The organism is Ferdinandcohnia sp. SAFN-114 (assembly GCF_059415045.1).
Genome location: NZ_JBPFDQ010000027.1, coordinates 1 through 57671, shown reverse-complemented (window position 1 = coordinate 57671; position 57671 = coordinate 1). Strand labels below are relative to the sequence as shown.

Sequence of the window (57671 nt, the reverse complement as noted above, 5' to 3'; positions counted from 1 at the left end):
ATGATAGAATCCTCAAATACAACTCTTGCTGCACCGAAGATGAAATCGACATCGCCCTCAACATATACTTGATTATAGTATTGGGTTCCAGAGTGCACATATAGTGTATCTTGGTTTCCTATAAATCTTACATTTTTAAAATATTGACGTTCCCCAGCAGCATATACGGCAACAGCTTGTTTTCCGCTCACATCTGTGGAGCTTTCATCGAAAGAGTTTTCGAATGTTACATTTTCTACTCTAAAATCATTTGCGCGTAAATACACACTGGCACTTCCGCTTGTACCAAGAGTTCCGCCAACACCATTATCTCGACCTGCAAAGTTATCGAAAGTAATAATTGTGTTTACTGGATCTTCACCAATCATTGTAATAAAAGGTTTATTATTCGGCACAGTAACAACTTCTTTATAGACTCCGTTTTTGATAAAAATTGTGATTGGAGTTGTATTGTTTGCAGGAATTGCGTCAATTGCTGCCTGGATAGTTGCATAATCTCCAGTTCCATCTTTAGCAACAAAAATTTCATTTTCAATTTGGCTTATCTGTTTTTCTAGACTTTTCACAACTTTGATATCACCATCTTCTAATTGTCTATCATATAGATCCTTAGAGTTACTACCAACAACCTGAATATATACATTATTTGTAAAATATCCAGTTTCTTCAGCGGTACTTAATAATTTCGTACCCCAGTGACCACCCCAAGAATAGCCATTTCGTCTTTCTTCTTCAATTTCCATAATGTCATACTTAATGACGCCATCGCGGCCTGAGAAGATTCCACGATTGGTACCAATCTCATAAAATCTGTACCATGCCGTTGAATTCGAATCTTCTACAAAATACACATTATTTGGATCACCACTTACATATCGCGTATTTTCAAGTTTAACCTCATCTAACCACTCTAGCGCAGATCGAACAGACTTCTTTATTTCGTCAGTTTGTGGACGAGACATAAGGAATCTTATGATTCCAATAGATTCTGAACCTGAAACTGAAGCATGCTCATATGCACGTGCTTTTTGTGGTTCAAACGTATATGGATCGTGCTGAGCACCCCAAGCGGTTAATGTTCCATCAGAGAATTTGATTTGTGCCTTTAAGATATAATCAATTCCACTCTTAATGGATAGTTTGATTCTTTTACCATAAGAATCATTTATTACATCTGAATCGAATGGATATCTCTTTTCGACAACATCATCCATCATTTCCAAGACATTGATCATCGCCTCATCATTAAATGTGACATAGTCAGAGTAGTTGCCGCGTCTAGGATAAACCTGAGCGAATCCACCTGTGTCATATTGTAATTGGAACAAGAATTCAAAGCCTTTTTCAATGCTATCTTTGTATTTTTTATCACCAGTTTCACGATATACTTCGGCTAAGAAAAGAATTTCCTTAATCGTTGCATCATTATCAATCGTTCCTAATTCAACACCATTTGCTACCCATTCTGAACGCGGTTCCTTACCATCCCATGGACGTTCATAGATATGTGGCCAGTTCTTTGTCCAACCACCGTTTTCCATTTGCCAGGTTAATAGATTATCTGCTTTGCGAATCGCGTCGTTTAAATCGCCTTTAAAAGTTATTTTCTCAGGTTCTACGATATACTTCCCGTTCTGATCCAACTCATCTAAACTATTTAAAATAAGGACCGTTTGACCAAATTTATTCTTACCTTTTGCGGCCTTGTCGATTCTAAGATTCTTAAAGTTAGGGCTTAGGGTCGTCCAATTGCCAGTAGGGTAAACCACACTAATATCAGAGAAATCAAATTCATCAAAACTACTATTTAATGTTACCGCAATAAGATTGCTTGAAATTGCATGAACATCCGCGATTTGTACTGTTTTCCTTTGTTCTTCTGATGGAAGGGTATTAACAAGATTCTTAGCTTCCCCCCATGTAAGTTCTTTGTTATTATCTGCAATTGTTGTGGAGCCGTTTAGCTCTTGAATAATTTTTACAGCTTCCTTTTTCTTAAGGGTCTTGTTAGGTTGAATCTTTCCGTTTCTCACAAGAGCATCCATGTATCCAGCTTGTTTAGCAGCAGCTAGAACATAAGAATACCATTCATTTAAAGAAACTTCCCAAACCTCCGATTCAGTGCTTAATCCTTTGAATTGCTCTTCTTTAGCTAATCCAAGTTTACTATTTATTAAAGACATGAATTCAAGTCTTGTAATAGAATCGGTATCTTCAGGCTGTTTTTCAACGATTACTCCTAACTCATTTAACTTTTTCAAGTAAAGTCCGCTAACTATATCCTTTACTTCAGAGTCCTCTGTATCGATAGGACCTTCATCTGATCCAGTTTCTTTATTGTGGATTCGTAAATGATCAATATTTGCGCCGCCACTAGTACCAACACCTGTAGCACGAATTTTATTCTCACCAGCTTTTAGGGTCGCTTTTGTGGAAGTGTATACCCAAGTTGTCCATGCGCCAGTTGGATCAAAAGCTAATGATTCTGTAACGACTTCATCATTTACTTTAATCTCTGCTGGTCTTGCATCAGTTCCACCGGAAGCATATCTAAAGTCAAGGAAGTATTCTCCATCAGTTGGAACATTCACTGTCCACTCAACCCAACTGCCTGGTTGATTTGGCTTGTAATCAATAAATCCTGTTCCTGTAAAACCAGTATGCTGATTATCGATGATAACCCCTGTTTCATCAAGTAGGGCATCTTCTGCTTCATAAATTTGATCGTATTCCATATACACTTTTAGATGATCGATATTTGCACCACCACTCGCCCCAATACCGGTAGCTACGATAACATTTTCACCGGCTTGAAAGGTAGCTTTAGTTGACGTGTAGGTCCAATTTGCAAAACCACCTGTAGGGTTAAAGGCTAATTTAGGTTCGACAATTTCTCCATTAACTTTTATTTCTCCTGGACGCTCATCCGTTCCGCCATGGGCATAACGAAAATCCAACGTGTATTCTCCACCAACAGGTACATCTATAGTCCATTCGATTGAACCTCCTGGTGCATTCGGTACCATATCTACGAAACCAGTTCCCGTAAATCCAGGATGTTTGTTGTCTATGATAGCATTTACTAACTTTCCATCTTCCGCCTCATAGATTCCACCTGCACCTGGTTCAGTAGGAGGTGTCGGCTCAGATGGATCCTCGGGATCTGTAGGTTGTTCAGGATCAACCTCTGGTAACGAACCAGAAATTTTAATATCATCAACATAATGCCCAAGTGCTTTACTGCCAGGTGTAAATGTTTCAAAATAACTAATTTTTGTGGCAGGTTCATTTAACTGAGCATTCTCTAACTTAAGTTCTCCATTGATATAGACATTTGCTGTTTGATTTATTAAATCAATTTCAGTCTTGATGTCATACCATACATTTTCCTCGAGAGGGACTAACGGTTCATAGGTGCTGCCAGTACGATATGATATGTTATTGTCTTTAGTTTCAATAATGATAGGAGTTCCGTCTCCTTTTACTCTCATTACCTTTGTGGAGCTTGTATACTTCGGTTGCATAAATTTCATTTGAACGGTAACAACACCAACAAGCTCGTCGAAGGATTTGCTTAACTTTACATCAGCTGTCTCACTTGTGTCACTTAAAAATACACTTTTGTTTGAAGTATCAGGGACTTCTGTTACTTCTACAGTGCCACCGCCCTCCGATACGTCAAAATCTGCTGGACGTTCCCCAGTCGTTTCATTATTGAAATCTGCTTCAAAAAGGAAGGTGGAAGCATCCGTTTCTTCAGCATAAACAGGATTAATAGATACGGTAGAAAATAAACTTGTGAATGTGAGCAAAACTACCAATGTCAAATAAAAGTAACGTTTAATTGTACTCATTCATTAAAATCTCCTTTCTATAGACAATAAGTAGAACTATAAACTAGTAATTCAAATACTAGTAAAAATGACTCACCTCCCCGATAGGTCAAAAGAACTATCTGAATATTAAATCAATAAAACGGTTACAAAGGAGAGTGTAACATAGGCTTGACACTAAACTATAGCAACATATTGCTATAAAAGTATGCGGATATTGCTAAAGAGAGAAATTCTGAATTAATGATTATCTATGTAATAGAGGAGGCTTTGATAGAAGGAGGTAAAAAAAGAGAGGGGAGACCCTCTCTTTTTAGCGAAACAAGTATGTTTAGGAAACAAAACCTTTTCTACGATAATGTACAACACCAACACTAACACCAATAAATATTAATACGATACCGAGAACGAGCCAGTTGTATACAGAGGTTGCTGTTTTAGGTAATTTGTTGTTATCTGTTTGTTTATCTGTCCCTTGAGATTTATCTCCGTTTTCATCAGAACTTGGTGTTTTATCTCCCGGTTGATGGTTGTCATCTTCATTGTCAGGAGTTTCTTCTCCCGGTTGTTCTGGATTTTCAGTCTCAGGTTCTTCAGGCTGTTCCTCACCTGGTTGTTCTGGATTTTCATTCTTAGGTTCTTCAGGCTGTTCTTCACCTGGCTCGTCTGGGTTTTCAGTTTTAGGTTCCTCATATTTTGCGATAAAGTCACCAAACGTATCCCAAACACCATTCCAATGGATTTCACCATCTTGACTTCGTTCAAAGTTTTGGATGGTAGCCAAGGATTGCATGAGCTCATTAGGCAGCACATCACCAGACTTATTAACAGATTGTTCTCCATTAAACATGAAGTTCTTATCTAAATCAGTGTGTTGATAATTGTCTTTTGTTTTCTTTTGACTGTCTTCTGTGAAGAAAGATAGAAACCCATCAATTGTAAAGTCAGGAGTAATGTGACCATATGTTGTGAATGCCATATTTCCACCGGCATTATTAAATGCGTAGTTATTTTCGGCAATCACACCTGGATTACTATTACTTGTGAAACCTGCTGCACCGTTACCGAAAGCAACACTATTTTTGATAGTATGAGGGACATGGACTCCTTCACCACCAAGCTTAAAACCGTTTTTATCACCATTCCCAACAGTTCCATTTGTTAAGAAACCGTTGTTATAAGCGATGCTATTCTCAATTGTAACTGCTCCAATAGCACCTGTACCAACCTTTGTATAGAGATCCCATCCATCATCAATATTATTATGAGCGATCGTACCCCTAAAAATATTTCCTTCTCCAACCGTGAGTTTTGCAGCAAAACCATCTGCATTATTGTCAGATGGATCACGGTTATCAAATGATTCACTGTTAAGAATCAAGTTATAAGATGGCCAATCAGCTATAGTAGTAGAGTCGTCCGTACGGCTGATTTGTAGACCTGTGTCTCCGTTCTGGTACGTTTTAATGTTTTCAATAATATTGTGGTTACCGCCAACTGTGTAACCTTTTGTGTTGCCGGCAGATTGAATAAAGTCTAAGCCTCTTACATGCCAGTAGTTACCGCTATGGATAACACCTTCCGTTTTCTTATCAAAGTCAATAATTGGTCTACTTGTGGCGGCAGGGTCAGCCCATAAGTACTTCATCGCATCTTCAGTGCCGTCATTGTATTTCTTAATTTCAAGTATCGCATTTCTCACATAGTGACCTTCCATCACATAAATGCGTTGACCTGGTTTTACAAATTCTATGGCCGTATCTAAGTCTAACGGATTTTCTTTTGAGCCGTCACCAGAACTCAATCCGTTAGGGGAAACATAGATATTTCCATCTTCGGCAAATGCCTTCATTTCAATGGTGAAGTTTCGAATGATTCTATTATAGTCTGATAGTTTTTGAGTTTCGTCAGGTATGAATACAAAACTAAAATTTGTAGGTGCATTTACTGCGATTTTTGTTTGTATTTCAAGCTTTTGCCCGGCAAAAATAGGTTCATCATAACGAATCGTTTCATTGCCTTCTTTAATCGTCACAGTTCCATTCACATTTGATTGAACGATAAGGCGATAATTCTCATCAGAAGTCCTTTCCAATGATAAAATGTCAAACTGAGGTGTGACCTCCTTAATAGGTGCTTCTCCTTTAGGAGCATCTGTTTCTGCAGCTGTTACTTTGAAGTCTATATTACTCACTTCAATTGTTGCTACACGTGCGGTATAGAAACCGACATATGCCTTTCCATTTTGAACGTTTAAAAGATCAGGTGCATAGATCTCTTTTTCAATCGATTTCTCACCGTCATTTAGTATTCCCGTAAAACCACTATTCGTTTTCTTAAGTGTAAGATGATATGTTTTGTTTGGATGAGTATTAGCAGTTGTTGGTCTTTCTGCCTTTACCATTTCTTTTTGAATACCTTGGCTTCCTGTACCATCCGGTGATGTTACCCCTGTTCGAACAAACAGTTGTGTTCCGTTTTCATCCCGAGTATCACCTGAAAAACCTCCGATTGCGGCAATATTACTCGCAAATATTCCTTTTTGGTCGCCCGTTTCGTATATGGCATCTCTTGCCATTATTCCGAATGATTCTTGTCCATCATGAGGATTTTTTGCGTATTCAACAACTTTGATATCAGCTGAGAGCTCAAAATTATCTTCATTCGCATCAATTTCGGTGTAATAGAAGGAGATTCCATCATGGTCTCCAGTAACCTTACCACCACCATCAATTGCAGCTAAACGAATGGTATCATTCTCTAGGTACTCAATTGTATTTCTTTCGTCCGATGTTGATTGCCCGAACCGAATAAAATCAAAATTGTAGGCTGTTTTTTCTCGAACTGTAACCTTATATGTGATTGGGTCGACTCCCAAATCTACTGTTGGACTCACAGTAATAGGGTACGTACCGGTCATATCACTATTGAATGAACTGGAGTCAACATCATAGGCATCAGTTGATAATACCTCTTGATCTCCATTATCGTAAACCTTTGAAACTTCTAATCCATTAGATGCAAACGTGTCACCGATTGCAAAAGTTGTATTAGGAAACTCAGTTATTTTTAATTCAAGTACTTCCTTTTCTTTTACATTGAATGTGATAGTTTTACTGGCATCCTTATGGCTGATTACTACATTCTTGTCTCCAGGTGTTGTCGTATCAAAATTAGAGATATCATATTCATTTTCTAGTAATCTTACCTGAGATCCGTCCTTATAGATGGCATAAACGACCAATCCAGTAAGATCGAGTGGATCACCAATAAAATATTGTGTTTTAACAGGTTGTTTCTTTATCTCAAGCCCTTCAAGCTCAGTATCTTTTACAGTTACATTGAAGCTTGCTGTTACAGCAGGGAAATCTCTTGGTACAATTGTAACGGTCTTTGTACCAGGGGTATTAAATGCAGATGCCCTATCAATTAAGACATTGTCAACTTTAAAATCTAGCTGATCTTCGGATAGAATATAGGTTTCTCCATTATCATATTTTCCTAGTACTACTAAGCCTGCTGGGTCAAATTTGTCACCTGGATAGTAAACCGTTTTAGCGGGATAGTACTTAATCGTTAAATCTAATAAGGTCAATTCTTTAATTCTTAAATCAATGGTCTCTTTAGCTCCTCCAAAGTTAACTGTAATCGTATTTGTTCCAACACTACTGCTATCAAAACCAGTAATAATATAGTCGTTTTCAGATAAGATCGCTTCTTCACCATTATTGTAAATGGCTTTAACGACTAAGCCATCAGTATTTAATTCTTCGTTTACTAGATATTCGGTTTTCATATTATCCGTGTTAACTTCCAGTGTCGATACTTTCTTCGTGTCTATAACTATATTGAAATTGTTGAATGTAATTTCAGCATCACGAGCAACATATAGTCCAGCGAAGACAGAATCACTAAATAAATTGTCCACAGTTATTACTTCAGAGACTCCATTTATGGATACTTTACATACATTTCCTGACTTCTGAATTTCTAGATCATAAACTTCATTTGCAGCTGGAGTATTTACATCTGCGAAGTTCTCCAATTTTATAAGTTGGCCATTTTGATTATAAAAAGGTTTCATAGCTAAATCCAAAGCACCTACTGCAACAAAATTAGAAGTTTGTTTACTACTATCACTATTTTCACCAACACTGTCTCTTAGCATAAGACCAAAGGACTTTTGGTTCGGAGTAGATATACTACTGTTGCTATTGAAGTTCTTTACGCTAGCTTTTGTTGTTAAAGTAAAGTTTGCATTAGCCGGAATTTCTTTGAAATAATAGGAAATACCCTCATCACCGTTTGCTATTTTTCCGCCAGTAGCAGTAATTGTAATTGTTCCATCATCATTTATAATGGGATCAGGGTTTCTAGACTCACTTGTGTTACTTCCAAATGCCCTAAACTCCCAATCTCCGGTTTCAATCGGGCGATCTTGAATTAATTTGACATCACTGTAGGTAACGCTTACATTTCTTGCTGCGAAAAGTCCAACATAATTCATTTCCCCACTATAATCTGTGAACGTTTTTGTTTCTTCACCGACTGTTAATTGATAAATATTTCCTTCTTTTCTAACCTTAAGTGTATACTCTTCACCAGGAGCAGGGTTATTTGCTGTAAAGTCTAGTTCATCTGGATATACAGACGAAGCGCTACTGTATTTATAAAACCCTCTAATATCTTGCTTGATACCACCTACCGCAAGATAATCACCAGTTTTTACATCGGTAGAAGTTAATAAGTTGCCTCTTAGCATAATTCCAAATCCAACTTGATTATTTGTCTCAAAGGATTCGACCTTCACCTTAGCTTGTAATTCAAAATTATCTGTAGGATCAACTTGCTGGTAATAATATGCAATACCTTCTGTTTCATTTGCAATTTTACCACGATTGTTCATAACGCTTATTTTGACAGAGCCATCTCCATTTTCCTTAATCAAAAAGTTTTCAGCAGTAATTTTGTCATTACCTCCAACATCGCCTCCGATTGCACCTTTCCAATCAGAGGATTCAGGTATATCAACCATCTCTGTGGTTTCACCTTCAGCAGCAAACACATTCAAACTCATATTAGGCAATAATAATAGAAAACACAGTAGTACCGTAATAAAACGTTTAAACTTCCTCACTATTTGGCCTCCTTTTTTATGTAAATGAAATACAGACGAAAAACCCGACTCTTGAGCAGTAATCACCTCCTTAAATCGCCCAAATCCACAAATCTGAGTTAGAGGATTTGGGCATTTGTTCGATATTGTTTTGGAGTCATGCTGACCTGTTGTTTGAAGCTTCTGATAAAACTGGAAGGGGAGGAAAAACCTACTTTTTCAGATACCTGATTAATAGGAGAACTTGTTGAAATAAGTAGTTTTTTCGCTTCGTAAATTCTTCTTTGAAGTATATAATCGTGGATGGTAAGACCAAATTCTTTTTTAAAAAAATGACAAAGGTAATATTTATTTAGATGTAGAGTTAGAGCTAGTGAATCAAGACGCCAATCCGTATTCCAGATTTCATTGATTTCCTTTAAGATACGTTCTAGCATTTCTACTTTTTGAGAGTCACGCTTTACAATTAAATGGGAATTCTGCGCAAAGGATGATTGAATTTCTCTGCATAGAAATAATAGGAGTTCGAGGAGGTATAATTCTAGTGCTGCTTCCTTTTCCCAGAGATCTTCATTCTCTTGCTCAAACAATAAATGATCGATGATATGCTGAAGTTGTTCTTCCTTCCAGGGCTGTACATTCAAAACATATTGAGGGGAAGGAAGGTTGTCCAAAAAGCCTTTAAACTTCTCAAAAATAGGATGTTTAAACGTAAGAAAGCTTTCAGAGAATAGAGTAACAACTCGTTCATATGGCACACCATCATGTAATTTAACTTTGTGAAAATCAGTGCTTTTAAAAAATAATATTTGTCCTTTCGTTAAACGAAAGACTTTTTCTTCAAAAATGTATGTGGCTTCTCCTTTTTGGAGCCACACAATTTCAAAACCTGAGTGTGAGTGGAAGTTAGAAGCTGTTTTCCGATCCGATTTATGTTGAATGGTAAACTTCGGCCTCATAAATTTTTTACTAAACAATTTATCATGATAAACTCTCATTTTTCTACACCTGCCTTTTATACTGAAATGCTGATAAATCCAATAATAAAGCGGTTTCAAAGTTGAGTGTACCATAGCAGGGATGCTCAAAGATGCGTAAAAATTGCTTTAAAAGTATGCAAATATTGCTATTTGGGTATGTTCTAATCAAATGATTATATGTGTTACGGGGAAGCAGACTGAAAAAAGCTCAATATGGAACTTTACATGACTTGTACTTTGAAAAGGTATACGGGTTTGAGTCTTTCAAGAAAAATAATAGTTTGTTAAATGTAAAAATTCAAAATATTAGTTGACAGTCCCAAAAACAAAAACATATAATCGAATTAATAAAGCTTTTTGACTTCCATTCTTAAAAAAGTCCTGCTTCTTTTTTTTGAAAGTAGTTGTACCAACAACCTAATAACACATCAATGTGTTAACCCTCATTTTAATAAACATACACATTTTAATTTGTTCCAAAAAGAAAACGCATACTACAGGAGGCTAGGGTGTATTGTGGTTAGATTAAAAGACATCGCTGAACACGTTGGTGTATCCATATCAACAGTATCTAGAGTAATTCAAAATGATAAATCGCGAAATGTAAAACCAGAGACCATTCAAAAAGTGTGGAATGCGGTTAAGGAACTTGGGTATGTACCAAATGAAAATGCCCGTAAATTGGTAACGAATCAAAGTACAGAAAAATTAAGGACTATGAAGATAGGATGGGTTGCTAACCCCAAAATTGCAGAACTAAATCCATATTTTTCGAGATTGTATGAGGGGGTTAACGACACTCTAATAAAATCCGATTATTCCTTGACTAGTATCAATAAGGAAGAGTTACAAAATGAATCATTGCTTTTTAAAACCATACATGAATCAGGTATCGAAGGATTAATTCTAATTGATCATTTAGAACAAAGTGTTTTAGATTATATCATGCAGTTTATACCTATTGTTGGCCTAGATTTTTTTTATACAGATAAGGAATTAACTGTGATAGATTATGACCGAGAATCAGCAGTTAAAAAAGCGATTAAGGAACTAGTAAAACAGGGCCATCAGAAGATTGGTTTTTTAGGTGGGGGAGTTGGGGAAAATTTCAAGAATTTAAATGAAGAAAAAAGGTACAAGGGATACAGAAACGCTTTGGAAGAGTTTGGTCTTAACATAAATCCCGAATGGGTAATCAATACAGAATGGAACATGAAAAAAAGTTATTTTGAAATGAGTCAATTGATTCAAACAAAATCTAGGAACCTTCCAACGGCTATCTTCTGTGCCAGCGATCTGATGGCAATTGCAGCAATGAGGGCTGTGACTGAGAATGAATTAAAAATACCGGATGATATTGCTTTTATATCTATAGATAATATCGACATGTCCCAATATTCATCCCCGCCTTTATCTACAATTGATGTCCCGAAATATGAATTAGGAGCTATTGCAGCAAAAACAATTGTAGATATAGTTGAAGGGAAAATAACATTACCTATGAAAATACTCTTACCAAATAAATTGATAGTAAGGGAATCCTCAAATTTTAGAAGGCTATAAATGCTCTTTTTTTTAACAAGTGAGGAAAACGTTTGGATAGTTTTCCGAAAAACGAATTAAGGGAGTGATACAAAAGTGGAAAATTTGCAAAAAACAGAATCTGGAAAAATTCAAAAAGTCCAGACCAACATACTGATTGAATCCAAGAAAAGCGTATGGTCCAGACTTTGGAAAGAAAGGTACCTTTATATATTATTGCTTCCGGGTCTGCTTTATTTTCTAATATACCGATATGTACCAATGGCAGGAAATATTATAGCCTTTCAGGATTACAGTGCCTTTCAAGGATTTCTTAATAGTGAGTGGGTCGGATTAAAGCACTTTAAAACAATTTTTGAAGACCAAGAAGTTATTAGGGTTCTCTGGAATACTTTATACCTTTCTTTCCTTCAAATTGTATTTGCCTTCCCAGTATCTATTATTCTAGCACTCATGCTAAATGAGGTTCGGAATACATTTTTCAAAAGGACAATTCAATCCATTGTATATTTACCACATTTCCTATCCTGGGTTGTAGTTATCGGACTTGTTACGATTCTATTAAAGTCTGATGGGATAGTAAACAGAGTATTAGGAACGGTTTTTGGTATGGAGCCGATAGCATTTTTACAAGATCCTAACTGGTTTATGCCGTTAGTAGTACTAGAGGTTATTTGGAAGGAATCAGGTTGGAGTACGATTATTTTCCTTGCTGCACTATCAGGGATAAATCCTAGTTTGTATGAGGCTGCGGCCGTTGACGGAGCGAACCGATGGAGACAAATTTGGCATATAACATTACCAGCACTTCGTAGTACTATCATTATTTTATTGATATTGAGACTTGGAAGTGTATTGGACGTTGGCTTTGAACAAATTTATTTAATGTTAACTCCATTCACAATGGAAGTTGGAAATGTACTTGATACTTTTGTTTATTTCAAAGGAATTCAAAACTCAGATTTCAGTTTTGCTACTGCTGTTGGGTTATTTAAATCAATAGTTGGATTGATCTTAATTGTCGGTGCTAACCGATTAGCAAAACGGTTTGGCGATGAGGGAGTTTACTAGGATGGGAGGAAATTTAGTTGCAACAAAATAATACGAAGTCAGAAAAAGCTGTAAATCTTGTAAACTATGTATTACTTATCATCATAGCATTAACAATGATCTTTCCGTTTTATTACATGTTCGTGGTCTCATTCGCAACATATGAAGAATTTGTACAATCTGACTTACTCCTTTTTCCGAAAACCTGGGTGTTAGATGCGTATGAGTATATCTTAGGCTCTAAAGAATTTGTTCGCTCGCTTGGGGTAACGATTTATGTAACCATAGTAGGTACATTTGTCAGTTTACTCTTAACGTCTATGATGGCTTATGCATTGTCTAGAAATATTCTTGGCCAAAGAGTGTATTTGTTTCTCGTATTATTTACTTTTGTGTTCGGAGCTGGAATGATACCTACATATATGGTTGTACAAGCAACTGGTCTCATGGATTCATTGTGGTCATTGATCATTCCAACAGCCATCAGTTCATTTAACTTGATTGTTATGAGGCAATTCTTTATGAATCTACCACACGATTTAACGGAAGCAGCGATCATCGATGGAGCAAACGATTTACAAATTTTTGGAAAGATCATTCTGCCTTTATCAAAGCCAGCCCTAGCAGCTTTCGGACTGTTTTATGCAGTTGGAATCTGGAATTCGTATTTTACAGCTCTTCTTTATTTAAATGATCCTGCAAAGTGGACTGTACAGGTTATCCTTCGACAATTAGTTATTTTAAATCAAGGTAATATGTTGGATGTTGGGATGCAAGCAACAATGGATAATCCTCCACCTGCTGAAACAATAGGGATGGCGGCAATTCTAATTGCCACAATTCCAATTTTGCTAGTATACCCGTTTCTTCAAAAGCACTTTGCGAAGGGAGTGATGCTAGGGTCAGTCAAAGAATAGGATTCTGATTCTCACCACTTTAAGATTTTATGAATCAAACGCAAAGATGAAGGGGGAAGTTTTGAAATGAAACGGATAATTGCTTTATGTTGTTCTACTATTTTACTCCTTGGTGTACTAGCAGCTTGTTCATCAAATGAAAGCTCTTCAAATGAAAAAAAAGATGGAAAACTGACAATCTCTTGGTTTGATGGTACATGGGAAAATCCAGTTCCTGAGCCAGGCTTTGAAAATATTAAAATGGTTAATGAAAAATTTGACATCGATTTCAAACCGCAATATATTCCTTTTGATTTATACACAGATAAGCTTGCGGTAAAAATGTCTTCAGGTGATTTACCAGATGTAATAGGAGATGAGACTGCTGGTGTTAACTTTGTAAAGTGGTCTAAACAAGGTGCTTTCTTACCATTAAATGATTACATAGACAAATATGAAAGTCTTAAAGCGATTCCTCAATCGGTATGGGATACTGTAACAGTTGAAGGGGATATTTATGCGATTCCACTGTTTTTCCCTGCAAGTGGTGGAAAAAAACCAATTATTCGTCAAGACTGGCTTGATAAACTTGGTTTGGAAATGCCAACAAATTTTGAGGAACTGAAGGAAGTAGCAATTGCTTTTGCAACACAAGATCCTGATGGTAATGGAAAAGATGATACGATTGGACTTGGATTAGCAAAAGGACTAGTATATGACCCGTCATTTGGGGCCTACTGGAGCAATAATACCTGGTACCATAAAAATGATGAAGGGAAATTAATTCCTGGCCAAATCTCAGAAGGTAGTAAAGAGAAAATTAGTGCTTTAAAAGAATTAAGCGATGCAGGAGCTCTTGATAAAGACTGGGCGGTAAAACCTTATAATGAAGTCTTCAAAGATTTTACTGCAGGAAAAGTTGGAATCTGGTATGAACAACCAGGAAAAGACAAGGGTGCACAACCTGCTAACTTTGATTATGCAACATTAAAAAAATCTAATCCTGATGCAAAAATAGCAGCTATGCCTGCGTTTGTTGCACCAGATGGTACACAAGGATATGTAGCGGGTAGTGGATACTATAGAGTTTGGATGTTAAATGCTAAATTAAAAGACAACCCAGAAAAAGTAGAGAAAATTTTAGAAATGATTGATTATATCACCCAATATGTACCAGCAGATGAGCAAAATCCAGATAATGAATATTTTGATTGGACAATGGGTGGAGAAGGAAAAGGTTATACGATGGTAGATGGTGCACCTGAACTAACAGAGGATTATAGCCAATATGCACCTCAAGCACTTTTTAACCAAAAACAAGGTGGCTGGATTGAAGGAGAAAAATCGATGTTAGATTACGCAATCCAATCTAAGGCTCCTGAAGCAAAAGAATTTAATACCCTTATGGTTGAAATGTTATTAGAATCTAACTTTTATTTAAGCCCAGTAGGACGTATTCACTCTGAGGTTTATAATGATAAAATTGCAGAATTAAATGAATTTGCGACAAATGAACTTACAAAAATGGTTGCAGGTCAAAGACCAATTTCCGAATGGGATAAGTTTGTTGAAGAGTATATGGCTAAAGGTGGAGCAGATGTCGTTAATGATGTTAATCAGCTACTGACAGAAGCAAATATTGAAGGTGAATGGGTTAGCCCAAGTAAATAATATGTACATTCCCCCGATGACTTTAAATTGGGGGAATGTCATTATATAAATCTATTCATAAGAAAACTTATTTAATTATTGGGAAAACGTTTGGATAATTTGAGGAAAAAGATTTTTATTTCAGGTTATATGTCACAAAGAATTATACGATTTCCAATACTCATAGTTAGGGAGAGAATGCAAATGGAACAAGTCAGAATTGGTATTATAGGTGCAGGACTTAGAAGTGGAATTGCAAAGTATTTTCACAATCCAAATGGAAAATCTGTAGTAGTTGGCGCAGCGGATATTTCATTTGAAAAGTTAAAAGCTTTTCAAGAAAAAATAAATGAAAGTGCATATATTACAACAGATTATAAAGAACTAATCAAACGTGACGATATTGATGCTATCGTCGTTTTATCTCCAGATTACTTACATGAAGAACATGCTATCGCAGCTCTTGAAGCGGGAAAACATGTTTATTGCGAAAAGCCACTAGCAATAACAGTAGAGGGTTGTGATCGAATAATTGAAACTGCAAAAAAATGTGGGAAACATTTAATGGTTGGCTTCAATATGCGATATATGAGTATGTATCAGACAATGAAAGGTATCGTTGATTCTGGTGTAATTGGTGAATTAAAGGCAGTCTGGGTCAGACACTTTGTTGGCTTGGGTGGATACTATTACTATCATGATTGGCATGGAACATCTCAAAATACGACATCACTATTACTACAAAAGGGTTCACATGATTTAGATGTTATTCATTGGATTACTGGTAAGTATACGAAAAAAGTCTCTGCAATGGGAGGGCTTGATTATTATGGGGGAGATAAGCCTAATCATTTAACGTGTCCAACATGTACTGAAAAAGATACTTGCCCCGAGGCTAGCTTACATACGTTAACACAGTGTGCATTCAGAAAAGAAATTGATGTGGAAGATAATAATATGTTAATTATGGAACTAGAGGGCGGAATTAAAGCATCGTATTTACAGTGTCATTTTACTCCAGATTATTCAAGGAATTATACCTTTATTGGTACAAAAGGTAGAGTCGAGAATGATGATGTCGGAGGAAAGGTTTACGTTAAAACTCGTAAATCCGGTTCTTGGCATGAATACAGTAATGTTACGTATGATATGAAAAAAGAGCAAGGAAGTCACGGAGGGGCTGACCCGAAAATTTGCAAGGATTTTATTGAACTAGTGTTAAATAATAAGCAACCATTAACGACGCCTTTCGCTGGTAGAATGAGTGTCGCTGTAGGATGTGCCGCAACAGAATCAATTCGTTCGGGTGGTAAAGTTGTTGAGATAAGTAAAGAATCAACGATTACTATTTAATAGTTCGTTAGGTTGAAAGATGGAGACATCTAATCTGCCTATTCTTTAGCTGGAAAGGAAAGATGGCCGTGGAGATGGATGGAATAGTAGGGAGATTTTATAAAACTTCTGAATTTATCATGAAGCTTTTACAACTTCAGTTATTATGGATTTTCTTTTCGTTTGTAGGTTTACTGGTTGTTGGCATTATGCCAGCAACTATGGCCTTATTTGCAACTACTCGTAAATGGGTTATGAAGAGGGAAGAAAATTTTTCTTTATTTAAGGAGTTTTGGAAGACGTTTCGGAATGAATTCTGGAAATCCAATCTGATAGGATTTTTGCTTTCTATAATGGGTTATGTATTGTACGTAAACTTATCCATTATGAAATATGCCGAAGGGATTTTAGCAATTTGCCTATTAATTGGGGTGATTTTGTGTAGTCTACTCTTTATGACTATTTTGATATATATTGTTCCAGTTTTTGTTCATTACAATCTTAAACTCTCTCGATATTTTACATACTCTCTAATGATAGGTATTTCTTATCCAGTTCATACAATTTTAGTAGCATTAATCGTTTACATAGTATCCAGATTATTTTTTTGGATTCCAGGATTACTGCCGTTCTTTAGCATGAGCCTCCCGGCTTATCTAATAATGGTGTTATCATTAAAACTATTTGAACGCATTGAGCGTAGAAGAGAAAGCGAAGAATCTATTAGTGAAAACTTATCAAACATGGGACAGAAGTATGGAAGTGTTGATGCTTAATTAAGTTGAATCGCCAGAGTTGGATAAATAGAGTGGAGGGTTATAATGTCTGTTTTAACTACTGAGAATGAACAATTTATGATTAATGGGGAACCAATTCAGATTATTTCAGGAGCTATTCATTATTTTCGTGTCGTGCCTGAGTATTGGAAGGATCGATTGCTTAAGTTGAAAGCCTGTGGATTTAATACTGTAGAAACCTATGTGCCTTGGAACTTTCATGAACCAAAGCCTGGCGAATTTCAATTTGAAGGTCAGGCTGATATTGTAAAATTTATAGAGACTGCAGCTGAAATTGGATTATACGTTATAATTCGCCCAAGTCCTTATATTTGTGCAGAATGGGAGTTTGGAGGATTGCCTTCTTGGCTGTTGAAGGATCAGGGAATGAGGCTTCGCTGTTATCATGCCCCCTTTTTAAAAAGAGTGGATGAATATTATGATGTTTTATTACCAAAATTCAAGCCTCTACTCTGCACAAATGGAGGACCTATAATTGCAATGCAAATTGAAAACGAGTATGGCAGCTACGGAAACGATACCAAATATTTAGAGTATCTGCGTGATGGAATGGTATCTAGGGGGATGGATGTACTCTTGTTTACTTCAGATGGACCGACTGATTTCATGTTTCAAGGTGGTATGATTCCTGGGGTATTAGAAACGGCAAATTTTGGCTCAAGACCTGAAGAGTCATTTGCGAAATTAGAGGAATATCAACCTAATGCCCCCAAAATGTGCATGGAGTTTTGGAACGGGTGGTTTGACCATTGGGGAGAGGAACATCATACAAGGAATGCAGATGATGTTGCAGATGTATTAGATAGAATGCTAGGAATGAATGCATCCGTAAACTTTTACATGTTCCACGGTGGAACAAACTTTGGCTTTTTTAATGGGGCAAACCATGGGAAAGGGTACGAACCAACAATTACGAGTTATGACTATGATGTACTAATCGATGAATCAGGAACTCCAACTGATAAATTCTTTAAGGTTCGAGAGGTTATCTCTAAATATGTTAACTTAGAACCACTTAACTTACCAGAACCTATAAAAAAGAAAGCATATGAAGAAGTTCACTTAACTCAGCAAAAACGGTTATTTGATGGGCTACCGCAATTGTCCAGCCCAATATCGAAAACGTGTCCTGAAACTATGGAAGAAATTGGACAAGATTATGGGTTTATTTTATATACTACTCATGTTTCTGGTCCTAGACCTGAGACAAAATTAAACTTACAAGACGTACATGATAGAGCATTAATCTATTTAGATGGTGAATTTAAGGGCGTAATTGAGCGCTGGAATGAAGATACCGAAATACTCTTAAGTATACCTGATGGAGGCGCTACTTTAAGTATATTAGTAGAGAATATGGGGAGGATCAACTATGGCCCCAAATTAAAAGATTACAAGGGGATAACTGAGGGAGTCAGATTGGGTGCTCAATTTTTATATCATTGGACAATTCATTCACTTCCATTAAATGATTTAACAGGCCTTACATTTGATACGGATTATGAAGTTTATTCTGAAGTTCCTGCATTTTATAAAGGAACACTTCATATTAATGAAGTTTCAGATACCTTTATAAATACTGAAGGATGGACAAAGGGTGTTGCTTATATTAACGGTTTCAACCTTGGAAGGTATTGGGAGATTGGTCCGCAAAAAACACTCTATGTTCCGGCACCGCTGTTAAAAGAAGGGGAAAATGAGATTATTTTGTTCGAGTTACATGGAACTAAAAATCGTGTGGTTACTTTCTCTGACCAACCAAAACTTAGTTAATTGTTTCTAAGCTTTTAACTGAATAGTAATCATTTAAGTTACAAAAGGAGTTGATATTGTGTCAAAGCCTAATATATTGCTAATTACAAGTGACCAACAGCATTATAATACAATCGGTGCTTTTAATACTGAAATTACAACTCCGAACCTGGATAGGTTGGTCAAAGAAGGAACAGTATTTAATCGCGCCTATTGCCCGAACCCTACTTGTACCCCTAGCCGTTCATCGATGATTACTGGATTATATCCGAGTCAGCATGGTGCTTGGGCTTTAGGTACAAAATTATCTGAAGAGGTTCCGACGGTAGGAGATTATTTTCAGGAGAGTAATTATCGAACTGCCTTAATAGGAAAAGCTCATTTTCAACCACTTAAATCAACTGAAGAATATTCTTCTTTTGAGTCTTATCCCGTATTGCAGGACTTAGATTTTTGGAAAGAATTTAACGGTCCCTTTTATGGCTTTGAACATATTGAGCTAGCTCGAAATCATACCAATGAAGCACATGTCGGACAGCATTATGCTCTATGGTTAGAAGAAAAGGGCTGTAAAAACTGGAGAGACTTTTATTTACCACCAACAGGAAATATGGACCCTAACATTTCATACAAATGGGATATACCAGAGGAATATCACTATAATTCATGGATTGCCGAAAGGACTAACCATTTACTAAGTCAATATCATGAGCAAGACGAAAATTTCTTTTTATGGGCAAGCTTTTTTGATCCTCACCCACCATATCTTGTTCCTGAACCATGGGATAACATGTATAATTCGGAAAAGTTGACATTACCTGAAGTAGTGCCGGGTGAACATAAGAATAATCCACCTCATTTTCAAATGACACAAGAGGAAAATCCGGACTTTTCGAGGTATGTTGAAACAGGTATTGGGAATATTGGATTTCAATCACACACTTCCGTTACGAAGGCAGATGCCAAAAGAAATATGGCGGTATACTATGGAATGATTAGCATGATGGATAAATATATCGGTAAGATACTTGATAAGTTAGATGAATTAGGAATAGCTGATAACACTATTGTTGTATTTACATCAGATCATGGTCATTTTTTTGGTCATCATGGTCTCCATGATAAGGGTGCTTTTCATTATGAAGATCTAATAAAGATTCCTTTTATAGTGCGGTACCCTGGAAAGGTACCAAAAGGGGTGGTAAATAATGCAATGGTATCATTAGTTGATTTAGCCCCTACTTTTTTAGGTTTAACCGATATACCTATACCGCATCAAATGACAGGAATAAATCAGAGCGATGTCTGGTTTGGTATGAAGGAAAAATGTAGAGACCACATCATATGTGAGTATAGAACACAACCAACTATGGTACATCTAAAAACATATGTCGATGAACGTTACAAATTAACGGTTTATTATAATAACTATTATGGGGAGCTATATGATTTACTAGAAGACCCAAATGAATTATGTAATTTATGGGAACATGTAGAATATCGAGAACTCAGGGAAAAGCTCCTATTCAAGTATATTTGGGCAGAGTTAGGCAAGGAATCTATGTCAATGCCAAGAATTACTGGAGCTTAAAAAAATAAGTATCTCGTAGGATAAATGACTTCATGTATTGAATAATAGATGAAATATTTTCTAGTATATCCTAATATAAGGTATAGTTGTATATATAATTATTAGGAGGCAGATTAAATAGAATGGACCGTTTGCAGCATGAAAGTTTTATTCCCCTTTACCATCAATTAAAAGAAAAAATAAAAGAATCAATTGATAGTGGGATGTGGAAGGTAGGAGATAAAATTCCTTCTGAAAATCAATTGATGGAACAATTTGATATTAGCCGAAATACTGCAAGGAAAGCAATTGAAGAGTTAGTACAGGAGGGAATTTTGTATCGAACTCAAGGGAAAGGGACATTTATTGCAAGACCAAAGCTAGAGCAATCTTTAACTGGATTTTATAGCTTCAGTAAAGTGTTAAGGGAAAAAGGAATGAATCCGAAGGATATTATCCTTGGAATTGATGTTGTAGAGCCTAAGCTAAAGGTGAGAGAAGCTCTACAAATAGCAAAAACGGAAAAAGTAGTTGAAATAAAGCGTCTTCGATGTGCAAATGATAAACCGTTTATATTAGAATCATCATATATTCCTAAGAGTCTAGTTACTGATATGGAATGCCTAAAGGATATTGGTAAAGTTTCGCTTTATGATTTGCTTGAAGAGAAATTTAATATTCGAGTGACAAAAGCAAAGGAGGCATTTGAGCCTGTCTTAATTCGTGATTATGAAAGTGCTTATTTTAAAATTAAGGAAGGTCTACCGGCATTACTATTAGAACGTGTGGCCTATGATTTGTCTGGTAAACCAGTTGAATTTTGTAAATCCATCATTCCTGGAGATAGATGCCGTTTTTATACTGAGTTAACTTAGAGTATGCAGGAAGAACTCATAGAAAAAATTCGAACTATGAGTTTTTTTAAAACTACTCATACCAACAACCCACCCTTTTGAATTAGGGGTAATTATAGAAGCGGTAATAACGAAAGCTATTTTGGAGGATAAAAGATGAAACCTAATATCCTATTGATTATGGTTGACCAAATGCGAGGCGATTGCTTAAGTATTTTGAATCATCCAGTTGTTGATACCCCGAATATTGATCAACTAGCAAGAAACGGAGTAATTTTTAAAAATGCCTACTCAGCTACACCGACTTGTGTTCCTGCTAGAGCCTCGTTGCTAACAGGAATGTCTCAAACCTCAACCGGTAGGGTTGGTTATCAAGAACGGGTTCCTTGGCAATATGAACATACACTTCCTGGAGAATTAGCGAAAAATGGATATCATACACAATGTGTTGGAAAGATGCATGTTTATCCTGCGAGAAATCTTTGTGGGTTTCACAATGTTGTGTTGCATGACGGCTATTTACATTATAATCGATTTAAATATCAGAATTTTGAGTCGGAGTCATTTAATCTAACTGGAGATGACTATTTACCCTGGTTAAGAGAACGGGCAGGCTCTCAGGTAGATTTAATTGATTTAGGATTGGATTGTAATGCCTCAACAGTTGCAAGGCCATGGCATCTTGCTGAAGAATTACATCCAACTAATTGGGTGGTTTCTCAGTCAATTGATTTCTTGAGGAGAAGAGACACAACAAAACCATTTTTTTTGAATATGTCATTTGTTAGGCCACACCCTCCTTTTGATCCACCGCAAGTGTTTTATGATATGTACAAAGAACTGGATCTTCCTGATCCTGTTGTTGGTGAATGGGCTGATACAGAAGATATTCAAAGAGAGGGATATAACCCAATCACATTAAAAGGTAATGTTCCCAAGAATAGATATAAGAGGGCACAAGCGGGTTATTATGCTCTTATTACACATATTGATTATCAAATTGGGAGATTTCTAAATGCAATGGCTGAGTATGGTGTTTTACAAGATACAGTTATCGTATTCGCTTCTGATCATGGGGAGTTATTAGGAGACCATAATTATTATCGTAAAGCACTCCCTTATGAGGGGAGCGCCAAAGTTCCATTTATTCTTTCAGACCCGGGGAATAAATTAAAATTAAAGCAAAATAGTACCAAAAATCAGGTTGTCGAAATAAGGGATATTATGCCAACTCTTCTTGATGTAGCTGGTGTTGAGATACCTGAAAGTGTAGACGGAAAAAGTGTGTTACAGGCGTGTGAGGAACCTTCCACTAATTGGAGAACGCATATTCATGGTGAGCATGCTTATGGTTCTTTATCACATCATTACCTAACGAATGGTAAGGAAAAATACATTTGGTATAGTCAAACTGGAGAAGAGCAGTTATTTGATTTAATAGAAGATCCGAATGAATGTAAAAATTTAGCCATAAACAATGAATACACTGATAAGCTTAAGTATTGGCGTAACAAACTAATTGAAGAATTAGGTGGGCGTGAAGAGGGTTATACCGATGGCATTAATCTAATTGTTGGAAAGAAACCAAAAAGTTGTTTAGATCATCTCATTAAATCTCTCACATCATCATAATTAGCTAACTTTACTATAACTTTAATAGAAACTTAATTCTTTATTCATAGTTTGTTCATATTTACACCGTAAGATAAAGACATGGAAAAGATAAGCTTTTTCATACCCCCCTTTTAAATGATCATATCGTTACAGTGTCCGGCTTTTTAGCCGGATTTTTTTTTGCGCAAAATGAAAAATCTCATTAATGTGCATAGATTTTCACGAATCAACCAATATAAAAATATGGAAAAAATAATAAAAGGGGGAGAAGTATATGAAACATATGGAGATGAATTCGAACCAGATATTAGACTTACATGGTTTCAATAATCTTACGAAATCGCTAAGCTTTAATATGTATGATATTTGCTATACAAGTTCTCAAGAAGAACGAGATGCATATATTGAATATATTGATGATGTCTATAACGCAGACCGATTAACCGAGATACTAAGTAATGTTGCTGATATTATAGGTGCTAATATTTTGAATGTCGCAAAGCAGGATTACGTTCCCCAAGGAGCGAGCGTAACAATTTTAGTATCAGAGGGACCAGTAAATGATCCAACAAAGGATGTATTTGAAGAATCTCCTGGTCCAATACCAGGATCAGTCGTTGCACAAATGGACAAAAGTCATATAACGGTTCATACCTATCCGGAATCTCATCCAGATGAAGGTATTAGCACTTTTCGGGCGGACATCGATGTTTCAACCTGTGGAGAAATATCCCCTCTAAAAGCATTAAATTATATGATCCAATCGTTCGAAACCGATGTGATGACGATTGATTATCGTGTTCGCGGATTCACAAGAGATGTGACAGGACATAAACTATTTATTGATCATGAAATAAATTCGATACAAAACTATATACCAGAAGATATACAGGAAATGTATCACATGATTGATGTGAATGTGTACCAAGAAAACATCTTTCACACGAAATGTAAATTGAAGGAGTTTGACCTGGAACACTATTTATTTTTCAGTAATACAAGGGAAAAACTAACACCGGAAGAGGAATTAGTGATTGCTGAAAAATTGATTACAGAAATGGATGAAATCTTTTACGGAAAAAATATAAGATAATCGTTGACAAAAATATAAACATTGTATAAAATTAATTATATAATAAATATTGTGAATAGTGTTCTCCTAAAGGGGAGTAGCTTTTACAGCAAAGTCGTCATTTCAGAGTGTCGCCACTCTCGGCTTTGTTGGCAACTAACGTTGTTAGCAAGACCTTTACCAGATTACGGTAGAGGTCTATTTTTATGACCTTTACCTCATGAGGTAAAGGTCATTTTTGTTTTTTAGTACAAATAGTAGTGAGGTGAGAAGAGTAATGCTTAAGAGAAAGATAGAAACAGTGTCAATTGAAGACTTAATTAAAAAGAACAAAGAAGAGATTTTGAAAGACAAAAAAGAACTCGAAAAAATCGAAAAACGTCTTGATGATAAACGTATGGCAATAATCAAGTAGTTTATTCTAGTAAAGGGCATTTCCTAATTTTATAGAATAAAAGAAAAATAGAAGGGAGATTTTTGATGGAATTCTTAAGCGCCGAATTTTTTTCCGCACTCTTAATTATTATTGCAATTGATTTAGTATTAGCGGGGGATAATGCTATTGTTATCGGCTTAGCAGCAAGAAATTTACCAAAAGAACAACAGAAGAAAGCAATTATTTGGGGAACTGTAGGTGCCATTGTCATAAGAGCTGCAGCGACTTTAGCTGTGGTGTGGCTCCTTGAAATTCCAGGACTACGATTAGTAGGTGGAGTACTTCTTGTATGGATTGCTTATAACCTGTTAGCAGATGACAAAGGCCATGAAATAAAAGCTGTTGGCAGTTTCTGGGCAGCCATTCGTACGATTATCATTGCTGATGCACTAATGGGTCTTGATAATGTATTAGCGGTTGCAGGTGCTGCTCACGGTAACTTCTTACTGGTTGTGTTAGGACTAATAATTTCAGTTCCAATTATGGTTTGGGGAAGTACATTATTTATTAAATTAATTGATCGTTTCCCGGTCATTATTACAATTGGTGCTGCTATATTAGCCTGGACTGCATCTAAGATGATTGTTGCAGAACCTTTCTTAGGTTCAGTTTTTAGTAATGGTTTTGTGAAGTATGGCTTTGAGTTAATCGTAGTTGCTGCAGTTGTAGCAATTGGTTATATGAAACAGAAAAAAGCTGCAAAAGAAGCTGAAGAGCAGCAAGAAAAACAAGTTTTAAGTAAAGCAGAATAATCGAAGGCGGACTCTCAAAAGGGTCCGCTTTTATATTGTATTGCAATTATATAAAAATGTGCATGGAAACGATTGACATCTGGTTAAAACTGGACTATATTTATAATTGAACAGTGGTTAATAAAGGAGATTTGTTTTTAATGTCACCAAGAAAACAGGTTCAAGAGGAATTATCACGAGAAAAAATAATGGATGTTGCCCATGAATTATTTGTTCAAAAAGGCTACCAACATGTTTCAATGCGTCAAATTGCAAATAAATTAAATTATAGCCATGGCGCGATTTATTATCATTTTAAAAATAAAGCTGATTTATTTTATGCAATGGTTGTGCAGGACTTTGACATGCTGAACGGTGTTTTACAGCAAATCATGAATCAGAACTTACCACCAGAAGAGAAAGTTAAGAAAATTTTATTAGGGTATATTGAATTTGGACTTTCAAATAAAAGCCAATATGAATTAATGTTTTTAATTAATGATGAAGAGGTAAAAAGCTGTATTCAACAGGAACCACTCGAAAGCTATGGAATGTTTGCAAATGCAATCTCTAGTTTAAGTAACCAAAAATCGAGCATTCAGGATATTTGGTCTATTTTCTTATCGATTCATGGTTTTGTTACGCATTATTGTAGAAGCAACCAATCCTATCATGATGTGAAAACACTAGCGGAGTCTCATGTTGAATTTATTTTAAAACCAATATTAAATGGGGAAGTGTAAAAGACTTTCCTATATTTTTTACACCTTATTGACCGATGGTTAATAAATAAAAAGGAGAGGGTTCGGATGAAAAAGGCATTAGTATTAGGCGCATCAGGTGGAATGGGATATGCGATTGTTAAAGAGTTGATTGAGAAAGAAATTGAAGTAATTGCTTTTGCTCGTTCAAAAGAAAAATTAGAGAAGCTATTTAAAAACAGTGAAAAAGTACAAATCGTTACAGGGGATGTTTTTGATGTGAGAGATCTTATGAATGCGGCGAAAGGTATTGATGTTATTTTTCATGCGATCAATATACCGTATAGTGAATGGTATGATAAACAGCCAATTCTAATGAGAAATGTCGTTCAAGCAGCTGAATTATCAAATAGCAAGCTTGCAATCGTTGATAATATTTATGCATACGGTCGCGGAATTACTCGTAAAGTAAATGAAGAGCATCCTAAAAATCCTCATACAAAAAAAGGAAAGATAAGGGTGGAGCTCAGTAATATAGCATTTCAAGCAAATGTACCAGTACTTATCGCGCATTTTCCAGATTTTTATGGACCTAACGCCGTAAATGCGATGTTGACTTACACGTTCGATAAAATGGTTCAAAATAAAAAGGCAATGTTCGTTGGAAATCAACAAAATGCAAGGGAATATATTTATACTCCTGATGGGGCAAAGGCAATTGTAGAGCTAGCGATATGTGATAAAGCATATGGGCAAAGTTGGAATATTCCTGCTGCAGGAGTTATCACTGGTGAAAAGATCATTAGTATTGCAGGAAGTCATTTACATTATAAAAAATCTGTTTCTACTATAACAAAGGGAATGATTCAATTCTTAGGGATTTTGGATAAACAAATGAGAGAAGTTGTAGAAATGCTGTATTTAACAGAGGAACCAGTGGTATTAGATGGTTCAAAATATGAGAAGGAAATCGGCCCTCTACCAGCAACACCATATGAAGAAGGCATTAAAAGGACCTTAGACTTTATGAAGAGTAACCTGAGTAATAACTGAAAAAACATTGAAAAAGACAGAACGACATGATATGATGTCATTGTTCTGTCTTTTTTTGAAAGATATAAATAAATGCGTTCAAATTACCCTATTATAATTTTATAACAATATTTTTTGTTTGTCAACTATTATCAATATCAGGGTAGAGACAGAAGTTCACTTATACGAGGAGTGGTGTTCATGGAAAAAAATAATCCAGACTGGATTCAGGAACAAGACAGACTTGAAGATGTACTGGAGGTCATTGACAGTAAGAAATCAACCATTGAATCAAAGGTGGGCGGCGCAAAAAGTGAACTAGTCGACCTTCGAAAAACATTTTGGGAAGATGTAACTGTCAATCTTGATGAACCTGATGACGTCATTGAAACATTTCAAAGTATTAAGCAGCAATCCGAACTATTGGGTGAACGTGAAAGAAATCATCGATTGATTCATAAGCAAATCAAAGTTCTTGAAAGACTAAAAGACTCACCATATTTTGGCCGATTTGATTTTTGGGAAGAGGGAGAAACAAAAGAAGAGAAAATATATATTGGGATTGCATCCCTATTAGACAAAAATGACGAGGATTTTTTAATATTTGACTGGCGAGCACCGATTTCTAGTATGTATTATGATTATTATCCTGGTCCAGCAAAATATGAATCCCATTTTGAAAAAATTCAAGGGGAAATGACTTTAAAACGTCAATTCATTATCAAAAATAGTATGATGAAAAGTATGTTTGATACGGGTGTCACAATTGGGGATGAAATGCTTCAAGAGGTGCTCGGTAATAATGCGAACACACAAATGAAAAGTATCGTTGCCACTATTCAACGTGAACAAAATAAAATCATCCGAAATGAAAAAAGTCGTTATTTAATTGTTCAAGGTGTGGCTGGATCAGGGAAAACGTCAGCTGCATTACAAAGGGTCGCTTACCTACTTTATCGTTATCGTGAACAGCTTAACTCAAGTAATATCATGCTATTTTCACCAAATCCTCTTTTCAACAGCTATGTTGCGACTGTTCTGCCGGAACTTGGGGAAGAGAACATGCAGCAATCTACATTCCAAGAATATGTCGAGCATCGATTAGGCACCCTTTTTGATGTGGAGGATCCATTTTCCCAAATGGAATATTTATTAACAGCAATGGATCAATCTGAATATAATGTGAGGCTTAAAGCAATAAACTTAAAAGCAAGCACTGGGTTTATGAAACTAATCGATTCTTATGTAAAAGAACTTGGCGAAAAAGGACTTCTTTTTAAAAATATTCTTTTTAACAGAAAAAAAATTATCTCAAAGAACGCGATTCAAGAATACTTCTATACATTGGACCCAGCCATCTCGATTCCAAATCGATTGACCAAGGTAACAGAGTGGTTAATGAAGGAAGTTATTAAGTTCGAACGAAAAGAACGTAAAAAGGATTGGGTTCTTCAAGAAGCTGAATTAATGGAGAAGGAAGACCATCTCGAAATCTTTAAGCAATTACAGAAAAAGCAAGAGTTTTCGGAGGATACCTTTGATGATTATGAACGTGAGGAAAAATTAATCGCTAAGGAAATTGTACGAAAGCATTTTAAACCTATCAAAATTGCGATTAAAAAATTGGATTATCTTGATATTAAAGGACTATATAAGCAATTATTTTCTTATGTGAATGAACAAAAATTATCAGAGGATTGGAACGAAATCTGTTCGTACACCATGAAACAGTTGGAACAAAACCATTTAAATTATGAAGATGCAACCCCATTTTTATATTTACAGGACTTAATCGAGGGGAAAAAGTCGAATACTGGTATCCGTCATTTATTCATTGATGAAGCCCAGGATTATTCTCCGTTCCAATTCGAATATTTAAAGCAGCTATTTCCAAACTGTCGGATGACTATTCTTGGAGATTACAATCAAGCGATATATGCACATTCCATGAATGCACCAACATTATTATCTCCAGAGCTTTATGAGGAAGAGAAATATGAAGTTATTCAGTTGAAAAAAAGCTACCGTTCTACAAAAGAAATTGTTGAGTTTTCTAAGGGCATTGTCGCTGGCGGAGAGGACATTCAAGCCTTTAACCGTTCAGGATCGCTTCCGATACTTAAAGAAGTGGACACCAAGGATAAACTTCACAACGAAATTCTAAATCAAATTAGAGATCTTCAAGAGAAAGGCCATGAAACGATTGCGGTCATTTGTAAAACTGCAGTAGAAAGTAACGAAGCATTTCAGGCATTACAAGATAAAATACATGTCCGCTTAATGAGTCAGGAGACGTATCAATTTGATAAAGGTGTTTTAATTTTACCAACGTATTTAGCAAAGGGAATCGAGTTTGACGCCGTCATTATTTATAACGCATCAAATGACGTTTACGGAAGAGAATATGAAAGAAAGCTTTTTTACACAGCCTGCACAAGGGCTATGCATGAACTACAGCTTTTTTCAATTGGACAACGAAGCTTTTTCTTTAATGGAATCGATAAAGAAAAATATTTAGAAGTATAAAAAAGAGTCGGCATATGCTGACTCTTTTTTATTTGGATATTATTAACGTGAAAAAACCGCGGACGAATAGATAAAAATAAGAAAAAGATTATTCAATAGGAGGTTAAAAAATGACGACTAATTGTTTTTATTGCCAAGATCCTTTTGAAAACGAAAGATTTCATTATGTTGCATTTGTTAATGTTGAAGGTGAACGAGAAGAAACATTATGCAAGGAATGCTATAAAGAATGGCTTGAAGGGATAAAAGAATAAATCGGAGGTAAATAAAGGAATAAAGGGGAATCTCCTTTATTCCCACTCTTCTGGTATAATCCTTATTAAAAGGAAATAGAGGGTGGGGATAGTTTTTGAAAAGATGTGGGTGGGTAAATGATGATCCTATATATATAGATTACCACGATCACGAATGGGGTGTACCTGTTTACGATGACCGTTTGTTATTTGAATACTTAAACTTAGAGGGGGCACAGGCGGGGCTTAGCTGGTACACCATTTTAAAAAAGCGAGAAAATTACCGTAAAGCCTTTGATCATTTTGATCCGGAAAAAATTGTGACATATGATGATAAGAAAATTACCGAATTATTGTCGAACGAGGGAATCGTTCGAAATCGGCTTAAAGTAAATGCAGTTGTCACAAATGCAAGGGCGTTTCATAAAGTCGTAGAAGAGTTTGGAAGTTTCCATACATACATTTGGTCATTCGTAGGTGGTAAACCGATAATAAACCATTTTAGTACCTTAAGTGAAGTGCCAACCACTACTGAAATTAGCGACAAACTAAGCAAGGATTTAAAAAAGCGTGGTTTTAAATTTGTTGGTTCCACCATTTGCTACGCATTTATGCAAGCAACAGGGATGGTAAATGATCATCTAATAAGCTGTCATTGTTATAGTCGTACAGAACAAAGAACTACCATTAATTGAAAAAAGGTTCCGATTCATAGTGTGAAATAGTAAATCATAATGCGTGAATTCACAAACGAATTCACGCATTAATTTTATTGATAATATTTAGGTTTAATGCTTATTTAAATAAATCAAATTCACATATGTCGCAACTTCGGACACAGCATAGCTGATTTTGCGTTTGCATGTCCGAAGATACTTCAACTTCGGACACAGCATAGCTGATTTTACGTTTTCATGTCCGAAGATATCACAACTTCGGACACAGCATTGCAGATTTTACGTTTGCTTGTCTGAAGATAGTTCAACTTCGGACACAGCATTGCTGATTTTACGTTTGCTTGTCTGAAGATAGTTCAACTTCGGACACCTCATTGCTGATTTTACGTTTGCATGTCCGAAGGTACTACAACTTCGGACACCCCAGTGCTGATTTTACGTTTGCATGTCCAAAGATACTACAACTTCGGACACCCCATTGCTGATTTTATGTTTGCTTGTCCGAAGATACTACAACTTCGGACACAGCATTGCTGATTTTACGTTTGCATGTCCGAAGGTACTACAACTTCGGACACAGTAGCTTATTTTTCACTATTGCTTGTCCGAAGATAGTTCAACTTCGGACACAGCATTGCTGTTTTTACGTTATCTTGTCCGAAGATACTACAACTTCGGACACAGCATTGCTGTTTTTACGTTTGCATGTCCGAAGACACTACAACTTCGGACACCCCAGCTCATTTTTCACCTATGCTTGTCCGAAGATTCCCCAACTTCGGACACAACCTGCTCATATTTCCCAATGCATGTCCGAAGCTTTTCCGATTTTTATCTCTCAGTAGCTTTTTTTATTGTTAATTGACATTAGAAATCATGTGCAACTTATCATGATAAATTGAACTATTCAACTCAGACCGAACTCAGTGAAGCATTCCAGGAGTCTTTTATTACATGACCGGATCATCTTCTTCGTCTTCATATAATGATCCGAGTTCTTGTTCACTGTGAATCATTGTATTTGTAAGGTCATGCCAGCCTGTATACCCAAAGACGGTATCAAGGAGTCTTTCAAATCGATACATCTTTTTCACCTCTTTTTTTGGATTATCTTAACCGCTCTTTCCAATTCTATGCACGGGTCATCTAAGTTTTTTTATTCTTAGAACTTCTCTATAATGGAAAAAGTAGAGGATAGAGGAGGTACAACATGGACAAACAAATTGGTTTTATTGGATGTGGAAAAATGGCCCAAGCTATGATACAAGGGATCATCGCTTCTGAAGTGGTCACTCCACAACAAATTATTGTGAGTGCAAAAACTGAAAAAACATTGCAATTCGTAAAGAAAACATACGAGGTCGGAACTTCATTGAAAAATATAGAAGTAGCTACACATGCTGATTATTTATTTCTGGCCGTAAAACCAGATTTATATGCTGAGGTAATTAATGAAGTTAAAGAGGTCGTAAAAGAAGAGGCGATCATCATTACAATTGCAGCTGGGATAACGCTTGATTTTATCGAAAACCAATTTAAAAAACCTATAAAGGCAGTTCGCTCCATGCCTAATACACCTTCATTAGTTGGCGAAGGAATGAGTGCACTTTGCGAAAACTCATATGTTACGACTGAAGATTTATCAGAAATCACCCAACTATTTGACGGTTTTGGAAAAACTGAGGTTATCGAAGAACGCCTTATGGATGCCATTCCTGCAGTAAGTGGATCATCACCAGCCTATGCTTATTTGTTTATTGAAGCTTTAGCAGATGGAGCGGTTATGCAAGGAATTCCTAGAAAACAAGCTTATAAACTTGCATCACAAGCAATACTTGGCGCAGCAAAAATGGTATTGGAAACCGAAAAACATCCTGGCGAACTAAAAGACGATGTGTGCACACCGGGTGGCTCAACGATTCAAGCGATTGCAACCCTTGAAGAAAGGGGCTTTCGCGCGGCTATTATCGCAGCGATGGAAAGCTGTACTCGAAAATCAAAGGAACTATCTCAAGAATAAAAGTTGGCTTATTTTTGTGATTCTCATATAAAGAAAAAACTGCAATCAAATGTCTCTGATTGCAGTTTTTTTAGTTGATTTGTTCTTTAGAAAGAACGTATAATAAAAATATGACAAATATTTCAAAAGTTAGTAACAAATACAAGCTATTCAACGTCTAATGAGGTGAAAAAGGTTATTTTCTTCTACTGCTAAACTACTATTCTTACCACTACATTCACTTCCATCTATCAAACATCTCAGTCTATATCCCTAGTACGAGAAGGAATTTAAATACTTACAGTAAATTGGAATATATTCATTTTTCATTAATAAGATTCCATTGTAAGTTCTTTTGTTAGCCATTCTTAATATTTGTAACATTGTCCAAAGAAAAGAAAGACAATTAAACTATGGGAGAGAGTAATTTGAAGAAAACAACTTTGCCATTATTATTAGGTGTACTATTAATGAGTGGGTGCAGTCTCATCGAAAAAGAACCAGTGACTGTAGAGCTTCATCAGGTAGCGCCTGTTGAAGTAATTGAGACAAAGCAAGGCGTTGATGTACGGGAAGTTTCTATCATCGATCCTCGAGATAACAGTGTCATTGAAGTTCTGAACATGGATGAATATCAAAATGAAGAAGAATTAAAAGCAAAAGCAATACAAATAGCAAGTGATTTAGCAGCAACGATTGATCGACCAATGATACCTGCAAAACTTAGTACTTCTGGAGAATTACAACAAGGTCAAAGCCAAATGATATTAAAGGAAGATGAGCTTGTCACTAGATTACTAGATAATTCGATTTTTAATAAGCAAGTTATACTTCCGATTGAAGAAACAAATCCAAATGTTACACAAGATCAAGTACAAGGTATTAATGAAGTTGTGCTTGGAAGCTTCACAACGTATTTTGATGCTTCTGTAGAAGGAAGAAGCTTTAATATCAAAAAGTCTGCAGATCAAATTAATGATATAGTATTGGGACCTGGGGACCGTTTCTATTTCAATACAGTAGTTGGAAATGCCTCAAAAGAAAATGGCTATGCGCTTGCGACCGTAATCGTGAACAAGGAATTTGTTCCTGGATATGGGGGAGGAGTATGTCAAACTTCTAGTACTCTATATAATGCGGTTGCAAAGGCGGGACTTGAAATGATTGAGGTCCATCACCACTCAAAACCAGTTGGTTATGTTCCAGTTGGGCATGACGCGACAGTTGCGTATCCGTATTTAGACTTTAAGTTTTCAAATAATCGTCCATATCCAGTGGTATTGAAATCGGCTGTAAAAGGCGGTTCACTTACTATCGAAGTTCGTTCCGCAGCAAATTATGTATCTAACTAAAAAATGAGAGATTAAGAGACCAGTACTTATCTGGTCTTTTTTTGCTATAATATAATACAGTCATAATGAAAGGGGTTGCAGAATTTGAGAATACTAGTTGTAGGAGCTGGGGCAATTGGTGGCTACTTTGGAGGACGCTTATTGGAAAAGGGGGAAGACATTACTTTCCTGGTTCGTGAAAATAGACAAAAACAAATCCAAAAACATGGGCTTCAAATTGAAAGCATCCATGGAAATGTGACACTTCAACCGAAAACAATTAAATCGGGTGATGAGGCAGGTCCATTCGATGTTATCATTCTTTCAACAAAACAATATCACCTTGAAGGTGCCTTAGAAAGTATTGAGCCATATGTAGGCAAGGATACAATGATTCTTCCGCTCTTGAATGGTTACAGTCATGTGGATGTCATTAAATCCAGGTTTAATACCCGAAATGTAATTGGTGGTCTATGCTTCATAGAATCAACTTTGGATTCCGAGGGGAAAATCATTCAGACAAGCCCAGGTCATCGTGCTTTATTCGGTGAGTTTTCAGGAGAAAGAACGAAGCGTATTGAAATTCTGGCAGATGTCATGTCTGGAACGAAAACAACGATTCAATTAAGCGATAATATTGATCGAGAGATGTGGCATAAATATATGTTTATCACAGGTTTTTCAGGCATTACAACGTTAATGAGATCAGCAATTGGTCCAATTCGAGAAGAACAGAATGGTCAAAAGCTTATTCAAAACCTTTACAAAGAAATCGGTTCTGTGATGAGAGCAATTGGTGCACCTATTGATCAGGACATAGAGGAAGAACATTTAAAAACAACGAATTTATTGAGTTATGATATGAAATCATCGATGCAGCGTGATATGGAAAAAGGTTTTGACGTAGAGGCTGATCAATTACAAGGTTATTTATATAAAATTGCCCAGGAAAAAGGCATCGAAACTCCATTATTAGAGATCATCTATTCAAACTTAAAGGTATATCAAGCTCAAAGAGGATAAGACAAGCAATAATGAAAAATGAGCAGGTGTGTCCAAAGTTGTGGTATCTTCGGACAAGCAAGGGAAAATCAGCATTGCTCTGTCCGAAGTTGTGGTATCTTCGGACAAGCGAAGGGAAAATCATCACTGGTGTGTCCGAAGTTGTAGTATCTTCGGACAAGCAAGGGAAAATCAGCATTGCTCTGTCCGAAGTTGTGGTATCTTCGGACAAACAAAGGTGAAAAATGAGCAGGTGTGTCCAAAGTTGTAGTATCTTCGGACAAGCAAAGGTGAAAAATGAGCAGGTGTGTGCGAAGTTGTAGTATCTTCGGACAAGCATAGGTGAAAAATGAGCTGAGGTGTCCGAAGTTGTGGTATCTTCGGACAAGCAAGGGAAAATCAGCATTGCTCTGTCCGAAGTTGTGGTATCTTCGGACAAGCAAGGGGAAAATCAGCACTGGTGTGTCCGAAGTTGTGGTATCTTCGGACAAAAATAGGTGAAAAATGAGCAGGTGTGTGCGAAGTTGTAGTATCTTCGGACAAGCATAGGTGAAAAATGAGCTGAGGTGTCTGAAGTTGTAATATCTTCGGACAAGCAAGGGGAAAATCAACACTGGTGTGTCCGAAGTTGTAGTATCTTCGGACAAGCAAAGATGAAAAATGAGCTGAGGTGACCAAAGGTGTAGTATCTTCGGACAAACGAGGGGAAAATCAGTACTTTGGTGTCCGAAGTTGAATAATCGGAATGGGAAAGGTAGTGTGAGCGCACTGCCTTTTTTATTTTTGATGAATTACTGTCAATAATCATGATTTACTACCGATGTTCACAAAATACTGCCACTACATAATTCAGAAATAAACACCCCTTTTTTGGTTTGCCACCAATTAGCAGTATCCCTAAAAGGGGTGTAACGAACTAGCTAATCAATAACGTTAACAACAGGTTCAACGGATACCTCAACATTTCCTTTCAGTGTTTGTGAAATAAAGCAGGCTGTCTCTGCACGGTGTGCAAGTTGAATTAATTTTTCTTGTAATTCTTCGTCAGCTTGTTTCACATAAATAACTAGTTTATGGACAATCTTTTCAAAGACTAAGCGCTTTCCATTCTTTCCGACTGTCCCTTCTGTTTCAACATCGAGATGAGTGTATTCAATATTACGATTAGACAAAATAGCCGCAAGAGTAAGCATATAACAATTTGTAGCTGCTGCAATTAGTAATTCTTCAGGATTTGCTCCTTTACCCGGACCGTCGAGTTGTTTTGGTGCGGAAACCACTGTATGAAGTCCATCGGTGGTAATCGTCCCTTCCCCGTTTCTATTCCCAGTCCACGTACCCTTCACTGTAAAAAGACTCATATTTTCATCCCCTCATCATTTTTCTCATCTACCCCTTCTATTATATGCACAAAAAATGGAAACAAGAAAGAGATATATAAGGGAAACAAAAAGCTGATTCCGCACGAACGGAATCAGCTTTATCACAAAGGGAATGCCACAAATGCCGTCCCCATATTGTTTCTCAACCTGCACTCTGACAGGTGGGTGTTTGCATAACTTGCGTCACCTTCCACAAAAGGAAATGGCATGGTGTTGCAGGTTAGTCTCTTAAACTCCCAAGATTTTAGTATTCGGTTGAAACAATACTAGGAAACTAACATCACAGCATTTGTTGTTTATGACTTTATTTTACCGAACCCTCCAGTAAATGAAAATAGGCGGTTGTTACCAAATCTATATCTATTTGCCTAATTCATTTCATATAATAGATATAAAAGGAGGCTATACAGATGAAATGTACGGATTTTACATTTTTAACGAATGATGGTATCACGATATTCTATAAAAAATGGGAAACTGAAGGTAATATATCGCCAAAAGGCGTTATCCAAATTGCTCATGGGATGGCTGAGCATATTGAGCGTTATGATTTATTTGCAAAAGCGTTAATACAAGAAGGATATGTCGTCTACGGAAACGACCATCGGGGCCACGGAAAAACGGGAAAAAACGCAAGCCTGATGGGCTTTTTTGCAGAGGAAAATGGATTTGATCTAGTCGTTGAAGACATGCTCCACCTAACAAATATCATTAAAAAGGATTATCCGAACAAACCCATTTTTTTATTCGGACATAGTATGGGCTCATTCTTGTCTCGGAGATACATACAAACGTATGGTGACCAATTGGCTGGTGTTATTCTATCGGGTACAGGAGGCAATCCCGGACTTATTGGGCAGGTTGGAATTGGCATAGCAAAGCTTGAAATGAAACGAAAAGGAAAGAGAACAAGTAGTTCCCTTATGAACAAGCTTACGTTCGGTAGTTATAATAAAGCTTTTACACCGACTCGAACTGAGTTTGATTGGCTAACTAGAGACGATAGTGAGGTAAATAAGTATATAGAAGACCCACTCTGTGGTGGAATTTTCACAGCAGGCTTCTTCTATGATCTCGTTAGTGGGGTAGCAAAAGTAAATAAACACAGTGCAAATGGTAATATACCTAAAGACTTACCGATGTACTTTTTGGCAGGTGATAAAGATCCGGTTGGTAATTTTTCAAAAGGAATTCTCCAAGCTGCAGATATGTATATAAAATTAGGCATCAAGGATGTAACCGTGAAACTCTATGAAGATAGTAGACATGAAATTTTGAATGAATTTAATAAAGAAGAAGTGTTTACGGATGTCATCAACTGGTTGAATAGGTATTAATAAAATAGGGTTCCAAAGGCCTTTGCCTCAGAAACCCTTAATGAGGAGATATAATAGGGATACACGTGGTGGATTCGCTTAAAACTTATAGATTAATATCTAACATAAGAAACACCAACAATGATTAATAGGATAAATAGAACTACGATTAACGCAAAGCTGCTTCCGTATCCACTGCTCATATATAGCACCTCCTTATTTAAAGAGATACTACATCGTATGGTAATACAACAAATTTGAAATGGACGAACATGGAGATGTTGAAAAAAAGGGTTTAACCTATTTTTTGCATGTAAAAAACAAAAACAACATCCACTAGATATATAGGGATGTTGTTTTAACTAACTTCCTTTTCCTTAAGACGTACCTTAAGAGTATGAAGTAAAAAATGTAAAAGCATATAGAGGCAATAGGAGAACAGTATTAGTAATCCAAGAAGGTCCATTTGAAACAACTTTAGTAATAAGCTCAACCCGGTAGCAATATACAAACCAGCTAAGAAGTGACGAACCTGCTTATCCTCATACACTTTTGTAACTCTTGCACCAAGCTGACCACCAATTAATGCCCCAACGATAAGACTCCCGATAACACCAAAATCAAGTTCAACTGTAGATGCATATGTGGTAAAACCTGCTATTACAATCATAAATACACTTAGCAAGCTTGTACCAACCGCATACTTTGGTTGAAAGGCGAGAACTCCAATCAATAAAGGAACTATAATAAATCCTCCGCCTACACCTAATAAAGTTGAAATAAAACCTGCGAATAAACCAATTAACACAATCTTCACATATGAATATTTGGTATTATGAATGGTTTGCACTTTACTTGACGAATTACTCACAAGTATTGAAATTGAAAAATATAAAATAAGTGCAATATACATCAATGGAATTATAGTATTTTCCAACTGAAGCTTTCCAAGTAATAATACAAATGGGTGAGCAAGTTGAGTGGCAATAATTCCACTTATCCCAATCATAATCGATGTTTCCCATTTAATATTTTTTAGGCGAAAATGTGCAAAAACACCAGAAAGTGATGTTGCAACTGTATATAAAAGGCTTGTTGCGATTGCTATAACCGGAGAAAATCCCATTAGAATTAATGTTGGTGTAAGAATAAAGCCACCGCCGATACCAAAAAAGCCCGACATTACTCCAACACAAAGACCTAATATGAGGTAAATAAGTAAGTCCTGCAATGGCAAACTCCTTTCCTTATTCACTTTGTGTCCAATATTATACAGGAAAAAAGAAATTCCTGCATGTATCCAATACCCAATATGTGGAAAATTGGATGGATGCATTATGAAAAAATAAGCGAGTTATCCAGAAAAGGTGCCTTACACATAATTTTCTCGTTTGTAAGAGGGTGCAGCAAGCTAATTTTGGCAGCGTGCAGTGCTTGTCTTGGAACAATTGGTTGTCCACCATACAAGGTATCTCCCACAAGTGGGTACCCTAGATGGCTCATATGAACGCGTATTTGATGAGTACGACCTGTTAACAGTTCAAGCTCCACCAATGTCATTTTTTTATTGTCGATTGTTTGAATGACATTAAATTTTGTAATCGCCTTTTGTCCTGTCGGAGATACTCTTCTACGAGTCGGATGATGTCGATCCCGACCAATCGAGGCATCTATCGTTCCTTTTTTTTGTTTGATTATTCCATGCACTAAAGCTATATAAGTCCGCTTAATTTCACGTTTTTCCAATCTGCGGTCTAAAATTGATGAAGCTAATTTATGCTTCGCAAAAATTACAGCTCCTGTTGTGTCACGGTCAAGGCGATGAATATGACGAATCTTTGTGTGCACTCCGTTCGCTTGGAAATGGTAGGCAATCGCGTTAGCAAGTGTACCTAGTTGACCTTCCACATTTGGGTGTGTATCCATTCCTGCTGGTTTATTTGCAATTAGGAGATGGTCATCCTCATATAAAACGTGTAAGTCAGCTATATATTCTGGTGACACTCCATATTCCTCTTCAGGGAAAAGACGAACTTGAAGTTTATCATTTTGTTTAAGCAACGCGTTTAAATTCTTGGTTTCCCCGTTAAGTCTCGTCCCCTTTTCCATACGAAACTGATGAAGCATTTGCTTCGGCATTGTCCATTCAGTCTTAAGAACGTCTTCAATGGTGATACCTTCCCAATTACTCGGAACAGTAACTTCGAACCATTCTCCAAATCGTTTTGTTAACATGTAACCATCCTTTAGATTTTATCTGTTTTCTGTCTTTTAAAAGTATATCCAATCCACGTAATAAATGTAATAGAAAGGTGGTTATGGAGGAAAGACTTACCGTACCAAAAACAAAGAATCCTGTGTTATTCTATTCTTATTACTATGGAGATACAAGGGTGGGTTTTACATTGAAAATTGTAGTAGCATCAACTCCTGAGCAGGAACATCATATTACGGAGCTAGTCGATTATATGTATTCTTCAATCTTTCCAACCTATTTTGAAGATGAGTATATTACGAAACTTGAAAAGTGGAATGTGTTAGCACCAAAAGAGGAAGACGTATACTATAATCGAACATTGGATAAGGCTTTTAAAGTCATGTCAAGCCTTCAAGCGATTATTGCTGTTTTGGAAACAATTCGGGAAGAAGGCTACCAAGAATATCACGGGGAAATCTTTGCCAAAAATGTGCAAATCTTAAATGATTACGGCTATTTGTTTCCATTCACTATCGAAGAGTTTCAATGTGTGAATAATCCAGACGTATTAAGTAAATATTCAAAACCAGCCAATAAATATCTAGCTTAATACATAAAGGTAGCGTAGCCTTTAGTCGAAAAGCGCAAGGCACTCAATTCCAGCTAAAAACAGGCACGCCATGTGCCTAACGCTGGAATCCTAGCAGTCCTGGCAAGTGCGACAAGGATAAGATGAGCGCTGACAGATGGTGCTTGAAGCTAGACAAGGATAAAAAAATCCCTGCTCATAGAGTAGGGATTTTCTTTTATTTTGAAGTTGCCATTGCACCTTCAAAGAAAGTTTTAAATTCGTTATGATCTGGATGATACCCAACAAGACGTGATACTTCTTCACCATTTTCAAAGTGAATTAATGTAGGGGTATACTCAATTCCGTATTTATTCCAACCTTCCTCAAACTCAAGAAGATTGTATTTCTTTAAATCAAGTCCCATTTCATCTACCATTGGAATGATGACTGGAGTTGTTTCCTGACAATGTGGACATGTTGGACTGTAAAAATAAACAGTCATGGTTTCACCATTTTCTAATTTTGTTTCTAATTCGTCAGGTAAAATTTGATTTCCGTAGTTTGGATCATCGAGCTGTTTAACAGTAGCAGGATCTAGCTTATCTTTCCCATAAGGATTACCTTCCGATTGTTGTTTGTTTTGAGTAGTTGTTACAAAAGCAAGTGCTCCGAAAATAGCAACAATAATAACTGTAAAAATAATAACTTTTTTCAAGATTTATTTCCCTTCTTTCCATCTTTTTAGTGTTATAAAACTAGTTATTGCAATAATTGTAAAACCTATTAATGCTAAAAAAGGTATTGTTACAAAGCCAAACCAGTTAATGTATTGGCCTGTACATGGTACAACACCACATGCGAGTGAGTTCTCACCAACTGCAGGGATCTTTTGCACAAGATAATGGTAGATTGAAATTGAACCACCGATTAAAGACAGGATAAAGGTATAGAGTGCAATGTTATAGTTCTTTTTAAAAATAGCGATTCCTAAAATGATTACGAGAGGATACATAAAGATACGCTGGTACCAGCAAAGTTCACATGGTACGAATTTCTGTATTTCTGAAAAGTAAAGACTACCAAGCGTGGAAATTAATGCTGCAGCAAATGCGATAAATAAATATGTTTCCAGTACCTTTTCATTTGATTTAGAGTTCAATCGTCTCCCTCATTCCACATAAAGTATACTAAAAATTATAGTATCACTCTAGACGATTGTAAAATGTAAAATCTTGAAGTGAAGATATATATGTGGACAATTTGTGACAAAACTGGTAGAGAGAAAATGGACATTGCTTATTAATTCTTTATAATAGTAGGTGGATTAGATAGACAGGAGATGGTGAAGTGATAAAGGCAGTTATTTTTGATTTTGATGGCTTAATTTATGATACAGAAACCAGTGAATATAATGTGTTAAATGAAATCTTTCAAGAGCATGGTTCCGAGCTACCAATGTCCGTGTGGGGAAAGGTAATTGGAACGCAAGCAGGATTCAACGCCCTTTCATTTTTAGAAGAGCAAATTGGAAGGAAAGTTGACCACGATGAATTAACTAAGTTGAGAAGGGACCGATTCAATGAACGAATGAAGGATGAAGGTCCATTACCAGGAGTTGAGGAGTACCTTACAGCTGCAAAAAAAGCAGGATTGAAAATCGGTTTAGCCTCTAGCTCTACTTACGAATGGGTATCAAATCACTTGAAAAATCTTTGCTTATTCGATTATTTTGAATGCATCCGTACTTCTGATGATGTTGAAAAGGTAAAACCAGATCCAACCCTATATTTAGAGGCAGCAAAATGCTTAGGCGTGACACCAGAGGAATGTCTAGTCTTTGAAGACTCTGCAAATGGTGCATTAGCAGCTAAACGTGCGGGAATGTATTGTGTCGTGATACCGAACCAAGTAACAAAGGATTTAGAATTCTGTGAGGTTGATCATCGCTTGGAGTCGATGGCCTTAATAGAATTAACTCAATTAATTCAAAAAATTGAAAATCAATAGGGGAGAGAAGATGTGGGGATATTTGTTGATGAGATAGACTTTTTAAAGAAAGCGGTTCTTAAGTTTACAAAAAAAGAAACTGAAGAAACAATTCATCGAGCAAAGTTAGCGTGTAAAAATACATTTATTTTTACTCATCCTTGGGATATGGAACGATGTGAGGAGGAAGTTTTTTTTCCAGAATCTATCGATTGGACATATTGTTTTAATGGGGACGAGGAATGGGCCTTTATGTTAAATCGTCAACGTTATTTGGCAGAAATCGGTATGGCCTATGTAGTAGAAGAGAATGAAGAATATGTGATTCACTGGAAAAGAATTTTTAATGAATGGATAGAAGCAAATAAAGATAAAACCATTCGCCCATATACATATCGAAAAATAGATGCCGGAATCCGCGTGACAAATTGGTTAAAGGGTTTTCAATATATCAAGCAATCACCACTTTGGACTGAATCAGACAGCTATCTATTTCTTCAACAATTGAAGGAGCATGGTGAGTTTTTATATCGTTCATTTACCGCTTTTGATTTTCAAAGTAATTGGGGATTTTTAGAATTAAATGGGCTTATACAAACTGCTTTCCTGATGGATGAGGAAACAAAGAAGAAGTGGATTGACGAAAGTCTTCAACGTATTGAGAAAATGATACCCTTACAAATATACAATGATGGTTATCAAAAAGAACAATCTCCTATGTATCATCATGAAGTCCTTCATTGTCTAGTAGAAATAAGCTTAATTTTACAAAAGAACGACATTAAAACTCCGAGCTTTATCACGGATGCTGTTAATAGAATGTATACCGCAACTTACAAACTCATGAAACCAAATCGACATCAACCAATGCTTGGAGACAGTGATGATACGGACTTGCGTGAAATTTTTGCAATAGGAGCAGTATTATTAAACCGTACAGACTTAAGGGCGTTTACCGAAGAACCGTATATATTTGATCTGCTATGGTACTTTGGGGAAAAGGGATTACATAAATTTCAAGCTTTGCAACAGATAGAACCCACATTTGCATCTACAAACCTTAAAGATTCAGGAGTAACCCTTTTTCGAAATGGATGGGGACAGGAAGATGAGTACCTTCTTTTTGACCATGGAATAATGGGACAAGTCAATAAAGGCCATGGGCATGATGATACCCTACATATTGAATTGATGGCTGGTGGAAGGGAATTTTTAATGGACGGTGGTCGTTATACGTATTGTGAGACTGAAGAAAGAAGGTACTTTAAAGAGGCAAACAGGCATAATACGATTACCGTTGATGGTGTCTCCGCTTCAGAATATATCAATACCTGGGAATGGAAAAATGCAGCACGGCCAGTAAACCAGTTTTACCGAATCGAAGAAAAATATCAATATGCCGAGGCTGGACACACAGGATATTGGAGATTGAAATCGCCTGTTCATGTTACTAGGAAAATTATTTATCGCCCAACAGAATATTGGTTCGTCCTTGATATTTTTGAATCAAGCGGTGTCCATAGCTATGAGCAACATTTCCATTTTCCAGAACATACTCCAGTCAAATGGACAGAGTATGGGGAGTTAGCAACCATGTATCAAAGTGGTGCTAATCTGCGGATCATCCCTTTGAATATTTCTGATAAAGATGATGTGATTATCAAAGATGGTAAGCTATCAAGACATTATAATAAAATTTGCTCTGCACCCTCTGCATTGGTTCAATATAAAGAAAAAGATTCATTCGCTGCTCCTTTCCTTATGATAGCGACAGCAAAGAAGAAAGAGGTTAAGGTTAGAAAACGATCTGTTTCACATCTAAATGGAGCCATTAAGAAAGATTCGGAAGCAATAGCCTTTGAAATCATAATCAATGGTAATAAAGATATTTTAGTATTTTCATTGACTGGAGCAGATAGTTTACTAGTTGATGGTTTTCAATTATGCGGAGAAACAGTTATAATCACTGAGCAAAATGACAATGGTTTTGAAGTTTACAATGTAAAGTCATAATGGAAAAAGGGTGGCTTCTATCGAAGCCACCCAATAAATGTTTTTATGACATATTATTGATAATATCAATAACTTCATGTTCTCCTAATAATTTTACTACTTCTCTCGTATTCCGCTTATCAAACTTTTTTAATATACTATTCACTTGCTTTTTGATCGTATCGATTTCGACACAGCGCACTTTAGCTATCTCTTTCCTAGTATAGTTATTACAAAGTAATTTTAGGACGATTAATTCAGAAGGAGTAAGGGTTGAGATAATTTTAAAAATAGAAGAAAAATTAGCCTCTAGTTGTTTAATTCTAGCAAATTCTTCACGGATTTTGCTTGCAATTACCGGTCTTATTGGAGATGTATTTGTAATAGCACAGTTAATCGCTTCGATAATTTCCTCTTTCTCCGCATTCTTTAGAACATAGTCAACTATTCCAGTTTGAAATGCAGCAAACACGAGGTTATTATCTTGATGTACAGTTAGAATAATAATTTTTGTATCTGGTAATTTACTACTTATTTCTGAGGAAGCGTTTATACCTGCCATATAATCTTCCATCTCAATATCCATTAAAATGATATCAGGTTTTTTTTCTAAAGACATGCTGACCGCTTCTTGACCACTTCCAACAGAACCCATTAATTCAAAGTTGTTTTCAGAAGAAATAATACGCTCCAAACGTCTGCGATGTGCTTCAATATCATCTGCTATAAGAATATGTATTTTTTTCATAGCTACCTCCTTCGAATGAAGTTGTTTTATTAAAGAAAAAGCGGTAAATAGATACTAAATTGGGTGCCCTTATTTCGAACACTATCGATTTCTATTTTTCCTTCATGACCGGTTACAATTTTATGACAATAAGAAAGACCAATTCCCCAATTTGTTGAGGACGATTTTGTTGAATAAAAAGGAGTGAAAATCTCATTAAAATCATCGGTTTGTAGACCAGTGCCATTATCTTTTATTTTTATCACTCCCCAATCTCCAATTTCCTTAACTTCAACTTCAATAATGCCTGTTTCCGAAGATACAACCTCCAGTGCATTTTTAATAATATTGTAGATAGATTCCTGTAAATGTTTCGGATCTCCTTGCACAATTATTGAGTCTTTAACAGCGTGGTATTTCAAAGAAATGTTTGAATTTTTTAGATTAACCCTTTTAAGAGCGGTTTTTACAGGAACGTTCAAATCAATAGGTTCAAAATTCAAGGTGATCTGATTTAGTTTATTTCCGGCATCTTCTACTCTATTAAATGCCTGCTGACATGAATCATAGATAAGGTCCAAACTATACAGAGATTCTTCATCATCACCTACACGCTCTCTCAAAAACTCTGCTTCAGACCGAATAGCAACTAAATGATTTTTAATGGAATGAGTAAAAGCACGAACACCCAAGGAAGCAGTATCAATTTTTCTATCAGTTATAAGTATCAAATTTCTATAATAATTTTCGATTGAATTATACTTATATACTGTGTAGGCCATGAATACTAGAGTTAGAACAGCAATTAATGGTAAAATCCGTAATTCCAACAAAAATTTATGAATGTCTGGATGTAAATAATTAGGATATTGAGTGCTAAAAGTCGTTCTTACCAACATATCTGGTGCCCAGGAAAACATAGATAAAAAAACACTCGCTAGCAGAATTAAACTAATCAAATTGAATAATGTATATCTTTTGATGAATCGAACGTGTGAATGTAAAAAATAGTTTCTAATGAATAGAAAGATTCCAATCACAATATATCCGATATTTGAAAAGAGAAAAATGCGGTCACCATAATATATGTACGATTTGTAAAGTCCCTGTAAGTTATATTCAATCGCAGTGTCTTGTATGGAAAGGTTTAGCTTTGGGTCATAAAAGAAATACTGCAGCACTGCAATCATAGTTAAGAGAATGTAGATTGGGATCATTTTTCGATTGCCTTTTCTACTAGTCGTGTAGGAGATAGCAAAAAATAGAAAACAAAAATAAAAAAGGATTGTTCCGAAATTCAAAATTCGCAAAAGAAAATCCGGATTAAAATTATGCAATACAAGAGAGTTCCAAGAACCTGGTGTAAAATTAAAAAATTTATTAACAAATTCATAGGAAATATTGAACTTACTTAGGTAAAGCACCAATCCAATAAATGAAAGGGTATAGCCAACAGTTAATCCAAAAAGAAATATCGTTGAGTAACTTTTAATATTTCGATAGATTAACATAATTGAAATTGATAATAACAAAATTGCAATAAAGAACAATTTCTACCCTCCTATAGTCATTATTTTACTTAAAAGTATTGCAGAAGGGGAATGAAACTTTCACCTTTTACAAAAAAGTTCGAAAAGTTACAATAAGGTAAGCCTTTACAAAGTAATTATACAAAAAAATCTAAGTTAAAAAAGGGGGAAATATTTTGAAAAAGCTTTTTAGTTTTCTAATCTTCTTATCTCTTATCTTAGTTCTAGCAGCATGTGGTGGAAATTCAACATCTGGTGATGGAGATACTTCTAGTGATTCCTCTAGTAAAAAAAATTCAAGTGAGACATCACTAAAAGTAGCTGTATTCCCTGCGGATCTACCATCATTTGAAAGCGCATACGAAAAGTTTAAAGAAGAAAATCCAGATATCAACGTCGAGTTTGAAACGTTCCCACAAGAACAGTACTACGAAAAAATTAGAATGCAACTTTCTAGTGGTATAGGTTATGACGTATTTGCTGGTCAAATCGATACGATGATGGATACTGGGATTATAGAACCACTTGATTCTTATATTGAAAAAAGTGATTTAGATGTTGCAGGTTTTGCCTCTATGTATGATGCGATGAAGTATGAAGAGGGAGTTTTAGGTCTTCCTTATCGTAAATCAAATAATATGATGTTCTACAACAAAGATTTATTTGATCAAGCAGGAGTTGAATACCCAAGTGAGGATATGACGTGGGCAGAATTCCGTGAGGTAGCTAAAAAATTGACGAGCGGAAGCGGCGCTGACAAAACGTACGGGGCATTTATTCAACCTTGGCCACAACTATGGTATATGCAAGGGGTACAAACTGGAGCTTCTATCATTGATAAAGATCTAAGTATTTTTGCAGATTCTCTACAATATCGTATAGATTTGGAAAAAGACGGTTCCATCATGAGTTGGTCCGAGCAAGTTTCTACTGGAGCGCATTACAATGCTGCGTTCCAAAAAGGAAATGTTGCAATGAACATTATTGGTGACTGGCATGTTGCACAGCTCCGACAAGCTGAAGAAGAAGGAAAAATTTCCTTTGACTGGGACGTTGTTCCTGTGCCACACCCTGAAGGTGTAGAAGCAAATACAACACTTGCCTTACCAGTTGCATTAATGCTGAATTCAAAGTCTGAAAATAAAGATGCTGCCTTCAAATTTCTAAGTTATATGACTGGAAAACAAGGTGCTGAAATATTTGCTGGTGATGGATACCTGACAGGTTATGTTGATGAAGATATTAAATCGATCTATCTAGGAGATGGCGAATTAAAGCCAAAAAATGGACACTATTTCTTAGAAACAGTCGAATATCCAGAATATCCAATGTTACCTGGTGTGAAAAACATTGTCGTACAGCAAATCTATAAACAAGAAGGAGAACTTGCTCTAATTGGAGATCAAACCGTCGAGGAAACTATCAATAATATTGCTAAACGTGTTCAAGATGAATGGGCAAGTAAGTATGCAGAATAGGTAATATTAGTTGACATCAAACCATGGTAGGGATGAGCACTGTATTGGGCCACAATACGGTGCTCATTCATATCATAGAAGGGAAGAAAAACAATGAGTAAAAATAGCAAATATCAAACGTCATTTAAGAAGAGAAATCGCCTCATTGGTTATTCGTTTCTTCTACCAAACATTCTAGGTTTTCTAGCTTTTATTTTCCTGCCTGTCATCGCATCATTCTTTATGAGTTTTACTTCATGGAATGGGTTCGGGAAAATTGAATTTATTGGATTAGAAAATTACTTAAGATTGTTTGAGGACACGGATTTTAAGATTTCATTGATAAATACTATCTTGTTTACCCTCATTTCAGTACCAGTAACGTTATTCTTATCACTTTTAATTGCAGTAGCACTAAATAAAGGAATGCGACTAGTAAAAGTGTTCCGTACTGCTGTATTTTTACCGTATGTAACTTCAACCATTGCTGTTGCTGCTGTTTGGCAATTAATCTTCAATCCAACAGCTGGACCCGTTAATGGGTTCTTATCAAATCTTGGATTTGATAATCTACCAGGATGGTTTTCTTCTCCAGACTGGGCTCTTTTTTCTGTATCCATTGTGTACATATGGCATTCTGTTGGATACTACATGATTATATTTTTAGCAGGCTTACAAGGTATTCCAGAAGATGTATATGAAGCAGCAGATATTGATGGTGCGAGCTCCATTTCAAAATTCTTTAAAATAACAATGCCGATGTTATCACCTATTATGTTCTTTACTTCTATTATTGCGATTATCAATTCCTTCAAAGTCTTTGACTTTGTATACGCGTTAACTGGTGGAGGACCAGGTCGTTCTACTCAGGTGCTTGTGTACGATATATATACCACAGCATTTAAGGAGTATGAATATGGATACGCTTCTGCAATGGCCTATATCCTATTTTTACTAATCCTAATTTTTACGGCTTTAAATTATTTAGGTCAAAGAAGATCCCTCAATTCATAAGAGAGATGAAACCGTGCCATATATTAGACAAAGAGGGGAGAATCGATTCGTGGAATTAGTGACGAATTCAAAAAAGGTGGAATCGAAGAGAAATCAAAGAAAACCACTACCGAAAATAAAATTTAGTACATTCTTAAAATATTTATTTGTTATTACCTTGTCACTATTAATGGTTATTCCTTTTATTTGGATGCTCTCTTCATCATTCAAAGCAGAGTCCGAAATATTTGGAATTCCAATTCAGTGGATTCCAGAAACGTTTTACTGGAGTAACTATGTGGAAGTGTGGACGAGGGTTCCATTTCATCTTTACTATTTAAATACATTGAAAATAACGGTTATCACTGTAATTTTGAACGTGTTAACAAGTTCGATGGCGGGATATGCATTTGCCAAAGTGAGATTCCCAGAACGAGATAAATTATTTTTCCTATATATTGCGACCATGATGATCCCTTATCAAGTAATGATGATTCCGCAATTCATGCTGATGAGTGAATTAGGACTTGTTAATAACCATCTATCGCTTATCTTACTTGGAGCCTTTAATCCATTTGGAGTATTCTTGTTCCGTCAATTTTTCTTATCAATCCCAGATGAATTACTAGAGGCAGCAAGAATTGACGGATTAAATGAATTTGGAATTTACTTAAAGATTATTTTGCCACTTTCAAAACCGGCAATAGCATCACTGGTTATTTTTTCTTTTATGCATACATGGAATGACTTCCTTGGACCTTTAATTTATCTTACATCAGATCATCTATACACAATCCAATTAGGAATCCAGCATTTTATTACTGAGTATAACACTGAATATGCCTTATTGATGGGAGCTGCAGTATCTGCGATTATCCCTACAATTATTGTCTTTTTCTTAGCACAAGACCATTTCGTTAAAGGAATCGCATCATCAGGGATTAAAGGTTAATAAAAATGAATCAGTGGTGGATCGAGTCGTGTCCCCACTGTTTCCTATTCACCAAGGAAATGACAGGAGTGGTAGTAAAGAAACCAATGTAGGAGTGGAGAAAATAAGTGAAATTAATGAGAAGAATAGGAATACTAACTATTATTTTCCTCTTAGTATTAACTAGTCTTACAGGAAATCAACTTTTTGCCAATGCCAATAATGCAAATTTATTAAACCCTGGGTTTGAAGACACGGTAGAAGCTAGTGGGGGTTGGGATGATTTAGGAGCAGCCGACTGGAATGTATGGGTACCTACTGGGAATCCTGTTGTTTCAATCTCAGAAGAAGCAAGCATGGAAGGAAAATATGGACTACTGATCAAAGCAAAAGAAACTGCACGAACTTCTGTGAATCAGGATATCTCTGTTACGGGAGGGGACCATTACCGAGTAAGCAGTTGGGTGAAGACCGATAACATAGTTAGTGGTCAGGGTGCTAGGATGCGAATAACCACCTTTCAAGGGAGTCAACAATTGGAGTTGATTTATTCAGATCGATTCACAGGAACCCATGACTGGACTAAAATCGAAAAGGATATACATCTGAATGAAAACGTCGATCGTATTCGAGTACAGCTTTTCTTTGAAACAGGAACAGGAACTGCGATGTTCGACAATGTAGCGGTGGAGCATATCAGTCCAGCACAAGAGATTTCAATAGATGAAGAAGAAATTACATTAGTAGAACAGGAAAGTATGGAACTAAATTTAATTGTAGAGCCTTCTAATACTAGCTCGACAATTTCATGGATGTCTATGGATGAAGAGGTTGTAACTGTAGAAAATGGTAAAGCACAAGCGGTTGGCGTAGGGGAAACTACGATTATCGCTTATGCAGATAATGGTTTATACGATACTGCTACGGTGAAAGTAAACCGTAATGAAGGAATAACAAGGCCAGCGTTAGAAGAAATAGGTTTAGAATCTACTGAACTTTCATTAACAACTGGTCAAGTTAGAGTATTAGAAGTAGCCCATGAACCACAAGATGCGGATACCGATACTCTCATTTGGTCATCCTCCAATCAAGAAGTCGTAAAAGTTAAAGATGGAGTAGTGGAAGCTATCGGTGCCGGTACAGCCATTGTTAATGTGAAGACTGATTATAGTGCTTTAGAAAGTGAAATGACCATTACAGTTACCGAGGCAGTAACGGATGAATATGACGAGCTCAGGAAAAGGTGGGAAAGCTCTCTAACTGGTCTTGAATATTATGATCCAGCCAATGAACGTATGAATGAAGTTATTCAAAATCAAACCAAAAGAGCGAATCAATTGTGGAAAAACATGAACAAAAATGAGGAAAGATCCTTTTTATGGATGGAGTATTCTTCTTTTGATAATTCCTCTGATATTCGGGATAGTTATCGTAATTTAACAACAATGGCGAAAGCATATGCAAATGAACATTCAACATTATATCAGAATCCAGCACTATTTAAGGATATTGCTTCCGGTTTAGAATGGCTCTATGAAAATCACTATAACGAGAGTATTAATCAATGGAGTAACTGGTGGCATTGGGAAATTGGAGTTCCAAAGGAATTAAATGATTTGATGGTTCTCCTATACGATTCATTAGATTTGGAAACGGTACAACGCTACTTAGCTGTAGTAGATCATTTTCAGCCTGATCCGACCAAATCTGGAGCTACAACACCTACTAATTACAGGGAAGCGGTTGGTGCAAACCGTATTGATGTAAGTAAAGTCGTTGCTGTACGTGGCGTTATTGTAAAGGAGAGTCAGAAAATTGCTGCTGCACGGGATGCATTAAGTCAGACTTTCCTAAATGTTACTAACGGAGATGGTTTTTATGAGGATGGATCATTTATTCAGCACGAGGATGTGGCATATACTGGCTCTTACGGTAATGTCCTCTTAGAAGGGCTAACTGATATGTTAGAGCTATTAAGTGATTCCACTTGGAAAGTTACTGACAATAATGTAGAGAATGTGTATGAATGGGTGGATAAATCCTATGAACCCTTAATGTATAAAGGGGCATTAATGGATATGGTAAGAGGTAGAGCAATTTCCAGGTCCTTCTTACAAGACCATCAAGCGGGGCAAACGATCATTAAGACTGTTATACGGATGGCGGAATTTGCCCCAGAACCGTATGCGACAAAATATAAAGCAATGGCAAAGTTCTGGATCGAAGAGAATACATACTTCGATTACTTTAAAAACACTAGTAACTTCAAGGACTATAAACTTGCAAAGAATTTAATGAATGATTCATCTGTCATATCTAGAGGTGAACTAGATCTTCATGTAACCTATGCCAATATGGATCGGGTCATTCATAGAAAACTAGGTTATGCATTCGGAATTAGTATGTATTCCAATCGTGTTCAAAACTATGAAGATATGAATAACGAGAATAGAAAAGGTTGGTATACAGGAGAAGGAATGACGTATTTGTATACTGGCGACTTAGGCCAATACAGTGGTGATTTTTGGCCAACGGTCGACCCATACCGTATGCCTGGAACCACGATAGACACCATGCACAGAGCAGACGGCAGTGGAGAACATAATTCCACGCAATCATGGGTGGGAGGTTCTACATTAAACACGTATGGAACAGCTGGTATGTCTTACGATGCGTGGAATAGTTCATTAGTCGCGAAAAAGTCTTGGTTTATGTTTGATGATGAAATTGTTGCACTTGGCGCAGGAATTTCAAGCGGTGAAACGAGAAACATTGAAACGATTATAGAGAATCGAAAAATTCGGGATGATGGTTCCAATAAGTTAAGTGTTAATGGAGAAATTCAGAATGGAGAAGAAACAACGGTTACTGCGGAATGGGCATTCCTTGAAGGGAATGTAAAAGGGGCAGATATCGGTTATTACTTCCCTAAAAAAGAACAAATTACCGTGAAGAAGGAAGAACGAACTGGAACATGGTATGACATTAATTATACAGAACCAACAGATACAGTAAGCAGGTCCTATGCAACTATGTGGATAGATCATGGTTTAGCACCAAAGCAAGATATGTATTCTTATGTCCTGCTTCCAAATAAGAAACAAGAACAAGTAAAACAATACGCTACTAACCCAGATATTAAAGTCTTAAAAAATGATGATTCCGTTCAGGCGGTTTATGAAGAAAAACAACATATCATTGGGGCGAATTTTTGGGTTAATGAAAAGCAGACAGTTGGGCCTTTAACTGTTTATCAGCAAGCATCCATCACAATGCAGGCAAAAGACGGGATTCTCGAAATTGCAGTCTCTGATCCAACTATGGAAAACGATGGCTATATCGAAATTGATATTGATGGTAAAGCCTTTTCCGTAATCGAAGCAGATGAGAACGTTGAGGTAGTGAATACAAAACCTTACATTAAATTAAAGGTCAATGTTCAAGACGCAAAAGGTGCTAGTTTCAATACAAAACTAAAACTTATTCCAAATCAATATAAGTATTAATTGTATTTGCCACCCATCCCCCCACTAAATAAGTGGGGGATAGGTGTAGGAAAGCAATCCAATTTTGTTCAAAACTAATGGAAAAAATGAAAACCACATGATGGAGAGTGAGTTAGATGGAGAGCAACAATAGACCTAACCTTGTGTATATTTTTGCAGATCAATGGAGAAGACAGGCGGTGGGTTATGAAGAGGAGGATCAAGTAATCACACCAAATATAGATGCTTTTTCCAAAGAAGGTACAGTTTTTTCAAATGCGTTGACTGTTTCTCCATTGTGCTCGCCTCACAGAGCATCTTTACTGACAGGAAAATATCCTATTCATACGGGAGTATTTACAAACTGTAAAGTAGGTGCGGATGTCATGCTACAACCAGATGAAACTTGTATAAGTGATGTCTTAGCAGATTCAGGCTACGAAACCTGCTATATCGGAAAATGGCATCTTGACTTACCTGAACTAAACGTGACTGATAAGCCTGCTTCAGGTGCTAAAGGATGGGATGCTTACACCCCACCTGGTCCAAAGCGTCATGGATTTCAGCATTGGTACTCATACGGTGCCTGGGACGACCACTTATCTCCACATTACTGGGGGGATAGTCCGGAAAAGATAAAAGTCCAACAATGGTCCGTTGAACATGAAACAGATAAAGCAATTGAGTTTATTGAAAAACGCGATCAAGAGAAAGCTTTTGCACTCTTTATTTCGTGGAATCCACCACACAGCCCATTTGACCAAGTGCCGGATAAATACCGAAAAGTATATGAAGGAATGGATCTCAAGTTTCGTAAGAATGTAGAGATTCGTGATCCACTATTGGTTCATACCGGAGAACATGTTGATGGCGGAGAAGAGAAGTTAAAGGAAAATCAACTTAATTATTTTGCTGCTATAACTGGAATAGATGAGCAGTTTGGTAGAATTCTAGAATTATTAAAAGAAAAAAACTTAAATGAAAATACCATTGTGGTACTCACATCCGACCATGGAGAGATGATGGGTTCACATGGTCTAATGGCGAAGCATGTATGGTATGAAGAATCAATCGGAGTACCATTTATCATCCGCTGGCCTAATAAAATACCAAAGGCAAAATCAGAAGTGTTGTTAAATACTGTTGACATTATGCCAACGATTTTATCATTAATGAATTTGGTAGCACCAGATTCGGTTGAGGGAACAGATTTATCTGATTTTATCATTAAGCAAACGAATGAAGGCCCAGAATATGCGTATATTAGCTGCTATCCTGGAAGAAAAGAAGCCTTGGAGCAATTCCAAGAAGCAGGAGTAAGTAATCTCGCCTATGGATGGCGCGCAATAAGGTCGAAAGAATATTTGTATGTGATTCACAATGGATATTCTCCGGAAGATGTACAAATTAGGTTGTTTTATAAGTTAATGGAGGATAAATTTCAACAACACCCAGAAGTAATCAGGGAGCCAATCAAACATCCAATCGTATCGAAACTAGAGGGGAAATTATGTGACTGGTTAAATGAAATGAACGATCCATTTTTACTATATCATGTGAAAAAGGTGGTAGAACAATGACTGTAATTGTAAATGAGGTACATACGGAAAAAATTTTAAATAAAGAAAGATTTGAACAGAAGTCTAACGTAAACAGAGCATTTGTTGAAAAAGCAATTGACCATGTATTAGCAAAAATCGATCAAAGCTTAGATGAGTTTACTGATTTCTTTCCCGATTCAAATAGTGAAAATCTGGTCTATAAACCAATCGAAAACGTAGAGTGGACGACAAGCTTCTGGACTGGAATGCTTTGGCTAGCTTATGAATGGACTGGTGATGAGAAATATCGAAAAGTTGCAGAAAAACAGCTTGATAGCTTTGTAGAACGATTAGAAAAGCGAATTGAAGTTGATCATCATGATTTAGGATTTCTATATTCGCTGTCATGTGTGAATGCATATCAATTAACTGGGAATGAAAAGGCAAAAGAAACAGCCATTAAAGCGGCTGACCTATTAATCACTAGGTATTACGACAAAGCGGGTATTATCCAAGCATGGGGAAATCTAAATGACCCTGCAGAGCGTGGCAGAATGATTATTGATTGCAATATGAATCTACCATTACTCTATTGGGCATCAGAAGTTACTGGTGATAAAAAATACCATCAGATTGCCGAAACACATGTCAAACAAGCAGCTAAATATATTGTGAGGGAAGATGCATCAACATTCCACACTTATTATATGGATCCAGAAACTGGTAAGCCGTTGTATGGAAATACAAGACAAGGATATTCAGATGATTCTTGTTGGGCCCGTGGCCAAGCATGGGGTATTTATGGTTTTCCTTTAAGTTACTCCTATACAAATGATTGGAGTTTAATTGAACTAACGAAAAAACTCACAAACTACTATTTAAATAGAATCCCTAAAGACTACATTTGCTATTGGGATTTGATATTTACTGATGGTGAAGAAGAAAGAGATAGTTCTGCTGCAGCTATAACAGTTTGTGGATTACTAGAATTAACAAAGTATTTACCACTAACTGATGAAGATAAGAAGTTATATGAAAATGCAGCGTTATTGATGGTTGAATCACTTTATGAAAATTATCGAACTGAAATTGACAGTGAAGCAAATGGAATTCTCAAACACGCGGTCTATTATAAAGGGGGAGGCCGCGGAATCGATGAAAGCTGTATTTGGGGAGATTATTATTATTTCGAAGCCCTCATTCGATTAGCAAAAGATTGGAAAAAGTACTGGTAAGAATAAATTAGTTGGTTAAATATAATGCCTACCACATGTAGAAAAGGAGACAAAAGATATGGGAATATACGACAGTAAATTATATAGGGCAATGGATTTTATCATGAATACCTTCTTATTAAATTTAATTTGGATTCTTATGTGTATTCCCATTATCACGATTTTCCCAGCAACAGCAGCTATGTTTGGTGTCATTCGTAAGTGGAAAAGAGAAGGCGAAATCAAAATATTCGCCTCCTTTTTCCGTTTTTTTAAAGAAAATGTAAAACAGGGAATCGTCCTCGAGTTAATCTGGTTATTTATCGCCTTTCTTTTTATAGTTAACTTTAATTTTACAAATCAAATTCCTTCAAATGTGAAGTATGTGTTATTTGCAGTTTACTTTCTGGTCTTAATCCAATTTATCTTTATCACTCTGTATATATTCCCAGTCATGGTTCAATACAAAGTAACTTGGATCCAGACGATTAAAAACTCACTTATTCTCTCGATTCGTAACCTACCTAATACAATTTTATTACTCCTAATTCTGAGTGCAGGTATAGCGATTATTTACTTTTTTGCAGGGGCTACAATGATCATTTTTAGTTTAATTGCATATTTCATTTATAGTGTTGTGGATTGTACTTTCAATAAGATGACAGAAGAAAGTATCTAATTATTATAGGTATGATAATATTAAGCAGAATTATTCGAAAATAAAATTGGACCCAACAACCCATCAATTGTATAATGAAAATACAGTCTAATAAATTATTAATCTAACTGTAATTAAGATTTAAGTATTGTGGTGAGGTGATATATACATGAAACGATCAATAGGAGTCGATATTGGAGGAACGAAGATTGCCGCAGCAATCATTGATAAAGATGCAAACATTCTGTTTCGTTCAGAGGTACCAAGTGACCCAAGTGATAAAGAAAAAATGTTTCAACAAGTAGTGAAGGTAATTAACAATGTTTTGGATGAATCGCATTTGAACATGCAACAACTTGAAGGCATTGGGTTAGGGGTACCAGGAATTTTAGATCGAGAATCAGGTATCGCTGTTTTTCAAAATAATTTGCCGTGGAGAGGTTTTCCGGTTATTCAACGGATCAAGGAAGCCTTTCCTGCAGATAAAGTTGTAATTGATAACGATGTTTATATGGCAGCCTTTGCAGAGTGGCAAAAATATGGAGCAAATCCACATGAGACCTTTGTATATTTTACAATCAGTACTGGCATTGCGGTTTCAATTATTCATAACGGAGATTTTATTCGAGGAATGGGATTTGCTGGTGAACTGGGGTTATTGCCTGTGAAATCTGCCAATGGAATCGAAAGACTGGAACAAGCGGCAGCTGGCCCTGCGATTCAAAAATTAACGAACAATTCAATGACAACTAAAGAGGTCTTCGAAAAGTATCAGCAAGATGATGAATTTGCACACTCTTTAATTCCGAAAGTAGTTGAATCACTTGTACATGGCTGTTATGCCATAACTTGTTTATTAGACCCCGAAAAAATTGTCTTTGGGGGAGGAGTGATACTATGTCAAGAAAATAGACACAGATTTTTCTACCGCGCTTTCGCTTGGTAGCCTTCATAAAAAAGTTTAAA

45 protein-coding genes and 1 other RNA gene (1 of these 46 running past the window's edge) are annotated in these 57671 nt (G+C 36.3%); 33 read left to right on the top strand and 13 right to left on the bottom strand.

Annotation, left to right across the window (positions count from 1 at the left end; genetic code table 11):
- From pelA to ACR65M_RS10795, 3 genes are all read right to left on the bottom strand, one after another.
- A protein-coding gene (gene pelA, locus ACR65M_RS10805; RefSeq protein ID WP_341332609.1) for a pectate lyase crosses the window boundary here: on the bottom strand, nt 1-3854 show its 5' portion. 511 nt of this gene lie to the left of the window's left edge; the window shows 3854 of its 4365 coding nt (coding positions 1-3854); it begins with the start codon at nt 3852-3854; the stop codon falls past the left edge of the window.
- Between the two features lie 310 nt (nt 3855-4164).
- Entirely contained in the window at nt 4165-8970 is a 4806-nt protein-coding gene (locus tag ACR65M_RS10800; RefSeq protein WP_440273305.1) for a right-handed parallel beta-helix repeat-containing protein, read from the bottom strand.
- Between the two features lie 98 nt (nt 8971-9068).
- Entirely contained in the window at nt 9069-9908 is an 840-nt protein-coding gene (locus ACR65M_RS10795) for an AraC family transcriptional regulator (RefSeq protein WP_440273304.1), read from the bottom strand.
- A gap of 537 nt (nt 9909-10445) precedes the next feature.
- On the opposite strand from ACR65M_RS10795, the gene ACR65M_RS10790 reads away from it, so the two are divergent.
- The 18 genes from ACR65M_RS10790 to ACR65M_RS10705 all read left to right on the top strand — a co-directional run bounded on the left by ACR65M_RS10790 (nt 10446) and on the right by ACR65M_RS10705 (nt 30412).
- A complete protein-coding gene (locus tag ACR65M_RS10790) occupies nt 10446-11492 on the top strand; it encodes a LacI family DNA-binding transcriptional regulator (RefSeq protein ID WP_341332606.1) in 1047 nt (348 codons plus the stop codon).
- Between the two features lie 108 nt (nt 11493-11600).
- Nucleotides 11601-12542: an ABC transporter permease gene (locus ACR65M_RS10785; RefSeq protein ID WP_341333576.1), complete on the top strand. Its 942-nt coding sequence runs from the start codon at nt 11601-11603 to the stop codon at nt 12540-12542.
- A 17-nt stretch (nt 12543-12559) separates the two neighbouring features.
- Nucleotides 12560-13438: an ABC transporter permease subunit gene (locus tag ACR65M_RS10780; protein WP_207900046.1), complete on the top strand. Its 879-nt coding sequence runs from the start codon at nt 12560-12562 to the stop codon at nt 13436-13438.
- A 66-nt stretch (nt 13439-13504) separates the two neighbouring features.
- On the top strand, nt 13505-15088 hold the full coding sequence (locus tag ACR65M_RS10775) for a type 2 periplasmic-binding domain-containing protein (RefSeq protein WP_121449541.1): 1584 nt from the start codon (nt 13505-13507) through the stop codon (nt 15086-15088).
- A gap of 183 nt (nt 15089-15271) precedes the next feature.
- Nucleotides 15272-16420, top strand: a complete 1149-nt coding sequence (locus tag ACR65M_RS10770; protein ID WP_121449540.1) for a Gfo/Idh/MocA family oxidoreductase — start codon at nt 15272-15274, stop codon at nt 16418-16420.
- A gap of 119 nt (nt 16421-16539) precedes the next feature.
- Entirely contained in the window at nt 16540-17175 is a 636-nt protein-coding gene (locus ACR65M_RS10765; protein ID WP_440273303.1) for a YesL family protein, read from the top strand.
- A 45-nt stretch (nt 17176-17220) separates the two neighbouring features.
- On the top strand, nt 17221-18969 hold the full coding sequence (locus ACR65M_RS10760; protein ID WP_440273302.1) for a glycoside hydrolase family 35 protein: 1749 nt from the start codon (nt 17221-17223) through the stop codon (nt 18967-18969).
- Between the two features lie 55 nt (nt 18970-19024).
- A complete protein-coding gene (locus tag ACR65M_RS10755; protein ID WP_341333575.1) occupies nt 19025-20539 on the top strand; it encodes a sulfatase family protein in 1515 nt (504 codons plus the stop codon).
- 122 nt (nt 20540-20661) lie between these two features.
- Nucleotides 20662-21393, top strand: coding sequence for a UTRA domain-containing protein (locus tag ACR65M_RS10750; protein ID WP_121449536.1), 732 nt, complete (start codon nt 20662-20664; stop codon nt 21391-21393).
- A 135-nt stretch (nt 21394-21528) separates the two neighbouring features.
- On the top strand, nt 21529-23004 hold the full coding sequence (locus ACR65M_RS10745) for an arylsulfatase (protein WP_341332602.1): 1476 nt from the start codon (nt 21529-21531) through the stop codon (nt 23002-23004).
- Nucleotides 23005-23269: 265 nt separating this feature from the next.
- On the top strand, nt 23270-24079 hold the full coding sequence (gene speD / locus ACR65M_RS10740) for an adenosylmethionine decarboxylase (protein WP_341333574.1): 810 nt from the start codon (nt 23270-23272) through the stop codon (nt 24077-24079).
- A gap of 256 nt (nt 24080-24335) precedes the next feature.
- Nucleotides 24336-24473, top strand: coding sequence for an FbpB family small basic protein (locus ACR65M_RS10735; RefSeq protein ID WP_341332601.1), 138 nt, complete (start codon nt 24336-24338; stop codon nt 24471-24473).
- A gap of 65 nt (nt 24474-24538) precedes the next feature.
- Nucleotides 24539-25246, top strand: a complete 708-nt coding sequence (locus tag ACR65M_RS10730) for a TerC family protein (protein WP_341332600.1) — start codon at nt 24539-24541, stop codon at nt 25244-25246.
- A 140-nt stretch (nt 25247-25386) separates the two neighbouring features.
- Complete coding sequence (locus tag ACR65M_RS10725) at nt 25387-25968, top strand: TetR/AcrR family transcriptional regulator (RefSeq protein WP_341332599.1); 582 nt, start codon at nt 25387-25389, stop codon at nt 25966-25968.
- 42 nt (nt 25969-26010) lie between these two features.
- Complete coding sequence (locus tag ACR65M_RS10720; protein ID WP_440273306.1) at nt 26011-26979, top strand: SDR family NAD(P)-dependent oxidoreductase; 969 nt, start codon at nt 26011-26013, stop codon at nt 26977-26979.
- A 180-nt stretch (nt 26980-27159) separates the two neighbouring features.
- On the top strand, nt 27160-29484 hold the full coding sequence (gene helD, locus ACR65M_RS10715) for an RNA polymerase recycling motor HelD (protein WP_440273301.1): 2325 nt from the start codon (nt 27160-27162) through the stop codon (nt 29482-29484).
- Nucleotides 29485-29594: 110 nt separating this feature from the next.
- Nucleotides 29595-29738, top strand: a complete 144-nt coding sequence (locus tag ACR65M_RS10710; protein WP_165918292.1) for a hypothetical protein — start codon at nt 29595-29597, stop codon at nt 29736-29738.
- A gap of 95 nt (nt 29739-29833) precedes the next feature.
- Nucleotides 29834-30412, top strand: coding sequence for a DNA-3-methyladenine glycosylase I (locus ACR65M_RS10705; protein ID WP_440273300.1), 579 nt, complete (start codon nt 29834-29836; stop codon nt 30410-30412).
- 932 nt (nt 30413-31344) lie between these two features.
- Here ACR65M_RS10705 and ACR65M_RS10700 read toward each other — a convergent pair.
- Entirely contained in the window at nt 31345-31488 is a 144-nt protein-coding gene (locus ACR65M_RS10700; protein WP_440273299.1) for a hypothetical protein, read from the bottom strand.
- 116 nt (nt 31489-31604) lie between these two features.
- On the opposite strand from ACR65M_RS10700, the gene proC reads away from it, so the two are divergent.
- The 3 genes from proC (at nt 31605) to ACR65M_RS10685 (ending at nt 34747) form a co-directional block, all read left to right on the top strand.
- Nucleotides 31605-32414: a pyrroline-5-carboxylate reductase gene (gene proC / locus ACR65M_RS10695; protein ID WP_341332594.1), complete on the top strand. Its 810-nt coding sequence runs from the start codon at nt 31605-31607 to the stop codon at nt 32412-32414.
- A 407-nt stretch (nt 32415-32821) separates the two neighbouring features.
- Complete coding sequence (locus ACR65M_RS10690; protein WP_341332593.1) at nt 32822-33745, top strand: VanW family protein; 924 nt, start codon at nt 32822-32824, stop codon at nt 33743-33745.
- An 84-nt stretch (nt 33746-33829) separates the two neighbouring features.
- Nucleotides 33830-34747 (top strand): ketopantoate reductase family protein, encoded by a 918-nt coding sequence (locus tag ACR65M_RS10685; protein WP_341332592.1) that lies wholly within the window; start codon nt 33830-33832, stop codon nt 34745-34747.
- An 899-nt stretch (nt 34748-35646) separates the two neighbouring features.
- On the opposite strand, the gene ACR65M_RS10680 is transcribed toward ACR65M_RS10685, so the two are convergent.
- A complete protein-coding gene (locus tag ACR65M_RS10680; protein WP_341332591.1) occupies nt 35647-36087 on the bottom strand; it encodes an OsmC family protein in 441 nt (146 codons plus the stop codon).
- Nucleotides 36088-36216: 129 nt separating this feature from the next.
- Nucleotides 36217-36400: non-coding RNA, 6S RNA (ssrS, locus tag ACR65M_RS10675), on the bottom strand.
- A 118-nt stretch (nt 36401-36518) separates the two neighbouring features.
- On the opposite strand from ssrS, the gene ACR65M_RS10670 reads away from it, so the two are divergent.
- Nucleotides 36519-37445, top strand: coding sequence for an alpha/beta hydrolase (locus tag ACR65M_RS10670; protein ID WP_440273298.1), 927 nt, complete (start codon nt 36519-36521; stop codon nt 37443-37445).
- Between the two features lie 92 nt (nt 37446-37537).
- On the opposite strand, the gene ACR65M_RS10665 is transcribed toward ACR65M_RS10670, so the two are convergent.
- The 3 genes from ACR65M_RS10665 to ACR65M_RS10655 all read right to left on the bottom strand — a co-directional run bounded on the left by ACR65M_RS10665 (nt 37538) and on the right by ACR65M_RS10655 (nt 39659).
- Entirely contained in the window at nt 37538-37627 is a 90-nt protein-coding gene (locus ACR65M_RS10665; RefSeq protein WP_121449455.1) for a YjcZ family sporulation protein, read from the bottom strand.
- Between the two features lie 155 nt (nt 37628-37782).
- Entirely contained in the window at nt 37783-38655 is an 873-nt protein-coding gene (locus ACR65M_RS10660) for a sulfite exporter TauE/SafE family protein (protein WP_440273297.1), read from the bottom strand.
- Between the two features lie 104 nt (nt 38656-38759).
- Entirely contained in the window at nt 38760-39659 is a 900-nt protein-coding gene (locus ACR65M_RS10655) for an RluA family pseudouridine synthase (protein WP_440273296.1), read from the bottom strand.
- An 83-nt stretch (nt 39660-39742) separates the two neighbouring features.
- Here ACR65M_RS10655 and ACR65M_RS10650 point away from each other — a divergent pair, with 83 nt between their 5' ends.
- The gene (locus tag ACR65M_RS10650) at nt 39743-40231 is read left to right on the top strand and encodes a DUF5365 family protein (protein ID WP_121449458.1); all 489 of its coding nucleotides are present in this window, start codon (nt 39743-39745) and stop codon (nt 40229-40231) included.
- A gap of 196 nt (nt 40232-40427) precedes the next feature.
- On the opposite strand, the gene ACR65M_RS10645 is transcribed toward ACR65M_RS10650, so the two are convergent.
- Both ACR65M_RS10645 and ACR65M_RS10640 read right to left on the bottom strand, forming a co-directional pair.
- Complete coding sequence (locus tag ACR65M_RS10645) at nt 40428-40907, bottom strand: DUF6568 family protein (RefSeq protein ID WP_121449459.1); 480 nt, start codon at nt 40905-40907, stop codon at nt 40428-40430.
- Between the two features lie 3 nt (nt 40908-40910).
- Nucleotides 40911-41351 carry a disulfide oxidoreductase gene (locus tag ACR65M_RS10640; protein ID WP_099353308.1) on the bottom strand — a complete coding sequence of 147 codons (441 nt, stop codon included), beginning with the start codon at nt 41349-41351 and terminating at the stop codon, nt 40911-40913.
- Between the two features lie 188 nt (nt 41352-41539).
- Between ACR65M_RS10640 and ACR65M_RS10635 the strand changes: the two genes are divergently transcribed.
- Together ACR65M_RS10635 and ACR65M_RS10630 are read left to right on the top strand one after the other, a co-directional pair.
- On the top strand, nt 41540-42199 hold the full coding sequence (locus ACR65M_RS10635; RefSeq protein ID WP_341332586.1) for an HAD family hydrolase: 660 nt from the start codon (nt 41540-41542) through the stop codon (nt 42197-42199).
- Between the two features lie 12 nt (nt 42200-42211).
- Nucleotides 42212-44191, top strand: coding sequence for an alginate lyase family protein (locus tag ACR65M_RS10630; RefSeq protein ID WP_341332585.1), 1980 nt, complete (start codon nt 42212-42214; stop codon nt 44189-44191).
- 43 nt (nt 44192-44234) lie between these two features.
- Here ACR65M_RS10630 and ACR65M_RS10625 read toward each other — a convergent pair whose 3' ends face one another.
- Together ACR65M_RS10625 and ACR65M_RS10620 are read right to left on the bottom strand one after the other, a co-directional pair.
- Nucleotides 44235-44918, bottom strand: a complete 684-nt coding sequence (locus ACR65M_RS10625; protein ID WP_341332584.1) for a response regulator — start codon at nt 44916-44918, stop codon at nt 44235-44237.
- Nucleotides 44919-44947: 29 nt separating this feature from the next.
- Nucleotides 44948-46447, bottom strand: a complete 1500-nt coding sequence (locus tag ACR65M_RS10620) for an ATP-binding protein (protein ID WP_341332583.1) — start codon at nt 46445-46447, stop codon at nt 44948-44950.
- Nucleotides 46448-46602: 155 nt separating this feature from the next.
- Here ACR65M_RS10620 and ACR65M_RS10615 point away from each other — a divergent pair, with 155 nt between their 5' ends.
- The 8 genes from ACR65M_RS10615 (at nt 46603) to ACR65M_RS10580 (ending at nt 57651) form a co-directional block, all read left to right on the top strand.
- Nucleotides 46603-47904 (top strand): sugar ABC transporter substrate-binding protein, encoded by a 1302-nt coding sequence (locus tag ACR65M_RS10615; RefSeq protein WP_341332582.1) that lies wholly within the window; start codon nt 46603-46605, stop codon nt 47902-47904.
- A gap of 93 nt (nt 47905-47997) precedes the next feature.
- Nucleotides 47998-48897 (top strand): carbohydrate ABC transporter permease, encoded by a 900-nt coding sequence (locus tag ACR65M_RS10610; RefSeq protein ID WP_341332581.1) that lies wholly within the window; start codon nt 47998-48000, stop codon nt 48895-48897.
- Between the two features lie 49 nt (nt 48898-48946).
- Nucleotides 48947-49828, top strand: coding sequence for a carbohydrate ABC transporter permease (locus ACR65M_RS10605; RefSeq protein WP_440273295.1), 882 nt, complete (start codon nt 48947-48949; stop codon nt 49826-49828).
- Nucleotides 49829-49944: 116 nt separating this feature from the next.
- Nucleotides 49945-53313 (top strand): polysaccharide lyase family 8 super-sandwich domain-containing protein, encoded by a 3369-nt coding sequence (locus ACR65M_RS10600; RefSeq protein ID WP_440273294.1) that lies wholly within the window; start codon nt 49945-49947, stop codon nt 53311-53313.
- A gap of 116 nt (nt 53314-53429) precedes the next feature.
- The gene (locus ACR65M_RS10595; RefSeq protein WP_341332579.1) at nt 53430-54872 is read left to right on the top strand and encodes a sulfatase family protein; all 1443 of its coding nucleotides are present in this window, start codon (nt 53430-53432) and stop codon (nt 54870-54872) included.
- The gene (locus tag ACR65M_RS10590; protein ID WP_341332578.1) at nt 54869-56068 is read left to right on the top strand and encodes a glycoside hydrolase family 88 protein; all 1200 of its coding nucleotides are present in this window, start codon (nt 54869-54871) and stop codon (nt 56066-56068) included. The genes ACR65M_RS10595 and ACR65M_RS10590 overlap by 4 nt, the downstream gene beginning before the upstream one ends.
- Before the next feature lie 58 nt (nt 56069-56126).
- Complete coding sequence (locus ACR65M_RS10585) at nt 56127-56726, top strand: YesL family protein (protein ID WP_341332577.1); 600 nt, start codon at nt 56127-56129, stop codon at nt 56724-56726.
- 148 nt (nt 56727-56874) lie between these two features.
- Nucleotides 56875-57651: an ROK family protein gene (locus ACR65M_RS10580; RefSeq protein ID WP_440273293.1), complete on the top strand. Its 777-nt coding sequence runs from the start codon at nt 56875-56877 to the stop codon at nt 57649-57651.
- The last annotated feature ends 20 nt before the right edge of the window (nt 57652-57671 follow it).

Coding starts and splice junctions, on each gene's coding strand:
- ACR65M_RS10590 (WP_341332578.1), top strand. CDS start 54,869: ATGACTGTAATTGTAAATGAGGTACATACGGAAAAAATTTTAAATAAA.
- ACR65M_RS10585 (WP_341332577.1), top strand. CDS start 56,127: ATGGGAATATACGACAGTAAATTATATAGGGCAATGGATTTTATCATG.
- ACR65M_RS10795 (WP_440273304.1), bottom strand. CDS start 9,908: ATGAGGCCGAAGTTTACCATTCAACATAAATCGGATCGGAAAACAGCT.
- ACR65M_RS10730 (WP_341332600.1), top strand. CDS start 24,539: ATGGAATTCTTAAGCGCCGAATTTTTTTCCGCACTCTTAATTATTATT.
- ACR65M_RS10650 (WP_121449458.1), top strand. CDS start 39,743: ATGGAGGAAAGACTTACCGTACCAAAAACAAAGAATCCTGTGTTATTC.
- ACR65M_RS10595 (WP_341332579.1), top strand. CDS start 53,430: ATGGAGAGCAACAATAGACCTAACCTTGTGTATATTTTTGCAGATCAA.
- ACR65M_RS10725 (WP_341332599.1), top strand. CDS start 25,387: ATGTCACCAAGAAAACAGGTTCAAGAGGAATTATCACGAGAAAAAATA.
- ACR65M_RS10745 (WP_341332602.1), top strand. CDS start 21,529: ATGAAACCTAATATCCTATTGATTATGGTTGACCAAATGCGAGGCGAT.
- helD (WP_440273301.1), top strand. CDS start 27,160: ATGGAAAAAAATAATCCAGACTGGATTCAGGAACAAGACAGACTTGAA.
- proC (WP_341332594.1), top strand. CDS start 31,605: ATGGACAAACAAATTGGTTTTATTGGATGTGGAAAAATGGCCCAAGCT.
- ACR65M_RS10625 (WP_341332584.1), bottom strand. CDS start 44,918: ATGAAAAAAATACATATTCTTATAGCAGATGATATTGAAGCACATCGC.
- ACR65M_RS10580 (WP_440273293.1), top strand. CDS start 56,875: ATGAAACGATCAATAGGAGTCGATATTGGAGGAACGAAGATTGCCGCA.
- ACR65M_RS10610 (WP_341332581.1), top strand. CDS start 47,998: ATGAGTAAAAATAGCAAATATCAAACGTCATTTAAGAAGAGAAATCGC.
- ACR65M_RS10665 (WP_121449455.1), bottom strand. CDS start 37,627: ATGAGCAGTGGATACGGAAGCAGCTTTGCGTTAATCGTAGTTCTATTT.
- ACR65M_RS10775 (WP_121449541.1), top strand. CDS start 13,505: ATGAAACGGATAATTGCTTTATGTTGTTCTACTATTTTACTCCTTGGT.
- ACR65M_RS10750 (WP_121449536.1), top strand. CDS start 20,662: ATGGACCGTTTGCAGCATGAAAGTTTTATTCCCCTTTACCATCAATTA.
- ACR65M_RS10600 (WP_440273294.1), top strand. CDS start 49,945: ATGAGAAGAATAGGAATACTAACTATTATTTTCCTCTTAGTATTAACT.
- speD (WP_341333574.1), top strand. CDS start 23,270: ATGGAGATGAATTCGAACCAGATATTAGACTTACATGGTTTCAATAAT.
- ACR65M_RS10680 (WP_341332591.1), bottom strand. CDS start 36,087: ATGAGTCTTTTTACAGTGAAGGGTACGTGGACTGGGAATAGAAACGGG.
- ACR65M_RS10770 (WP_121449540.1), top strand. CDS start 15,272: ATGGAACAAGTCAGAATTGGTATTATAGGTGCAGGACTTAGAAGTGGA.
- ACR65M_RS10765 (WP_440273303.1), top strand. CDS start 16,540: ATGAAGCTTTTACAACTTCAGTTATTATGGATTTTCTTTTCGTTTGTA.
- ACR65M_RS10735 (WP_341332601.1), top strand. CDS start 24,336: ATGCTTAAGAGAAAGATAGAAACAGTGTCAATTGAAGACTTAATTAAA.
- ACR65M_RS10710 (WP_165918292.1), top strand. CDS start 29,595: ATGACGACTAATTGTTTTTATTGCCAAGATCCTTTTGAAAACGAAAGA.
- ACR65M_RS10670 (WP_440273298.1), top strand. CDS start 36,519: ATGAAATGTACGGATTTTACATTTTTAACGAATGATGGTATCACGATA.
- ACR65M_RS10760 (WP_440273302.1), top strand. CDS start 17,221: ATGTCTGTTTTAACTACTGAGAATGAACAATTTATGATTAATGGGGAA.
- ACR65M_RS10655 (WP_440273296.1), bottom strand. CDS start 39,659: ATGTTAACAAAACGATTTGGAGAATGGTTCGAAGTTACTGTTCCGAGT.